Origin of the sequence: Klebsiella sp. CTHL.F3a (assembly GCF_019890895.1) — a bacterium.
Taxonomy (GTDB): Bacteria; Pseudomonadota; Gammaproteobacteria; order Enterobacterales; family Enterobacteriaceae; genus Klebsiella; species Klebsiella grimontii.
The window spans coordinates 510,058-567,728 of sequence record NZ_CP082360.1; the positions used below are offsets into that span (position 1 = coordinate 510,058).

Here is a 57,671-nt window from a genome sequence, read left to right on the forward strand (position 1 = left end):
CTGTTTAACCGAGTCACGCAGGGGCTTTTGAGTTACCTGATCCTGAGAGTTAACGGTAGAAACGGTCAGTACGTCAGAATTTACGCGTTGTTCGAACATAGTTCTGTCAGCTCTTTATTTCTATTACGCAAAATTTTCGAAGTATGCCTCCAACGCCTCCAGCTGTTCGCTGGAATCTTCTATGGCGTTGAATGTGCGCCGAAACTGGTCATCTGGAGCGTGTTCCTGCAGATACCAGGATACGTGTTTGCGTGCGATTCGGTACCCTTTTGCCTGGCCATAAAAGCCATGCAGTTCCCGAACGTGTGCACAAAGCAAGCGCTTAACCTCTGCCAACGGCAGCGGGGGCAGCAGCTCTCCAGTGTCCAGATAGTGCTGGATTTCCCGAAAGATCCAGGGTCTTCCCTGAGCGGCACGGCCTATCATAAGGGCATCTGCCCCCGTATAGTCGAGCACAGCTCTGGCTTTAAGCGGGTCAGTAATGTCGCCATTCGCGATAACCGGAATGGAAACTTTCTGCTTAACTGCCCGAATACTGTCGTACTCAGCATCTCCGTTAAACAAGCAGGCGCGCGTGCGTCCGTGAATAGTCAGAGCCTGAATGCCACATTCTTCAGCCAGTTGGGCAATTTCTACACAGTTACGGTGTTCCGGTTCCCAACCGGTGCGAATCTTGAGAGTTACGGGAACGTCCACTGCTTTGACGACCGCCGTCAGGATGGACTTCACCTGGTCGGGGTACTGCAAGAGGGCTGAACCTGCAAGCTTACGATTCACTTTTTTAGCCGGACACCCCATATTGATATCAATAATCTGGGCGCCGCTTTCCACGTTAATACGGGCGGCTGCAGCCATCTCTTCCGGTACGCTGCCGGCGATTTGCACGGTACGAATACCGGGCTCATCAACGTGCACCATCCGTAAGCGGGACTTGTCGCTCTCCCAAACCTGCGGGTTGGAGGACATCATCTCGGATACGGTCAACCCTGCTCCCATCTCGTAACACAACGTCCGGAATGGTCTGTCAGTAATGCCAGCCATAGGCGCTGCGATGAGTCGATTTCTGAGCTGGTAGTGTCCGATGCGCATGAGTTAAGAAATGACCATACTGTGACTGCAAGGCGGCGTATATTACGCATTTTTTGCACGAGATGAAAGGCCAAACTTTGAGCAATCCTCTGCGGTGGATCAAAGAATCGCCGTGAAGATTAGCGCCAATGAATAATTAGCTTTATAAATCATTGCATTAAAAATATGTGATGAATTTATCTACACATATAATTTTGTCTAACTTCTCATTTTTTCTTCCCGGAGCCGGGCGCGGGCAAGATAATCTGCTGAAGAAATCAGCAAATTACCTTAGCTTTATGTGAGTTAACTCTCATTTCAGAACATGATCGTGAAGCATCTCTGATGTTTACTCTATGACCACGCGACCGTTCAGCGGCTGTACCGGACGATTGTTATCGTGATGCATAGCGTGGCTGAATTTTGCCAGCTGCGCTGAAGAAAGGGTCAGGGGATGCTTAAGCACAATCCAGGTCACCCCTTCTGAACAAGGCGGAGTGGTCAGAGAGCCGCTAAAGCGCCAGTAGGTGTTATCTACGGGAAGCAGGGCGTTGAGATCCATTTGCGTGACAATTTTAGCCGTCTGCTCAGCCTGCTCGGGCATAGTGGCCCATAGCTTGTTCAGCTCGCTATTTTCCGCGCCCTGGTCGAACATCACCGCCACTACGGCAACGGCGCCTTTAGCGCTTTTATGAACCAGATGCATCTCCATCGCATAGTGCTTGCCGTGGACCGTGTTTTCGCTCGGGGCATGGAAATGGAACTGCTGGAGGATAAATGGCGTACCGTCAATCGTAATGGTATCCGCTGTCGTGGTCTTTAGCCCCGCCTGTATGGTGTGGCCATTATTAATAAGCGTGATTGGCCCATCGATGTAGTGTGTGTCCAGCGGTGAAAGGTGGGTTTTGAACGTGGCATCGATGTTGATAGGGGATTGGTTCATGCCGTTCTGGCAGATTTTGTACTCCTCATTGAGCGCCCCCCAGTGTTCCGGCGAACCTTCGCCTTCATAGCTCCAGTGGGAAGCGAAAACCGTAACGGGCATCATGCTTAACGCCAACAATGCCGCCTTGCCCAAAGATAATTTCATATAATTCGTCCGATGAATAGAATGATGATTCTATTGGTAACTACAATACGTTACCTCATCATCTTATTCTTATTGGGCGAAAGATTATGTACAGAAAACGCGAAAAGTTGTGGCCTGCGATGAGGCCACAGGGAGAGATTACTTTTTATAACCGGTAATCCGGCACCACTCCTCTTTCTCCACTACGGGATCGAGCTCAAAGAGCTCGGCGTAGGCTTCACAAACGCTTTCCGCCTGGCTGGCAAGGATACCGGAAAGCCCCAGCAGACCGCCTGTAACCGGCAGCACGCTGATAAGAGGGGCCAGCTCGCGTAATGGGCCAGCCAGAATGTTGGCGACCACCACATCGGCTGTCATCGCCTCTGGCTGATCCTTGGGCAGATAGAGTTCCAGGCGTTCAGAGACCCCGTTACGTTCGGCATTATCGCGGCTGGCCTGAATGGCCTGCGGATCGATATCAATACCGATAGCTTTCGCCGCGCCCAGCTTCAATGCCGCGATGGCCAGAATGCCGGAGCCGCAGCCAAAATCGATAATCGTTTTACCCGCGAGATCGAGTCCATCCAGCCACTGCAGGCACATCGCGGTAGTGGGGTGCGTTCCGGTACCAAACGCCAGGCCCGGGTCGAGCATCACGTTCACGGCGTTTTCATCCGGAACATCGCGCCAACTCGGGCAAATCCACAGCCGTTGACCAAAGCACATAGGGTGGAAGTTATCCATCCACTCGCGCTCCCAGTCTTTATCTTCCAGTTGTTCGATTTTATGCACGAAATCGGCGCCCAGCAGCGGATGCTGCTGCAGAATGGCGACCACCTCTTCCATATCGGTTTCGGCGTCAAACAGACCGATAACGTCCGTATCGCCCCACAGACGGGTTTCACCCGGTAGAGGCTCGAATACCGGCGTATCGTGAGTATCCTGGAAAGTAATGGAAACGGAACCCGCTTCCATCAGCGCATCACTCAGCTCTTCCGCGTTCGCGCCGGTAGTATTCAGTTTCAGTTGGATCCATGGCATAGCAAAACTCTTTATTTATCAGTAGTCAATACGGCGGCTTGCGGTGCGGAGGTACCGAACCGGTTTCCGACCAGGAAAGCCAATAAGCTTAACAGCAACGAGGGCACTATCGGATGGAAACCCAGGTACTGAAGATTAAAAGTGGCGAGTATGGCATAGAGTAAGCCGCCGACGATCATCGCGCTCAACGCCCCTTTCGCGTTCGCTCGTTCCCAGTACAGGCCCAGCACCAGCGGCCATAAGAACACAGCCTCCAGGCCGCCGAATGCCAGCAGGTTGAGCCAGATAATCATCTCAGGGGGACGCCAGGCTGCCAGCAGCAGTAAAGCGCCCAGCAGCAAGGTGATCGTTGCCGACATCCGCTTCAACCGGGCTTCATTTGTTATCTGCTCGGGGCGCAGATTCAGATAGAGATCTTTAATGATCGTAGCGGAACTTTGCAGCAGTTGGGCGTTGATCGTCGACATAATGGCGGCCATCGGCGCAGCGAGGAAGATCCCTGCGGCAAAGGGCGGCAATACTTTCACCATGAGCGTCGGGATAACCAGATCCGGCACCGTCAGATTCGGGATCACCGCCCGGCCTAACGCACCCGCAAGATGCATCCCAAACATCAGGATCGCCACCACGACGGTGCCAATGATAATTCCCCGGTGCACCGCTTTGCTGTCTTTATAGGAGATGCAGCGAACGGCGGTGTGCGGGAGGCCAATCACCCCGAAGCAGACCAGCACCCAGAAGGAGGTCATAAAGGTGGGGGAAAGAATGTCATCAGCCCCCTGCGGTGAAACCAGTTTAGGATCGATGGTTTGCAGGGTTTCTACCGCATTATGTAGCCCGCCAGCCGCATGAACGACGCCAACCAGCAGGACAATAGTGCCGACCAGCATCACCATTCCCTGGAGCGTGTCGTTGAGGACGCTGGCACGAAAACCGCCGAACGCGGTATAGAGCGCGATACTAACGCCAAAAATCAGCAGACCGGTTTCGTAGGGAATACCCGCCGCGGTTTCCAGCAATCGCGCTCCGCCGATGAACTGCACCGTCATTGCCCCGACAAACGCCACCAGAAGGCTCAGGCTCGCGAGCCAGACCAGCAGGCGGCTTTGGTAGCGGGCAAAGAGCATATCGTTAAGGGTTACTGCATTATAGCGGCGCGCCAGAATGGCGAATTTCTTACCCAAAATCCCCAGAGAAAGCCAAATCGCCGGAAGTTGGATCATCGCCAGTAGCACCCAGCCGAGGCCATATTTATAGGCTGCGCCGGGGCCGCCTATAAACGAACTTGCGCTGATATAGGTAGCGGTAAGCGTCATGGCTAATACAATGCCGCCCATCGAGCGGCTGCCGAGGAAATATTCGTTCAGGAAGGAACCCGTTGTGCGCTTACGCATTGCATAGATGGAGAGAGCAAACACCACCAGCAGGTAGGCGATAAGCGGCAGTATGACTTCAAGCTGCATCGTCATCCTCCAGAGGAATATCGCGATAGATAACTTTTACCATCGCCCAGCACAGCAGAATAAACACCAGCGGTACCAGCAGGCAGGCCATTTCGAACCAGTGCGGCAGGCCGGTTAGGCCAATACCGACGCCTGGCAGATAGGCGGCAGCCAGCCAGGCCGCAAGGTAGAGAAGGGTTAGCCACAGCGCCCAGCGCGCCTCTTTATGGGCCTGAACAAAGCGTTTGTCCATTTTTTGTCCCCTGAGGATGAAGAAAGCGGGGATTGTACCGCATGGAAAAGAGGAGAGGAGAGAAAAAGAAAAAAGGCCGGATTATCCGGCCTTTTGCAGCGATGGGAGAACTACTTCTCCTGCAATCCGAGTTTTTTCTCCAGATAGTGGATATTGGTGCCACCATTCTGGAAATGCTCGTCGTTCATGATGCGGATCTGCAGATCAACGTTGGTTTTGATGCCGTCGATAATCAGCTCCTGCAGCGCATTTTTCATGCGGGCAATCGCGACATCACGGTTTTCGCCATAGCAGATCAGCTTACCGATCATTGAGTCATAGTACGGAGGCACGGTGTAGCCAGCGTAGATATGAGACTCCCAGCGCACGCCAAAACCGCCCGGCGCGTGGAAGCGGGTAATTTTACCCGGGCTCGGCAGGAAGGTATTCGGGTCTTCGGCGTTGATACGGCATTCCACCGCATGGCCTTTAACCACAACTTCTTCCTGCTTGATGGACAGCGGCTGCCCTGCTGCGATACGCAGCTGTTCTTTAATCAGGTCGACGCCGGTGATCATTTCGGTTACCGGATGTTCAACCTGAATACGGGTGTTCATTTCGATGAAATAGAACTCGCCGTTTTCGAACAGGAACTCAAAAGTACCCGCGCCGCGATAGCCGATATCGACGCACGCTTTGGAGCAACGTTCGCCGATATAGCGACGCAGTTCCGGCGTAATGCCCGGCGCTGGCGCCTCTTCGACAACTTTCTGGTGGCGACGCTGCATGGAGCAGTCACGCTCAGCCAGATAGATAGCGTTACCCTGGCCGTCAGCCAGTACCTGGATCTCGATATGACGAGGATTCTCCAGGTATTTCTCCATATACACCATGTCGTTGTTGAAAGCGGCTTTCGCTTCCGCTTTGGTCATGGAGATGGATTGAGCCAGCTCAGCATCGCTGCGCACGACGCGCATACCGCGACCGCCGCCGCCGCCGGAGGCTTTGATAATCACTGGGTAGCCAATGCGTTTTGCATGAGCGCGGTTAACGTCCATATCTTCGCCCAGCGGACCATCAGAACCCGGTACGGTCGGAACGCCCGCTTTCTTCATCGCGGTGATAGCCGACACTTTGTCGCCCATCAGGCGGATGGTGTCAGCTTTCGGACCGATAAAGATAAAGCCGGAACGCTCAACCTGCTCAGCGAAGTTTGCGTTTTCGGACAAAAATCCGTAACCCGGGTGAATTGCCACCGCGCCGGTGATTTCAGCAGCGCTGATAATCGCCGGGATATTAAGGTAGCTTTTTACGGACGGTGCCGGCCCGATACAGACCGTCTCATCCGCTAACAATACGTGTTTTAAATCGCGATCCGCCGTTGAGTGCACAGCAACGGTCTTGATGCCCAGTTCTTTACAGGCACGCAGGATACGCAATGCAATCTCGCCGCGGTTGGCGATAACAATTTTATCCAGCATGTTCGCCTCGTTATTCGATGACGACCAGTGGCTCGTCAAATTCTACCGGTTGACCACTTTCGACCAGAATGGCTTTCACCACGCCAGATTTATCGGCTTCGATCTGGTTCATCATTTTCATGGCTTCAACGATGCACAGGGTATCGCCCGCGTTAACTTTCTGACCGATTTCGATGAAGGCTTTCGCGTCCGGGCTCGGGGTGCGGTAGAAAGTACCAACCATTGGGGAACGTACGATGTGGCCACTGATTTCCGCTGCCGCAGGGGCTTCCATTGCTGGCGTTGCCGCAGAGGCGACTGCGTTAGACAGAGCTGGCTGTTGCTGCATCATCGGTGCGGCATAAGCCTGTTGCATCACCGGGAAACCTGCGTTTGGCGCGGCACGGCTGATGCGTACAGACTCTTCGCCTTCAGAAATTTCCAGTTCGGAGATGCCTGATTCTTCAACCAGCTCGATCAGTTTTTTAATCTTACGAATATCCATGAGTGGGTTCCGTACTCTTTGTTTAGTGTGATTGTGACAGGCGTGTTAGCACCGTCTGTAAAGCATATGAATTACTGCTGTTGCACGACGCCGCGCTTCTTCAGAAGCCGACAGGTTAAGCCTCCGATGCCCGAAAGCAAAAAGCGAAACTTATCGGCCAATATGCGGCTATCTTCTGCCATTCTCGGGTAAAAAACAAAATATACCTTCGATGCGCGATTGTCACCTTTTCGGGACTCAAAAAGCCCGTCAGGAAAACCAAAGTCGCACATTATAACGATTTCGTAGCAATTGGCAGCTAAATACTGGTCTTATCAGGGAAGATTATCAACCGCTATCGTGAAAAGAGTGGCGGTTGATAAAAGAACTGCGGGAAACTGCACATATCCGGAATTAGCGCCACCACTGGCGGAACTTCTTGTATCGCCATGCTAAAAGTAGGACCGCCAACAGCGCATAAATTACCGGTTGCGGGGATAAAATCTTCACCGACCACAGGTAGTGGATGGGGGCGAGGATCGCGACAACATAGACGAAGTTATGCAATGTTTGCCAGCGACGACCCCATTTTCGCTGCATCGCTTGCGTTGACGTCGCCGCCAGCGCCAGCAGAATCAGCCAACTGATTAACCCCAGCGTCAGATAGGGTCGGGTGAGCACTTCTGTACCCAATAGCGCCAGATTGTTAATCCCAAGTTCGAGCAGCGTATAGCTGGTCAAATGCAGCGTTGCCCAGGCAAAGCACCATAAACCGAGTAAGCGCCGGGTGCGTATCAATAATGGCTGTTTAGCGTAGCGCGCCAGCGGCGAAACAAGCAAGGTAGCCAGCAGGAATTTAAGAGCCATCCTACCGGTAAAGTGCTGGATATCCTTTGCCGGATCGGCGCTGAAATACCCCTGATGCCCAGCCCAGAACAGCCAGACAAAAGGCAAAAAGCCGGCAAGATGGAGAAGCGCTTTCAGCCAGGTTATCTGTTTTACAGTCAGGCGCACTAGTAATTCTCCCGCAGGTTCAGACCCCGGTATAGCGAGGCCACTTCCTCGGCATAACCGTTGAATAGCAACGTTGGCTGGCGCTTGACGTCGAGTACGCCGCCTGCACCGATAAAACGCTCGGTTGCCTGCGACCAGCGGGGATGATCGACATGCGGGTTGACGTTGGCGTAGAAACCATACTCTTCAGGCCCGGCGAGGTTCCAGGTGGTGGGAGGACGTTCACGGGTCAGTTCAATACTGACGATCGACTTTATCCCTTTGAAACCGTACTTCCAGGGAACGGTGAGTCGAACCGGCGCGCCGTTTTGCGGAGGCAGCGCTTTACCATACACGCCGACGCTGAGCAGCGTCAGAGGATGCATGGCTTCATCGAGCCGCAGCCCTTCGACATAGGGATACGCCAGCCCGCCGCCGATAAAACGATCCTTCTGGCCCGGCATCTGCTCAGGCGCATAAAGCGTTTTAAACGCGACATAGCGTGCATTGCTGGTGGGTTCGACCAGCGACAGCAGTTTATGTAGCGGGAAGCCGACCCACGGAATCACCATCGACCAGGCTTCGACGCAGCGCATGCGGTAAATTCTCTCCTCCAGCGGGAAGCGGCTGGTCAGGTCGTCATGATCGAGCGTGAGGGGTTTTGCCACTTCACCGCCGATCGTTAGCGTCCAGGGGTCGGTGCGCAGGCTTCCGGCATTTGCCGCCGGATCGGCTTTGTCCAGGCCGAACTCATAAAAATTGTTGTAGCCTGATACCTTATCTTCCGGCGTTAACGTGAGATTGTTTTGCCATTGCGCCGGTTTATCGAACGTCAGCGCTTTACCCGCCGGCGCTGGCGGGCGGTCGTTGCCTTTAAACCAGTCCAGCAGGTCAGCTTGCGCGGAGGGCGAGAGGGAAAGAGCGGTCGCGCTAATTCCCAGCATTTTCAGGATCTGGCGACGTTGCAGCATAAAAACGGATTCTGCCGTCACGTCGGCTTCCGTCAGTTTTTTGGGTTTCATGGCATCCTCCGTCATGCGTTTTTCTTAGCATGGCGGAGGCGCAGCGTTATTGCGAATATGTCACGAAAAATTGCAGATTAGGCGATTTTGACCAGCGTGCGGCCCTGAATTTTATTGCTCATGATCTTATCGGCAAACGCAGGGGCCTCCGCGAGGGCGATTTCCGTTGCGCTTTGCGCGTAGAAAGATTCCGGGAGATCGCGAACCAGCCGCTGCCAGGCCTCGGCCCGGCGCGCGGGAGGGGTCATTACCGAGTCAACGCCCTGCAGGCGCACGTTACGCAGAATAAAGGGCATCACGGTAGTGGGCAGAGCAAAGCCACCTGCCAGACCGCAGGCGGCGACGCAGCCGCCGTAGTTCATCTGCGCCAGCACTTTTGCCAGTACTTTATCGCCAACGGTGTCAACGGCACCTGCCCACAGCTGTTTTTCCAGCGGCCGGGTTTCGGCGAACTCATCGCGGCTAAGAATGCGCTGCGCGCCGAGGTTTTTAAGGTATTCATGCGTGCTTTCGCGCCCGGAAACTGCCGCCACCGTGTACCCGAGATGATGCAGCAAAGCGACCGCGGTGCTGCCGACGCCGCCGCTGGCCCCGGTGACCACCACTTCGCCGTCTTCAGGTCGGATCCCGGCGTCTTCCAGCGCCATCACGCACAGCATCGCGGTGAAACCCGCAGTACCAATGACCATGGCTTTACGTCCATCCAGGCCTTGCGGCATCGCCACCAGCCAGTCGCCTTTAACGCGAGCGCGCTCCGCCAGGCCGCCCCAGTGGTTTTCACCCACGCCCCATCCTGTCAGCAGCACCTGCTGGCCGGCGTGGAAGCGAGGATCTTCGCTGCTATGGACAAAACCGGCAAAATCGATGCCAGGAATCATCGGAAAGTTGCGGATAATTTTTCCTTTACCGGTGATAGCCAGCGCATCTTTATAGTTCAGGCTGGACCATTGGATATCCACTGTCACATCGCCCTGTGGCAGCTGGCTGGCGTCAATGGTTTGCACCGAAGAGAGAGTTTTGCCATCCTGCTGTTCTAAGATTAAAGCCTGCATACGCCGGTCCTCATAGGTTGGATGATTGGAAAATTTTTTCTGCAGACTATACTCGCTAACGGCATTATTACACCGACGTAACGCAATAAATTGCCAGATGCGCCAGCTTTGATAGTATGCGTCGCTCTTTAGAAAGTTAGTGCTTACTTTAGCTTAGGCGTCAGCACAGGAGCCCGGATGTTTATCGGGTAGTCATTCACACGCGGAGTTAACACAGGGATGCGATTAACGACGAAATTCTCAGCTTTTGTCACGTTGCTCACCGGTCTGACGATCTTTGTCACGCTGATTGGCGCGTCGCTGAGTTTTTATAACGGCATTCAGCTAAAAATGACTAACCGCGTTCAGGCGGTGGCGACGATGCTGGATAACCGTCTGGTCTCTATGTCCTTTGACCAGATTGAACCGCAGATGGATGAGCTGATGACGCCGGTCGAAGCGGTGCGCGTTGATTTTCAGCTCAATGGCAAGCCGGTCTATAGCCATTCTCGTACCGATAATTATCGCCCTTTAGGCAGCAGCAATCAGTTTCGCGACATCACGGTCCCGTCGCTCAAGCACCCAGGTATGGCTATCCATCTGGTGTACCTGGATCCCATGGCCGATTACTTCCGTTCACTGCACGTCACCGCGCCGCTTTCCATCGCCATTGGTTTTATGGTGCTGATTATCTTTTTCTCCGTGCGCTGGATCCGTCGCCAGCTGGCGGGCCAGGAACTTCTGGAGCTTCGCACTGCGCGTATTCTTAATGGCGAACGTGGACCGCAGGTGCGAGGGTCGGTGCACGAGTGGCCAGCAAACACCAGTAGCGCACTGGATATGCTGCTATCCGAACTTCAGTTCGCCAGCGATCAGCGAAGCCGCATGGATACCCTGATTCGTTCCTATGTCGCACAGGATTCAAAAACCGGTCTGAGTAACCGATTATTTTTTGATAATCAGCTGTCGACGCTGCTTGAAGATCAGGAGAAGGTGGGGTCATACGGCATCGTTATGATGATCCGCCTGCCGGATTTCGACCTGCTGCGTGATAACTGGGGGCGCGCGGCGACCGAAGAGCATTACTTTACGCTGATCAACATGCTTTCCACTTTCATTATGCGCTACCCTGGCGCTTTGCTGGCTCGCTACCATCGCAGCGATTTTGCCGTCCTGCTTCCGCATCGCACGTTAAAAGAGGCTGACAGCATTGCCGGCTTGCTATTGAAAGCCATGGACGCCCTGCCGCCGACGCGCATTCTCGATCGTGACGATATGATGCATATCGGGATCTGCGCTTTCCGTAGCGGGCAAACGGCGGCTCAGGTGATGGAACATGCGGAAGCGGCGACGCGCAATGCGGTGCTGCAGGGCAGCAATAGCTGGGCTGTTTATGATGACTCTCTGCCGGAGAAAGGGCGTGGCAACGTGCGCTGGCGTACGCTTATCGAGCAGATGCTCAGCCGCGGCGGGCCGCGACTTTACCAGAAACCTGCGGTGACTCGTGATGGTCGCGTACATCATCGCGAACTTATGTGCCGTCTTTATGATGGTAAGGAAGAGGTGATCGCGGCGGAATATATGCCGATGGTGCTGCAGTTTGGCCTGGCGGAAGAGTATGACCGCCTGCAAATTACTCGACTGCTGCCGTTTTTAGGCTTCTGGCCGGAAGAAAACCTCGCGCTGCAGGTGACGGTTGAGTCCTTAATCCGCCCTCGATTCCAGCGCTGGCTGCGCGATACTTTGATGCAATGCGAAAAATCACACCGTCGACGTATTATTTTTGAACTTGCAGAGGCGGATGTTTGTCAATATATCGGCCGCCTGCAGCCGGTTATGCGGTTGGTTAACGCTTTAGGTATTCGGATTGCCGTGGTTCAGGCTGGTCTGACGCTGGTTGGAACCAGCTGGATCAAGCAGCTCGACGTTGAAGTGATTAAGCTGCATTCGGGGTTATCGCGCAATATAGAAAAACGCAGTGAAAATCAGCTGCTGGTCCAGAGCCTGGTTGAGGCCTGTAAAGGAATGCCGGTTCAGGTTTTCGCTACCGGCGTGCTCAGCCGAAGCGAGTGGCAGGTGCTGTCTCAATGCGGTGTTACCGGTGGACAGGGGGAATTTTTTGCCGCCTCACAGCCACTTGACACAAATGTGAAAAAATATTCGCAAAGATACTCTGTTTGATCTGCCGTTTAGCGTGATTTCACGTAGAATAATGCGCGCCATAGTGATGGGGGTGTGCTTGTCTACCTGCCGGATTGTCGCAATGTAAATGCCAGTGAATGACCTTTGACAGGTTGCAGATTCAAGCGCGGAGCGCTGCTGAAGATTTCTGCGTCGGACGGACTCAGTCAAATTTGTAACAAAGGTAACGAACTGCACTAATTTTCACCGCAGCAGATGATTTTTGCGCCTTGTCGCTGCTGCGCGTGGTTGGTAAAGTAAGCGGATTTTGTTTTCCGCCCCAGCTTTCAGGATTATCCCTTAGTATGTTAAAAAAATTTCGTGGCATGTTTTCCAATGACCTGTCCATTGACCTGGGTACCGCGAATACCCTGATTTATGTAAAAGGACAAGGCATCGTATTGAATGAGCCTTCCGTTGTGGCCATTCGTCAGGATCGTGCCGGATCGCCGAAAAGCGTCGCCGCTGTGGGTCATGAAGCGAAGCAGATGCTTGGGCGTACACCGGGCAACATTGCAGCTATTCGCCCAATGAAAGACGGCGTTATCGCCGACTTCTTCGTTACCGAAAAAATGCTCCAGCACTTTATTAAACAGGTGCACAGCAATAGCTTTATGCGTCCGAGCCCGCGCGTGCTGGTCTGCGTACCGGTCGGCGCGACCCAGGTTGAACGTCGCGCGATTCGCGAATCCGCACAGGGCGCTGGCGCCCGTGAAGTCTTCCTGATTGAAGAGCCGATGGCGGCTGCGATCGGCGCAGGTCTGCCGGTCTCCGAAGCAACGGGTTCGATGGTTGTGGATATCGGCGGCGGTACCACTGAAGTGGCGGTCATCTCGCTGAACGGTGTGGTTTACTCCTCCTCCGTACGTATCGGCGGCGACCGTTTTGACGAAGCCGTCATTAATTATGTCCGTCGTAACTATGGCTCCCTAATCGGCGAAGCGACCGCAGAACGTATTAAACACGAGATCGGTTCCGCTTATCCGGGTGATGAAGTTCGCGAAATCGAAGTTCGCGGGCGTAACCTTGCTGAAGGCGTGCCGCGCGGCTTTACGCTGAACTCTAACGAAATCCTCGAAGCGCTGCAGGAGCCGTTGACCGGCATCGTCAGCGCGGTGATGGTCGCGCTGGAGCAGTGCCCGCCGGAACTGGCTTCCGATATCTCCGAACGCGGAATGGTTCTGACTGGCGGTGGCGCACTGTTGCGCAACCTTGACCGTCTGTTAATGGAAGAGACAGGAATACCTGTCGTAGTTGCAGAAGATCCACTGACCTGCGTCGCTCGTGGCGGCGGTAAGGCACTGGAAATGATCGATATGCACGGCGGCGACTTGTTCAGCGAAGAGTAGTCAGCCTGAGATCCGGGTAGCTGGCTTACGGCTACCCCGATCTTAACTGACACGAGAATACGCATAGCCTATGAAGCCAATTTTTAGCCGTGGCCCGTCGCTACAGATTCGCCTTATTCTGGCGGTTTTGGTGGCGCTTGGCGTGATAATCGCCGACAGCCGCCTGGGTACGTTCAGCCAAATTCGAACGTACATGGATACAGCCGTCAGCCCTTTCTACTTTGTCTCAAATGGTCCAAGGGAATTGCTGGATAGCGTTTCGCAAACGCTGGCCACCCGCGACCAGCTCGAACTGGAAAACCGCGCGCTGCGCCAGGAACTGTTGTTGAAGAACAGCGACCTACTGATGCTGGGCCAGTACAAGCAGGAGAACGCGCGTCTGCGTGAACTGCTGGGCTCTCCGCTGCGTCAGGACGAGCAAAAAATGGTGACTCAGGTCATCTCAACGGTTAATGACCCCTATAGCGATCAGGTCGTTATCGATAAAGGCAGCGTTAACGGCGTTTATGAAGGCCAGCCGGTGATCAGCGATAAAGGCGTTGTTGGTCAGGTGGTCGCGGTGGCGAAACTGACCAGCCGCGTGCTGCTGATTTGCGATGCCACGCATGCGTTACCGATTCAGGTACTGCGTAACGATATTCGCGTGATTGCCGCAGGCAATGGCTGTACCGATGATTTGCAGCTGGAACATCTGCCGGCCAATACCGATATTCGCGTTGGCGATGTTCTGGTGACTTCGGGCCTCGGTGGCCGCTTCCCTGAAGGGTATCCGGTGGGGGTGGTTTCGTCCGTTAAGCTGGATACGCAGCGTGCGTATACGGTGATTCAGGCGCGTCCGACAGCCGGTCTGCAGCGCCTGCGTTACCTGCTGCTGCTATGGGGAGCCGATCGCAACGGCGCGAATCCGATGACGCCGGAAGAGGTTCATCGCGTAGCGAATGAACGCCTGATGCAGATGATGCCGCAGGTTCTGCCTGCTCCGGATGCTATGGGGCCGCAGATGCCGGCTCCGGCAACCGGTATGCCACAGCAGTCTCAGCCAGCGGGGGGGCAATAGTGGCAAGTTATCGTAGCCAGGGACGCTGGGTTATCTGGCTCTCGTTTCTTATCGCACTATTGCTGCAAATAATGCCCTGGCCGGCGGACATTAGCGTTTACCGGCCAAACTGGGTATTGCTTATCCTGTTGTACTGGATCCTCGCGCTACCCCACAGGGTTAACGTCGGTACAGGCTTTGTGATGGGGGCGATCCTCGATCTCATCAGCGGCTCGACGCTTGGCGTTCGCGCACTATCATTAAGTATTGTGGCTTATCTGGTCGCGCTGAAATATCAGCTGTTCCGCAATCTGGCGCTCTGGCAACAGGCGTTGGTAGTAGTCATGTTATCCCTCTCCGTGGATATCATTGTTTTCTGGGCAGAGTTTTTAGTGATCAACGTCTCTTTCCGTCCGGAAGTGTTCTGGAGTAGTGTAGTAAACGGTGTGCTCTGGCCATGGATTTTCCTGCTGATGCGTAAAGTGCGCCAGCAGTTTGCGGTGCAATAAGGTTGATATGACGACTCTGTATCTTGCTTCAGGTTCTCCGCGTCGGCAGGAACTGCTGACTCAGCTTGGCTTCGCTTTTGAGCGCGTGGTTCCCGGTATTGAGGAACTGCGCCGCCCACAGGAGAGCGCACAGCAGTATGTGGTCCGTCTGGCGCGCGAAAAGGCGCAGGCTGGCGTCGTGCTGGCACCGCGCGATCTGCCCGTTTTGGGCGCGGATACCATTGTCATCCTTAACGGTGAAGTGCTGGAAAAACCGCGCGATGCCGGGCACGCCGCCGAGATGCTGCGCATGCTTTCCGGGAAAACTCATCAGGTGATGACCGCCGTGGCGCTGGCCGATAAGCAGCAGATGCTGGATTGCCTGGTGGTCACGGAGGTCACTTTCCGCGTGCTCTCAGTACAGGATGTCGCCGATTATGTCGCCAGCGGCGAACCGTTAGATAAAGCAGGTGCATACGGTATTCAGGGGTTGGGTGGCTGTTTCGTCAGGAAGATAAATGGCAGCTATCACGCCGTCGTTGGCTTACCGCTGGTGGAAACGTATGAGTTGCTAAGTAACTTTAACTCACTGCGTGAAGAAAAGGGATAAAGATGACTGCTGAATTATTAGTTAACGTAACGCCATCAGAAACGCGCGTCGCTTACATTGATGGCGGTATTCTCCAGGAAATTCATATTGAGCGTGAAGCGCGACGCGGAATAGTAGGCAATATCTACAAGGGTCGTGTCAGTCGGGTGCTGCCGGGAATGCAGGCGGCTTTTGTAGATATTGGCCTGGATAAGGCCGCGTTTCTGCACGCTTCTGATATTATGCCGCATACCGAGTGCGTGGCGGGCGAAGAGCAAAAGCAGTTCGCCGTCCGCGATATCTCCGAGCTGGTGCGTCAGGGGCAAGATTTAATGGTGCAGGTGGTTAAAGATCCTCTCGGCACCAAAGGTGCCCGCCTGACCACCGATATCACCATTCCTTCTCGCTATCTGGTCTTTATGCCCGGGGCTTCGCATGTCGGCGTCTCTCAGCGTATTGAAAGCGAAGCGGAACGCGAACGCCTGAAAAAAGTGGTGTCTGAATACTGCGATGAACAGGGCGGATTCATTATCCGTACCGCGGCGGAAGGCGTTCATGAGCAGGAGATGGCCGCAGATGCCGCCTATTTAAAGCGCGTCTGGACAAAAGTGATGGAGCGCAAAAAGCGCCAGCAGACGCGTTATCAAATGTACGGTGAACTGGCGCTGGCGCAGCGCGTGCTGCGTGATTTCGCCGATGCGCATCTTGACCGTATTCGCGTTGACTCCCGTCTGACCTACGAATCGCTGCTGGAGTTTACCGCCGAATATATTCCGGAGATGACCAGCAAGCTGGAGCATTACAGCGGCCGCCAGCCGATTTTCGATCTTTTCGACGTGGAAAACGAAATTCAGCGCGCGCTGGAACGTAAAGTTGAGCTGAAATCAGGCGGTTATCTAATCATTGATCAAACGGAAGCGATGACCACCGTTGATATCAACACCGGCGCATTCGTCGGTCACCGTAATCTTGACGATACTATCTTTAATACCAATATTGAGGCGACCCAGGCGATTGCTCGTCAGCTACGGCTGCGCAATCTTGGTGGGATTATCATCATTGATTTCATTGATATGAACAATGAAGATCACCGTCGCCGGGTGCTGCACTCTCTTGAGCAGGCGCTGAGCAAAGACCGGGTTAAAACCAGCATTAATGGCTTCTCCCAGCTTGGACTAGTAGAGATGACCCGCAAGCGCACTCGTGAAAGCGTGGAGCATGTGCTATGTAATGAGTGTCCTACCTGCCACGGGCGCGGTACGGTGAAAACGGTGGAAACGGTGTGCTATGAAATCATGCGCGAAATCGTGCGCGTGCACCACGCCTACGATTCCGACCGGTTCCTGGTCTATGCTTCTCCTGCGGTAGCGGAAACGCTGAAAGGGGAAGAGTCGCACGCGCTGGCAGAAGTCGAGATCTTTGTCGGTAAGCAGGTCAAAGTACAAATTGAACCGCTCTATAATCAAGAGCAGTTTGATGTCGTAATGATGTAATCATCCGTTTGCTTGCTGATGTCGGGATAAAGAGGCGGGCGAAAGGATGACGCGTAACAGGCTGACAAGGAGAGATGCGTGAGGCGACTGCCCGGGATATTACTGCTCACCGCAGCAACATTGATTGTTGTCGTCGCACTGCTGGTGAGCGGTCTGCGTCTCGTTCTGCCGCAGTTGAACAGCTGGCGTCCGCAGGTGCTGGAAAAAGTCTCCGCGATGGCCGGCGTGCCGGTCGATGCCTCAAACATTGTCGCCAGCTGGCAGACTTTTGGCCCAACGTTGGATGTCCGCGATGTTAAGGCCGGCCTGAATGACGGCGGTGAGCTTTCCGTCAAGCGCGTCACTCTGGCGCTCGACGTCTGGCAAAGCCTGCTGCATATGCGCTGGCAGTTTCGCGATCTGACCTTCTGGCAGCTGCAGATTCATACCAATACTCCTATTCAAACCAATAACGGCGGTGAAGGGCTGAAAACCGACCGTATCAGCGATCTTTTTCTCCGCCAGTTCGACCACTTTATTCTTCGCGATAGCCATCTGAGCTTCCTGACGATCTCGGGCCAGCGGGCAGAGCTCTCCATCCCGCAGCTTACCTGGCTGAACGGTAAAAATCGCCATCGCGCTGAGGGGCAGCTTAGCCTTAGCAGCCTGACCGGCCAGCATGGCGTGATGCAGGTGCGCATGGACCTGCGCGATGAAGACGGCTTGCTCAATAAGGGGCGCGTCTGGCTTCAGGCCGATGATATCGACGTTAAGCCATGGCTTGGTCGCTGGATGCAGGACAACATCGCCCTGCAGAGCGCGCGGTTTAGCCTTGAAGGCTGGATGACCATCGACAAAGGCGACGTCGCCAGCGGGGATGTATGGCTGAAAAAAGGCGGTGCCAGCTGGCAGGGTGATAAAGATAAGCATCATCTCTCGGTTGATAATCTGACGGCGCACATCTATCGCGATAATCAAAGCTGGGGCTTTGACATCCCGGATACGCGCATTTCGATGGATGATAAACCCTGGCCGCGCGGCGCGCTGTCGATGGCGTGGATCCCGGCTCAGGATGTGGGGGGAAAAAATGGTCAACGCAGCGATGAGCTGCGCATTCGCGCCAGCAATCTTAACCTTAGCGGCCTGACCGGGCTGCAGCCGATGGCGGATAAACTGGCACCGTCGCTGGGCGAAATCTGGCGTACGACGCAGCCGGACGGCAAAATCAACCTTCTGGCGCTGGATATTCCGCTACAGATGGCGGAAAAAACGCGTTTCCAGGCGGACTGGAGCGACATGTCCTGGAAGCAGTGGAAGCTGCTGCCCGGCGCGGAGCATTTCTCCGGCAACATTGCCGGCAGCGTGGAAAACGGTACCCTGCATGCCCACATGTCGCAGGCGAAAATGCCCTATGAAACGGTCTTTCGCGCGCCGCTGGAAATCGCCCAGGGCGATGCGACCCTCAGTTGGGTGAAGAATGACAAAGGTTTTATGCTCGATGGTCGCGACATCGACGTACAGGCTACCGGTGTTCGTGCCCGCGGCGGGTTCCGCTATCTGCAGCCGCAGGGCGATGAACCCTGGCTCGGTATTCTGGCCGGTATCAGTACCAACGACGGCGGTCAGGCATGGCGCTACTTCCCGGAAAATCTGATGGGCAAAGCGCTGGTGGATTATCTCAGCGGAGCGATTAAAGGCGGCCAGGCCACTGATGCCACGCTGGCTTATGGCGGCAACCCGCACCTTTTCCCGTATAAGCATAATGAGGGGCAATTCCAGGTCACGGTGCCGCTAAAGAACGCCACCTTTGCCTTTCAGCCTGACTGGCCTGCGCTAACCGGCCTGAATATCGACCTTAACTTTATCAATGACGGACTATGGATGAAGGCCGATAAGGCAATGCTCGGCAAAGTGACCGCCAGCAATCTCGATGCGGTGATCCCCGACTATTCGCGGGAAAAGTTATTAATCGATGCCGATGTTAACGGTCCGGGTAAAGAGGTTGGTCCTTATTTTAACGAGACGCCGCTGAAAGAGACGCTGGGCGCGGCGCTGGATGAGCTTCAGTTGGACGGTAATGTGAGCGCTCGCTTACATCTTGATATCCCCCTGGATGGCGAGATGACCACCGCTAAGGGTGATGTCCGGCTGGACAATAACAGTTTATTTATCAAGCCTATTGATACCACATTGCAGAACCTGAACGGTAAATTCAGCTTTGTAAACGGCGACCTAAAAAGCGAACCGATGAGCGCGACCTGGTTTAATCAGCCGCTGAATATCGATTTCTCGACCACCGAAGGCGCGAAAGCATTCCTGGTAGACGTCGGGATGAACGCCAACTGGCAGCCCGCGCGTACCGGTTTACTGCCGAAAGCCCTGGATGGCACCCTGAGCGGTAGCGTGCCCTGGGACGGTAAAGTCGCGATTGAGCTTCCGTATCGCGGTAACGCTAGCTATAAGGTGGATGTTAACGCTGACCTGAAGAATGTAAGTAGTCACTTACCTTCACCGGTCGATAAACGGGCCGGTGAGCCTCTACCGGTAAACATTAAGGTTGATGGCGGCCTAAGCAGCTTTACTCTGGCCGGCTCCGTGGGGGCGAAAAATCATATCAATAGCCGCTGGCTGCTGGGTCATAAGCTGACTCTGGACCGCGCTATTTTAACCACTGACAGTAAAGCCGTGTCCCCACTCCCCGGGCAGCCTGGCGTGGAGCTGAATATGCCGCCGATGGATGGTGCGCAGTGGCTGGCGCTGTTCCAGGGCGGCGCGGCCAATGACGTCAGCAGCAATATGATTTTCCCCGAGCAGGTCACGCTGCGTACGCCGGTGTTAACGATGGCGGGCCAGAGCTGGAATAACGTCAGCCTTGTTTCCCAACCCGGCGCCGGAGGGACGAAGATTGAAGCCCAGGGGCGTGAAGTTAACGCCACCCTGACAATGCGGAAAAACGCACCGTGGCTGGCAGCCATTCGCTATCTCTACTACAACCCCACTGCAGCGAAAAGCGGCGGGACGGAAAAAAGCAGCGGCCCTCTGGCAGACGCAAAAATGGATTTCCACGGCTGGCCGGACCTTCAGCTTCGCTGCGCCGAGTGCTGGCTGTGGGGGCAAAAATATGGTCGCATCGAAGGCGATTTCACTATCCGCGGAGATACCCTGACGCTGGCGAACGGCCTGGTGGATACCGGTTTTGGCCGCCTGACGACCGATGGCGTGTGGGTGAGCGCGCCGGCGGGCGTACGAACCTCTTTAAAAGGTAAACTGCACGGTAATAAAACCGATGATTTCGTGAACTTCTTCGGCGTATCCACGCCGGTAAAAGGTTCTTCGTTTGATATTGATTATGACCTTCACTGGCGTGCGCCGCCGTGGCAGCCCGACGTTGCCTCGCTTAACGGGATCCTTAAAAGCCGTCTTGGGAAAGGCGAGTTTACCGATCTCAGCACCGGTCATGCCGGCCAGCTACTGCGTTTATTGAGCGTTGACGCGCTGCTGCGCAAGCTGCGTTTCGACTTTAGCGATACCTTCAGCGAAGGTTTCTACTTCGATTCCATTCGCAGTACGGCGTGGATTAAAGACGGCGTTCTCCATACCGACGATACGCTAGTTGATGGCCTGGAAGCGGATATTGCCATGAAAGGGTCGGTGGATCTTGTCCGCCGTCAGCTGAATATGCAGGCCGTGGTCGCGCCGGAAATTTCCGCGACCGTGGGCGTCGCTGCAGCCTTTGCCGTTAACCCGATAATCGGCGCCGCGGTCTTTGCCGCCAGCAAGGTATTGGGGCCGCTGTGGAATAAAGTTTCTATTCTGCGCTATCGCATCACCGGTCCTATCGATCAGCCGCAAATTAACGAAGTTCTGCGCCAGGCGCGAAGTGACAAAAAGCAATGATTTGACGATTGTGCGTAATTACCGCACTCTCAATAGAGAGCCTATTTTATTTCCGCCCGAGAGGCGGCAACAAACGAGTAGCAAAACGATGAGTCTGAACCTGGTAAGTGAACAATTACTGTTGGCAAACGGCCTGAACCATCAGGATCTGTTTACCATTCTTGGCCAACTGGCCGAGCGCCGTCTGGATTACGGCGATCTCTATTTTCAGTCGAGCTATCACGAGTCCTGGGTTCTTGAAGACAGCATCATTAAAGATGGTTCGTACAATATCGACCAGGGCGTCGGCGTCCGTGCGGTGAGCGGGGAAAAAACCGGCTTTGCCTATGCGGACCAGATTAGCCGACTGGCGCTGGAACAGAGCGCGCAGGCGGCGCGTACCATTGTACGCGACCACGGCGATGGTAAAGTTCATACCCTCGGCGGAGTGGAGCACAGCTCGCTCTATACCAGTATCGACCCGCTGCAAAGCATGAGTCGGGAAGAGAAGCTGGATATTCTGCGCCGGGTAGATAAAACCGCCCGCGCGGCCGATAAACGGGTGCAGGAAGTTTCCGCCAGCCTGACCGGCGTCTATGAGTTAATTCTTGTTGCCGCCACTGACGGCACGCTGGCGGCGGACGTGCGCCCGCTGGTTCGTCTTTCCGTCAGCGTGCTGGTGGAAGAGGATGGCAAACGCGAGCGCGGCGCTAGCGGCGGCGGTGGTCGCTTTGGCTATGACTATTTCCTGGCCTCGCAGGATGGCGATGTGCGCGCAGATGTATGGGCGAGAGAAGCCGTGCGTATGGCGCTGGTCAATCTGACCGCCGTCGCAGCGCCTGCCGGAATGCTGCCGGTTGTGCTGGGGGCGGGCTGGCCTGGCGTGCTGCTTCATGAAGCCGTCGGTCACGGACTGGAAGGCGATTTTAACCGTCGCGGGACCTCGGTATTCAGCGGCCATATGGGCGAATTGGTGGCCTCTGAGCTGTGCACCGTGGTGGATGATGGCACCATTGCCAACCGTCGTGGCTCCGTCGCCATTGATGACGAAGGTACTCCGGGCCAGTATAACGTTTTGATTGAAAACGGCATTCTCAAAGGCTATATGCAGGACAAGCTCAACGCCAGGCTGATGGGTGTGGCGCCAACCGGCAACGGTCGTCGCGAATCCTACGCGCACCTGCCTATGCCGCGTATGACCAACACCTACATGCTGGCGGGGAAATCCACGCCGCAGGAGATTATCGAATCGGTCGATTACGGCATCTACGCGCCGAACTTTGGCGGCGGTCAGGTGGATATCACCTCCGGGAAATTTGTCTTCTCCACGTCTGAAGCCTACCTGATTGAAAAAGGCAAAGTGACCAAAGCGGTGAAGGGGGCGACGCTCATCGGCTCAGGTATCGAAGCGATGCAGCAGATTTCGATGGTGGGGAACGATCTGAAGCTGGACAGCGGCGTCGGCGTTTGCGGCAAAGAGGGCCAGAGCGTACCGGTTGGCGTTGGTCAGCCAACGCTCAAAGTGGATAAACTCACCGTCGGCGGCACCGCCTGATATCTCTCAATGCGCTTTCGCTCGCGGCGAAAGCGCACATCACCTCCGCGGGGTCGCGATGAAAGCCGCGCGTCAGCAGCAGATAGTCGAGTTACTCAGTCAGCACCGCACCCTAACCACTGAAGCGTTATCCCAGCTTCTGCAGGTCAGCATCGAGACCGTTCGTCGCGATTTGAGCGAGCTGCAGAAACAGGGGAGTATTCAGCGTAGCCACGGGCAGGCGCGCGTTCTCCTGCGCGATAATCACAGTGGCGAGAAGCCGTTTCATAGCCGCGTGAAAAGCCATTATGCCCATAAATCTGATATTGCCCGTACCGCGCTGGCGTGGATTGATGAAGGCATGACGATCGCGCTGGATGCGAGCTCAACCTGCTGGTTTCTGGCGCGTCAGCTACCGAATATTAACCTGACGGTGTTTACCAATAGCCACCCGGTTTGCGTAGAGCTGGGCCGCCGTGAACGGATCCAGCTGATCAGCGCCGGTGGTCAGCTTCAGCGTCAATATGGCTATTACGTTAACCCTGCGCTGTTATCGCAGGTCAAATCGCTGGAGATCGATCTGTTCATTTTTTCCTGCGAGGGGATCGATAACGACGGCGTTCTCTGGGATTCCAGCGCCAATAATGCCGCTTACAAATCGCTGCTCCTGAAACGGGCGGCACAGTCGCTATTGTTAATCGACAAAAGCAAATTTCATCGCTCCGGCGAGGTGAACATCGGCAATCTCCGCGACGTGACGCAGATTATTTCCGATGCCGGGCCTGATAATGCGTTATTACCCTTTTTCGCAGGCTCTGGACGCTAGCGGGCTATTCCCCGACCGTGCATACCCTGGTAAATATTTGCCACCCCGACGAAATACTCGGTCAGGTAATTAATGCATACCTGTACCTTCAGCGGCAGCTTATCTTTCTCGGTATACAGCGCGTATACCGGTCGCGGATCGGACTGGTAGCTCGGCAGCAGGATCTCCAGTTCGCCGCGGTTGATCTCTTCGATCGCCCACATCAGCGGAACGTAAGCTACGCCGACGCCTGCCGTCAGCCAGCGCACCAGCGTCATCGGATCGTTAGTGACGAATCTGCCCTGAGGGATCAGCTTGGTTGAAATGCCTTCCGGAGCGATGATTTCAAATTCGTTATCCGGCCGGACGCTGTATTCCAGCCAGGAGTGGCTGGCGAGATCCGCCGGCTTTTCCGGACATCCGGCGTGCTGGAGATAGCTTTTCGCCGCACAGAGCACCATTGGCATAGAGCCCAGACGGCGAGAAAAGAGGCTGGAGTCCTGCAGCGCTCCCACGCGAATCACCACGTCCAGACCGTCCGCGATCAGGTCCGGCGCCGGGATGCCGGTGACCAGGTTTATGGAGAGCCCCGGGTGCTCTTTGAGCATATCGGCGGTTATGCGAGCCAGGACATTCTGTGCCATAGTTGAAGAACAGCCGATGCGCAGCGTACCGATGGGCGTATTGTTAAACGCGTATAGCTGTTCATGGACATCCTGGACTTCGAACAGCATCCGCCGACAGCCTTGATAATATATTTTTCCCGCTTCTGTTAAGCCCAGGCTGCGCGTACTGCGGTTGAGTAGCTTAACCTGTAGCTCATCTTCCAGTTTGGCTACCGTCTGGCTGATGGAAGAAACGCTCATCTGGAGCTGGCGGGCCGCGGCGGTAAATGAACCTAATTCCACCACTCTGGCAAAAACGGACATGCGTTTTAATCGTTCCATTATTCACTCTGGCTTAAAAGTGATTTAGATCACACATTATAGATAAGACCGCAATTGTTACGTTACTATATAGTTAGCTTAATAATAAACGCATCGCGCATATCACCTGTACGCTTCTTATCAAGGTCATCATGAGTCTGTTTCCTGTCATTGTGATTTTCGGCTTGTCGTTTCCGCCGATCTTCTTTGAGTTGCTGTTGTCGCTCGCCATCTTCTGGCTGGTGCATCGCCTGCTGGTTCCGACCGGCATCTATGATTTTGTCTGGCATCCGGCACTGTTTAATACCGCGCTCTATTGCTGCCTGTTTTATCTGATATCGCGTTTGTTCGTTTGAGGTAGATGTGAAAACACTAACAAGAAATATCCTCCGTACCGCAATCACTGTGATACTGGTTATCCTGGCATTTTTGGCGATTTTTCGCGCATGGGTGTATTACACCGCCTCGCCCTGGACGCGCGATGCGCGCTTTAGTGCGGATATTGTGGCCATCGCTCCCGATGTTTCCGGCCTGATTTCGCAGGTGAATATCAAGGATAACCAACTGGTTAAGAAAGACCAGGTTTTGTTCGTCATTGATCAGCCGCGTTACCAGAAAGCCTTAGCTGAGGCTGAAGCCGATGTCTCCTATTACCAGACTCTGGCGCAGGAGAAGCGCGTTGAAGCCGGCCGTCGTAACCGCCTTGGCGTCCAGGCCATGTCCCGGGAGGAGATTGACCAGGCGAATAACGTTCTGCAAACCGTTGAGCATCAGTTGGCAAAAGCGATCGCGAGTCGCGATCTGGCGAAGCTTGATCTTGAACGCACGGTCATTCGCGCTCCGGCTGATGGCTGGGTGACGAACCTGAACGTCTACAGCGGCGAGTTTATCACCCGCGGTTCTACCGCGGTTGCGCTGGTCAAGCAGAATACCTTCTATGTGATGGCCTACCTGGAAGAGACCAAGCTTGAGGGCGTGCGTCCTGGCTTCCGCGCCGAAATTACCCCGCTGGGAAGCGTGCAAACCCTTAAAGGCACCGTCGACAGCATTGCTGCTGGGGTGACCAATGCCAGCAGCAGTAGCGATACGAAAGGGCTGGCCTCTATTGACTCTAATCTTGAATGGGTACGCCTGGCACAGCGGGTGCCGGTACGTATTCACCTTGACCAGCAGCAAGGTAATCTCTGGCCGGCCGGGACGACGGCGACGGTGGTGATTACTGGTAAAGACGACCGCGATTCCAGCCGGACAAGTTTCTTCCAGAAACTGGCGATGCGCCTGCGTGAGTTCGGTTAATCGCCATGGGGATTTTCACCATCGAACCCCGGCATCTCCGCTTTGCCATTAAATTAGCCTGTGCGGTGGTGCTGGCGTTATTCGTCGGTTTTCACTTTCAGCTGGAAACACCGCGCTGGGCGGTGCTTACCGCGGCCATCGTGGCCGCCGGCCCGGCGTTTGCCGCCGGCGGAGAGCCTTACTCCGGGGCTATCCGCTATCGCGGGATGCTGCGTATTGTCGGTACCTTTATCGGCTGTATCGCCGCGCTGGCGATTATCATCCTGATGATCCGCGCCCCGCTGCTGATGGTGCTGGTCTGCTGCCTGTGGGCAGGGTTCTGTACCTGGATCTCCTCTCTGGTGCGGGTTGAGAACTCCTATGCCTGGGGCCTGGCGGGCTATACCGCGCTTATCATTATTATCACTATCCACGAAGAGCCGATGCTGGCGCCGCAGTTCGCCGTCGAACGGTGCAGTGAAATTGTTGTTGGTATCGTCAGCGCTATCGTGGCCGACCTGCTATTTTCGCCGCGGTCGATTAAAAAAGAGATCGACCTTGAGCTGGATAACCTGCTGATCGATCAATACCGCCTGATGCAGCTTTGCGTGGCGTATGCCGATAAAGACGAAGTCGATAAGGCCTGGAGCGCGCTGGTTCGCCGCACCAACGGGCTGGAAGGGATGCGCGGAAACTTAATTATGGAGTCCTCGCGCTGGGCAAAAGTGAACCAGCGGCTGAAGGCGATCAATACCCTCTCTTTGACCTTAATTACCCAGGCCTGTGAAACCTATTTGATTCAGAATGCCCGGCCTGAGATGGTCACCGATGACTACCGCGAGCTGTTCGCTGAACCGGTTGAGACCGTGCAGGACGTGCACCGCCAGTTAAAGCGGATGCGCCGCTTTTTAACCTGGAAGGGAGAGCACAATACGCCGGTGACGATCTACAGCTGGGTCGGGGCCGCGACGCGCTATCTACTTTTGAAGCGGGGCGTGGTTGGCAATACCAAAATCAGCCGTATTGAAGCGGAAGTGCTGCAAGGTGAAGTGGTGGTGAAGGCGGAATCCGCCGAGCGACATCATGCGATGGTCAACTTCTGGCGTACGTCGATCTCCTGCATCCTCGGTACGCTGTTCTGGCTGTGGACCGGCTGGACTTCAGGTAGCGGGGCGATGGTGATGATCGCAGTTGTCACTGCCTTAGCGATGCGTTTGCCTAATCCGCGAATGGTGGCTATCGATTTCCTCTACGGCACGTTGGCGGCATTACCGTTGGGGGCGCTGTTTTTCCTCGTGATTATGCCCGCGACTCAGCAAAGTATGCTGCTGCTGTGTATCAGCCTGGCGGTGATGGCATTTTTTATCGGTATCGAGGTGCAAAAGCGGCGGTTGGGTTCGCTGGGGGCGCTGGCCAGCACCATTAATATTCTGGTGCTGGATAATCCGATGAAGTTTCAATTCAACCAATTTCTGGATAGCGCCTTAGGCCAGATCGTGGGGTGTTTCCTCGCGCTGATGGTGATTTTACTGGTTCGCGATAACTCTCAGGCTCGCACCGGTCGCGTGTTGCTCAACCAGTTTGTCTCGGCGGCGGTATCATCGCTGACCACCAATACGGCGCGACGAAAGGAAAACCATTTGCCGGCCCTGTATCGCCAGCTCTTTTTGTTGCTGAATAAATTTCCCGGCGATATCGCCCGCTTTCGTCTGGCGCTGACCCTGATTATTGCGCATCAGCGCCTGCGCGACGCGCCAGTACCGATAAATGACGACCTGTCGGTATTCCACCGGCAGTTGCGTCGTACGGCGGATCGCGTCATTTCCGCCAGTAGCGATGATAAGCGCCGCTACTATTTTGCCCGCCTGCTTAATGAGCTGGATATTTACCAGCAAAAATTACAGCTCTGGGAAGCCTCTCCGCAGGTGACCGAGCCGGTGCGAAGGCTGGTGGAGATGCTGCATAAGTACCAGCATGTATTAACCAATAGCTAGCCGCCAGAACCGACGCCTGAAGCGTCGGTTTTTTTATCGCTATACTTAATTGTCTGAGTATGAATTCTACCGTCAGAGTGGAACTACACGCCGGGATGACCGGGCTATGAAAAGTTGCAGGTGTGGACAGGATGCGGGCAATGACTACCTATACCTTTGATTTTGATGAAATAGCTGAACAGCAGGATTTTTATCGTGAGTTTTCACGTACCTTTGGCTTAACGCGTGAGAAAGTGAACAACCTGGATTCGCTGTGGGAAGCGGTGACCGCAGGGCTGCTGCCCCTGCCGCTAGAGATTGAGTTTATTCATTTAAGCGATAATCAGCGACGGCGCTTTGGCGCGATAATATTGCTATTTGATGAAGCGGAAGAAGAGCTGGAAGGGGAGCTTCGTTTTAATGTGCGGCAGTCGTAAAAAAGCCCCCGACAGAGCGGGGGCAAGTCGTCGGATAAGACGACGAGGGTTTATTTGTACAGCTCAGCCGTAGCGTGCCAGCTATCGCCGGTACGGGCTTCAATAATTCGGTAGCTGCTGGCGCCTTCTTTTTCAGCTTTAGCCGCCAGTTCCTGGCGCATATCCATCGGCGCGCTGCCTACCTGAGAAACGGAAACGGTGCCCATGGACTGCAGATTTTGCGCCTGTTCAGCATTCACTTGATTGACGGCAGCGTTTGCGCCGAAAGAGAGAACGGAAGCCAGACCCAGGGATGCGATGATAATTGCGCTTTTCATAATCTTTTCTCCAACCTTAATATTTGCAGCGGCGGGAGGCTTAATAAACCTGGGGCCGCTGGAGAGATTCTGTTTCAGTTAATGACCGACAATCGTTAAATCTTATTTATAAAGCTCAGCCGTTGCGTGCCAGTGGTCACCGGTACGTGCTTCAATAATGCGGTATGAAGAAGCACCTTCTTCTTGTGCTTTCTTGTTCAGCATTTCGTGCATATCCATCGGGGAAGAACTTACCGCGCCGACGGAAACGGTGCCGATTGCCTGACGGCCTTGAGCCTGTTCGCTGTTGATAGAGTCAGCGGCGAAGGCGCCGAAAGACAGAACGGAAAGGATGCTTAATGCTGCTACAGTGGTTTTGATTTTCATGATGTTCACCTCGTCGAATCTTTTTGTTGGGGGTCTTTGTTTCGTGACCCTCATCACAAAATCAAGTATACACTAATCACTGAAAATATTAATACCTTGCTAATTGTTTTTCATGTAAATAATTACAAAGAAATGTCTTTTTTATAACGTATAAGAATTAGAAATGTCACAATCTTGCCAGGTTAGGCGATTATGATTAATAAAATCATGAGGTTATATGAATTTGATCTTTTGTGCGCTTAAGTGGGTTTCATCACGTAAATGAATGTATAGAAACGGAAAAACACACAAAATGTTAAAGAAATGATAATTTTTTGAAGGGATACCCTCTGGCGTTAACCAGAGGGGAGGGGATCAGAGTTCCTGCTCAAACAGAACGAGAATGGCGTCATGCAGCTCTTTAACGGTAAAACCCCTGGCCGGGGTGGTAAAGATAGTGTCATCACCGGCAATGCTGCCGAGAATACCTTCAGCTTTGCCCAGGGAGTCCAGAAGCCGGGCGATCAGCTGCGCTGCGCCTGGGCTGGTATGAATAACCACGACCGAATCGTTATAGTCGATATCCAGCACCAGGTTTTTTAGCGGGCTGGAGGTCGTCGGGACGCCAAGCTCGGCGGGCAGGCAGTAAACCATTTCCATTTTGGCGTTACGCGTGCGTACGGCGCCAAACTTAGTGAGCATACGTGAGACTTTCGATTGGTTGATATTATCGAAGCCTTCCTCTTGCAGAGCCTGTACGATTTCACCTTGAGAGCTGAATTTTTCTTCTTTAAGCAGCGCTTTAAACGCCTTAACCAGTTCTTCTTGTTTTGCCGAACTACGCATAAGTCACCCAATTATGGTGGTAAAAACAACATCATTATGCATAAACATGCATTTTTATGCAAATAATCCGCAGGGGAGAAGCGTAAATAATGTTATGAAGGGCGCATATTTTAGCAAAAAACCCTAATAAGGAACATGCTTTCGTCACGGCGCGCAAATTGCTACAAAAGTAAATGAAATGTTATTAAATGATGTTGTTCTGCTCAATGCGCTGGGTGTATTGTAACCAATAGTCGATCCGGTACTACGCTTTGCTGGATGGTCAGTCTCAGGGAGGAAAATGCGAAGCTGCTGCATCGCTGCGCACGACCACGCATTCTTCAGCCATAATTATTGTAATTGTTCATCTTGTGAATTAAGGTCCAGGCGACGGAGTAACGAAAGACTATTTTAACCATAATAAGGAGTTTAGGATGAAAGTTGCAGTCCTCGGCGCCGCTGGTGGAATCGGCCAGGCGCTTGCCCTACTACTTAAGACCCAACTGCCTTCAGGTTCAGAACTCTCGTTGTACGACATCGCTCCGGTAACTCCGGGCGTGGCGGTTGATCTTAGCCATATCCCTACCGATGTAAAAATCAAAGGTTTTTCCGGCGAAGACGCCACCCCTGCGCTGGAAGGTGCTGATGTGGTGCTGATATCCGCGGGCGTAGCGCGTAAGCCCGGAATGGATCGCTCCGATTTATTCAACGTTAATGCCGGTATTGTGAAAAATCTGGTACAGCAAATCGCCAAAACCTGCCCGCAGGCCTGCGTCGGGGTTATCACCAACCCGGTGAACACCACCGTGGCGATTGCCGCAGAAGTGCTGAAAAAAGCCGGTGTTTACGATAAGAACAAGCTGTTTGGCGTCACGACGCTGGATATTATCCGCTCGAATACCTTTGTCGCTGAACTAAAAGGCAAATCTTCGTCAGACGTTGAGGTTCCGGTTATTGGCGGCCACTCCGGTGTGACTATTCTTCCTTTATTGTCACAAATTCCGGGCGTCAGCTTCAGCGATCAGGAAGTGGCGGATTTGACTAAACGTATTCAAAACGCTGGTACTGAAGTTGTTGAAGCAAAAGCCGGTGGTGGCTCAGCAACGCTATCAATGGGGCAGGCCGCCGCGCGATTCGGTCTCTCTTTAGTTCGTGCCATGCAGGGAGAGAAAGGCGTGGTGGAATGCGCCTATGTTGAAGGCGATGGCCAATATGCCCGCTTCTTCTCTCAGCCGTTGCTGTTAGGTAAAAATGGCGTAGAGCAGCGTCAGTCTATCGGTAAACTGAGCGCGTTTGAGCAGCAGGCGCTGGAGGGGATGCTGGATACGTTGAAGAAAGATATCGCCCTTGGCGAAGACTTTGTGAATAAATAACGCTTCATTAAAAGAGAAGCCGGAGCCTGGGTTCCGGCTTTTTTATGCCTTTCTCCCGCCCCTGAATGACTCAACCTGCTGGTAAATCTGCTAAACTCCCCGCGTCTTGAGCGGCAACAAACGAGGACGTCGTGAAAAAAATTGAAAGAAAGCAGACCAGGGACCAAATTACTCAAATGATCCGTTACGAGATCCTTTCCGGCAGTATGAAGTCGGGGGATGAGCTCGCGCAGGAGAGTATTGCGGAACAGCTGGGGCTTTCTCGTATGCCGGTTCGTGAAGCGTTACAGGCCCTGGAGCAGGAAGGGTTTCTGGTGCGCTTGCCAAACCGCCATATGCAGGTCTCTCGGCTGGAGCCTGACCACGTCAGCCATATTTTCCAGGCCATTGCGGCGATGGCAACGGCGCTTTTTTCACTGGTGCCCGCGTCGGCAGGCGAGTCGCTGGCTACGAGAGCACGAGAGTTGGGGCTTCCTGGTGAAAGGACTCGGGAGCTGGCGTTTCATCAGGCGCTTATTTCTTATATTGATAACCGCTATCTGGAAAAAATTTATCAGCAGTTTTTAGATGGTTATATCGGCTATGTCATTCTGTATCTGAAAGAGGATAATCAGGAGTCGGCGCAAATACTCAGTTCTCTGATGGATGCTATCCATCAAGGCGATCGCGCCGAGATCGCGCAGGAAACGCAGCGTTATTTCCTCTCTCTGGCAGAAATAATGCGTCAACACATGAAGGATTGGGAAAGTGCAGAAGCCTCGATTAGGGAAAATTAAGCTTCTTTCAGCGAAAGAGCAGGTCGCGGCAGTCTTACGTAAAGCGATACTGTCGCGAGATTTAGTTGAAGGGCAAGAAATAACCCTTGAAGGGATCGCCAGTATGGTTGGCGTATCCAGTATGCCCGTGCGTGAAGCATTTCAGATACTGGCTGCGGATGGGCTGATTAAAGTCCGCCCCAATAAAGGGGCGGTTGTGCTGGGGATTAACGAACAAACGATTCGCGAGCATTACGAGATTCGCGCGCTGCTGGAGAGTGAAGCGGTCGCTAAAGCTTCTCGCCCTGGGACGGACATTTCGCGCATTGCCGAAGTTCATTACGCTGCGGAAAAAGCGTTGGCGGAAAATAACTCAGCTGAATATTCTGACCTCAATCAGGCTTTTCATATGGAGATATGGAACGCGGCCGGAAACGGCAAAATGAAGCTGCTGCTCAGCAATATGTGGAACGGGCTCTCGATGGGGCATAAGGTCACCGAGGAAGAGTACGCGATCATTTCCATACGCGAGCATAAAGGGATTTTACTGGCCCTGGAGCAGCATAATGAAGCGTTGGCCCGTCAGCTAATGCGCGAGCATATCATCCGTTCGATGGAGAATATGCTGACGCGCTATGTCGGCGAGCCCTCGGCCTGACCTAATCGCCTGTACGATCGTTGCAGGCGTCTTATCTATTCATTCCATAAATTAATTTCGCTAAGGTACTGCTTTTGCGGGATTTTGATAAAGATCGCAATCCTGACTCTTTCGTGAAAAACGCATTGACTTAGTCTTTGTATGGGAATAGTTTCCCTCTCGTCAATATTGGATACAATATCATATATCATTGATGGGATAATTATAAATATGGAACCGATTACCATTACTCTATGTTTGCTGGTGTTTGCTATCGCCATGTTTGTGTGGGAAAAAATACCGCTCGCGGTCACGTCTATGGTGGTTTGCGTCGCGCTGGTTCTCACCGGCGTGCTCAATCTCAAGCAGGCTTTCGCCGGCTTTATCGACACCAACGTTATTCTCTTCGTCGCCATGTTTATCGTCGGCGGGGCGCTATTTGAAACCGGGATGGCGAATAAGGTGGGGGGCGTGATTACTCGCTTCGCGAAAACGGAAAAGCAGCTGATTTTTACCATTATGGTCGTGGTTGGCGTGATGTCCGGTTTCCTCTCCAATACCGGTACCGCAGCCGTCCTGATCCCGGTCGTTATCGGTGTGGCGGCAAAATCAGGCTTTGCTCGTTCCCGACTGCTGATGCCGCTGGTTTTCGCTGCCGCGCTCGGCGGTAACCTGTCGTTGATTGGCGCGCCGGGCAACCTGATTGCGCAGTCAGCTTTGCAGAATATTGGCAGCGGTTTTGGCTTTTTTGAATATGCCAAACTCGGTTTACCGATGCTGGTTTGCGGCGTTATTTACTTCTTGACCATCGGCTATAAATTCCTGCCCAACCACCCGAACCGTGGGGAAGTTGGCAGCGTCGGCGAACAGCGCGATTACAGTCACGTTCCGCGTTGGAAGCAAATCCTCTCTTTCGTTGTTCTGATCGCCACGATCCTCGGCATGATTTTCGAAAAGCAGACCGGTGTGAGTCTTGCGGTAGCGGGCTGTATCGGCGCGCTGGTGCTGGTGGTTACCGGCGTGCTTACAGAAAAGCAGGCCTATAAAGCCATTGATTCTCAGACTATTTTTATCTTCGGCGGCACGCTGGCGCTGGCGAAAGCGCTGGAAATGACCGGGGCGGGAAAACTGGTGGCGGATCACGTGATTGGCCTGCTGGGACAAAACTCTTCGCCGTTTATGCTGCTGGTGGTGGTCTTTGCGCTGTCCATCATTATGACTAACTTCATGTCCAACACCGCGACCGTCGCGTTGTTAGTACCGGTGAGCCTGTCGATTGCGGCGGGCATGGGCGCCGATCCTCGTGCGGTGCTAATGGCGACGGTTATTGGCAGTTCTTGCGCCTACGCCACGCCAATCGGCATGCCTGCCAACATGATGGTGCTGTCGGCAGGCGGCTATAAGTTTGTTGACTACGCCAAATCCGGCATCCCACTGATTATCGTTTCCACCATTGTCAGCCTGATTCTGCTGCCAATCCTTTTCCCTTTTCATCCGTAATGAACGGAAGCTGTCCTGACTAAGGAGCCTGTATGAGCAAAAGTGAACAGATATCCCATATGACCAATATTATGGCCAAATTTGTGGGGTACACCGGCAAAGTCTTGCCTGATGATGTCACCGTAAAACTGGAAGAGTTGCATAAGAAAGAGACCAGTAAACTGGCCGACGTCATCTTTACGACCATGATTGAGAACCAGCGTCTGGCAAAAGAGCTGGATCGCCCTTCATGCCAGGATACCGGCGTGATTCAGTTTCTGGTGGAGTGCGGGGCTAACTTCCCGCTGATCGGTGAACTGGAAGCGCTGCTGCGTGAAGCGGTGATCAAAGCGACCGTGGATTCCCCGCTGCGCCACAACAGCGTTGAGACTTTTGATGAATACAACACCGGTAAAAACGTGGGTAAAGGTACGCCGACGGTATTCTGGGAGATCGTTCCCAATTCCGATCGGTGCAGCATTTATACCTATATGGCGGGCGGCGGCTGTTCCCTGCCGGGGAAAGCGATGGTGCTGATGCCGGGCGCGGGTTATGAAGGCGTTACCCGCTTTGTTCTCGACGTGATGACCAGCTACGGTTTAAACGCGTGTCCACCGCTGCTGGTAGGCGTGGGCGTGGCGACTTCCGTTGAAACGGCGGCGCTACTGTCGAAAAAAGCGCTGATGCGCCCTATAGGCTCGCACAATGAGAATGAACGTGCGGCGTCGTTGGAAAAAATGCTGGAAGACGGCATTAACAAAATTGGCCTTGGGCCTCAGGGGATGTCCGGTAATACCTCCGTCATGGGTGTGAATATTGAAAACACCGCGCGCCATCCCTCCACCATCGGGGTGGCGGTGAACGTCGGCTGCTGGTCGCACCGAAAAGGACATATCGTTTTTGATAAAGACTTGAACTACACCATTACGTCTCACAGCGGAGTGAATTTCTGATGACTAAAAAAATCCTTACGACGCCGATTAAAAATGAAGATTTAGCCGATATTAAAGCGGGCGATATTATTTATCTCAACGGTCATATTGTGACCTGTCGCGATGTGGCGCACCGTCGTTTAATTGAAGGTGGGCGCGAATTACCCGTTGATGTTAGCGGTGGCGCTATTTTACACGCCGGACCGATTGTCCGTCCGATTAAAGGTGAGGACGATAAGTTTGAAATGGTTTCCGTTGGGCCGACCACTAGCATGCGCATGGAAAAATTCGAAAAAGAATTTATTGCAAAGACCGGCGTGAAATTAATTGTTGGGAAAGGCGGCATGGGGAAAGGTACCGAGGAGGGATGCGCGGAGCATAAAGCGCTGCACTGCGTATTCCCGGCCGGTTGCGCGGTAGTGGCTGCGGTGTGCGTGGAAGAGATCGAAGATGCGCAGTGGCGCGATCTGGGAATGCCGGAAACGCTATGGGTATGTCGGGTAAAAGAGTTTGGTCCGCTGATTGTCTCTATTGATACCCATGGAAATAACCTGTTCGAACAGAACAAGATTATTTTTAACCAGCGTAAAGAGCTCGTCGCTGATGAAATATGCCAGAACGTAAGCTTTATCAAATAATCTGGGTTATATAAATTGCACGATAATGATGGCGATACGTTTATTGCGATAATAAACAAGGACTCTGGCCGGGGCGGTTCAGGGAACTCCATCCTTATTATTTTCGTTATATACCCAATGGATTTCGAGTTGCTTTGAGGCGGCAAGAGAGAGAATCCCCAGGAGCTTACTCAAGTAAGTGGCTGGGGTGAACGAACGTAGCCAACAAAGAAGCAACTTGAAAGACGATGGATATAAATAACATCATTATCGTGCCTCCTGCCTGAAGGCTATTTTATGACTAATGCAGCACTGTTACTGGGTGAAGGCTTCACCCTGATGTGCCTCGGCATGGGCTTTGTGCTGGCGTTTCTGTTCCTGCTGATTTTCGCCATCCGCAGCATGTCCGCCGCCGTCAACCGCTTCTTCCCGGAACCGGCTCCCGCGCCGAAGGCCACACCTGCCGCCGCGCCCGCTGACGACTTCGCCCGCTTAAAGCCGGTAATTGTCGCCGCTATTCACCACCATCGCCGCCTTAACCCTTAATTCACGGAGGAATCCATGACCGTTGCCATTACCGATGTCGTCCTGCGCGACGCCCACCAGTCCCTTTTTGCCACCCGCCTGCGCCTCGACGATATGCTCCCCGTCGCCGCGCGGCTCGACGACGTGGGCTACGGCTCCCTCGAATGCTGGGGCGGCGCCACCTTCGACGCCTGCATCCGCTTCCTCGGCGAAGACCCCTGGGTCCGCCTGCGCGAACTGAAAAAGGCCATGCCGAAGACCCCGCTGCAGATGCTGCTCCGCGGCCAGAATCTGCTCGGCTACCGCCACTACGCCGATGACGTGGTGCAGCGCTTCGTTGAGCGCGCCGTCAAAAACGGCATGGACGTGTTCCGCGTCTTCGACGCCATGAACGACCCGCGCAATATGCAGGCCGCCCTGCAGGCGGTGCGCAGCCACGGCGCGCACGCCCAGGGCACGCTCTCCTACACCACCAGTCCGGCTCACACCCTGCAGACCTGGCTCGACCTGACCGAACAGCTGCTGGAAACCGGCGTCGATTCCATTGCGATTAAAGACATGTCGGGCATTCTCACCCCGATGGCCGCCTTTGAGCTGGTGAGTGAAATCAAAAAACGTTATGACGTGAAGCTGCACCTGCACTGTCATGCCACCACCGGGATGGCGGAGATGGCCCTGCTGAAGGCCATCGAGGCCGGCGTCGACGGCGTCGATACCGCCATCTCGTCCATGAGCGCCACCTACGGCCACCCGGCCACCGAGGCGCTGGTGGCGACGCTGGCCGGAACGGAACATGACACCGGGCTGGATATCCTGAAGCTGGAGAGCATCGCCGCGTACTTCCGCGAAGTGCGCAGAAAATACCACGCCTTCGAAGGCCAGCTGAAGGGCACCGACAGCCGTATCCTCGTGGCCCAGGTGCCGGGCGGCATGCTCACCAACCTCGAAGGCCAGCTGAAGCAGCAGAACGCCGCCCACCGTCTGGATGAGGTGCTGGCGGAAATCCCCCGCGTGCGCGAAGACCTCGGCTTTATCCCGCTGGTCACCCCCACCTCGCAGATTGTCGGCACCCAGGCGGTGCTTAACGTCCTCACCGGGGAGCGCTACAAAACCATTGCGAAGGAGACCGCCGGCATTCTGAAGGGCGAGTACGGCCACACCCCGGTGCCGGTCAACGCGGCATTACAGGCCCGCGTGCTGGACGGCGCCGAAGCCATCACCTGCCGCCCGGCGGACCTGCTGAAGCCGGAGCTGGCGGAGCTGGAAGCCGACGTGAAGCGCCAGGCGCAGGAGAAGGGCATCACGCTTGCGGAGAACGCCATCGACGACGTGCTCACCGTGGCGCTGTTCCCGCAGGTCGGCCTGAAGTTCCTTGAGAACCGCCATAACCCGGCGGCCTTTGAGCCGCTGCCACAGGCGGAAGAGGCAAAACCTGCCGCCGCTCCGGTGAAAGCCGCCGCTTCCGGCGTCTACACCGTGGAAGTGGAAGGGAAAGCCTTTGTGGTGAAGGTCAGCGACGGCGGCGATATCAGCCCGCTGACAGCGGCCGCTCCGGCGGCGCCTTCCGCCCCGGCTCAGGCTGCCGCCCCGGCAGGCGCCGGTACGCCGGTGACCGCGCCGCTGGCGGGCACTATCTGGAAGGTGCTGGCCACCGAGGGCCAGAGCGTGGCCGAGGGCGACGTACTGCTGATTCTGGAGGCCATGAAGATGGAAACCGAAATCCGCGCCGCGCAGGCCGGGACCGTGCGCGGTATCGCGGTGAAATCCGGGGACGCGGTCGCGGTGGGCGACACCCTGCTGGCCCTGGCGTAAGGAAGAGGAACGGAAATGGAAAGTCTGAACGCCCTGATTCAGGGCATGGGGCTGATGCACCTCGGCGGCGGCCAGGCCGTCATGCTGCTGGTGAGCCTGCTGCTGCTGTGGCTGGCCATCGCGAAGAAGTTCGAGCCGCTGCTGCTGCTGCCGATTGGCTTCGGCGGGCTGCTGTCGAATATTCCCGAGGCCGGGCTGGCGCTGACCGCCCTGGAGAGCCTGCTGGCCCATCACGACGCCGGGCAGCTGGCGGTGATTGCGGCGAAGCTTAACTGTACGCCGGACGTTCATGCCATCAAGGAGGCACTGGCCCTGGCGCTGCCGTCGGTGCAGGGGCAGATGGAAGACCTCGCCGTGGATATGGGCTACTCCGCCGGGGTGCTGGCGATTTTTTATAAGGTCGCCATCGGCTCGGGCATCGCCCCGCTGGTGATATTTATGGGCGTCGGGGCGATGACCGACTTCGGCCCGCTGCTGGCCAACCCGAGGACCCTGCTGCTGGGGGCGGCGGCACAGTTCGGCATCTTCGCCACGGTGCTCGGGGCGCTGACGCTGAACTACTTCGGGATTATCAGCTTCACCCTGCCGCAGGCGGCGGCCATCGGCATCATCGGCGGCGCGGACGGGCCGACGGCGATTTACCTCTCCGGGAAACTGGCGCCGGAGCTGCTGGGCGCCATCGCGGTGGCGGCGTACTCGTATATGGCGCTGGTGCCGTTAATCCAGCCGCCGATTATGAAGGCGCTGACCAGCGAGAAGGAGCGGAAAATCCGCATGGTGCAGCTGCGCACAGTGAGTAAGCGGGAGAAGATTCTGTTCCCGGCGGTACTGCTGCTGCTGGTGGCGCTGCTGCTGCCGGACGCGGCGCCGCTGCTGGGGATGTTCTGCTTCGGCAACCTGATGCGCGAGAGCGGGGTGGTGGAGCGCCTGAGCGACACGGTGCAGAACGGGCTGATAAATATCGTGACGATATTCCTCGGGTTATCGGTAGGGGCGAAGCTGGTGGCGGACAAGTTCCTGCAGCCGCAGACGCTGGGGATACTGGTGCTGGGGGTGATTGCGTTCTGCGTGGGGACGGCGGCGGGCGTGCTGATGGCGAAGCTGCTGAACCTGTGCAGTAAGCACAAAATCAACCCGCTGATTGGCTCGGCGGGCGTGTCGGCGGTACCGATGGCGGCGCGGGTGTCGAACAAAGTGGGGCTGGAGTCGGATGCGCAGAACTTCCTGCTGATGCACGCGATGGGCCCGAACGTGGCGGGAGTGATTGGCTCGGCGATTGCCGCCGGGGTGATGCTCAAGTACGTGCTGGCGATGTAGTTCTGTGCTCTTCCCGGAGGCGGCGCGTTGCGCCTGCCCGGGCTACGGGATCGCAGATGACTGTAAACCCGTAGCCCGGGTAAGGCGTTAGCCGCGACCCGGGGATTTTCTGTAAGGAGACTTTGATGAATGAAACCATAGCATTACGTCCTGGCTGCAGGGCGTCGACATCAACAAAGGACGTGGTCGTGGATGACATGCTGGCGTCGCTCAATGAGCTCGAACAGCTGCAACCGGCGCTGAATTTGCTGGCACACCCCTCAATCGCTCAGGGTAGCCATGATTTCTTTGTCCAGTGTTATGATGCTGGCGTACGGCATGCGCAGGCCCGGGCTTTTGAAACGGTGCCGACGCTGCCTGGTTCGCTGTCACATGAGCGGCAAAGATACGCGCTGCTGTGTGCGGCGGCCGGTCGCCTGGATGCTCTGGGGCAGGCGCTGACGCACAATCGTCTGTGCGATTTGGCCGGTCAGTTTTGTGCTGGCATGGCGGATGTTGATAGCGAAATCCGCAGCGGTTTCTATACCGTGCGTAGCATACCGCTACCGGTTTACCGGCGGCTGCAGCGGGATAATCATTCACATGGCATCTGCCTGCAGCAGGCGCTGCTGCATCTGCTGGCCTGGAAAAGTGATTCCCCCTGGGCGCGGCAGCAGGCCCAGCGGTTGCTCTGGCAGGGCGGCGTTCTGGGAGATAAAGGCGAGTTTGCGCTGATAACGCTGGATGACGAGCTGCGGGAGCGCCAGTTTGCGTGGCCCGGGCTGCGGTCGCTGCTGGCCGTGACCGGGTTTCTGGCGAAATTCCCGGCCGGGCCATTGTTTGCTGATTGAAAGGCGCTCCCCTGGCGGGGAGCCTGTTAATTGGTCGCCGGATATTCCTGGACGGCGATATGCAGCGTAATTTTTTTATCATCGCGCATAATCACCACCGGAATTTCCGAGCCCGGGCGAATCTCTGCGACCTGATCCATGGTTTCCAGGGCGGAAACGGCGGGTTTGTCGTTAACCGAAATAATGACGTCGTTGGCGCGGATCCCTGCCTGGGCCGCCGGGCCTTCCGGCGCAACATCATTCACCACAATCCCCTGCAGCTGATCGATGCCGCCGCCGCCCTGCGCATGCAGCGGCGCAATTTCGCGGCCGCTGATCCCAATATAACCGCGAATAACGCGGCCATCGCGGATCAGCTTATCCATAATCTTGGTTGCCAGTTGGAAAGGGATTGCAAAGCCGATCCCTTCCGGCGTTTCGCCATCGTTGCTTTTATCAAATGACAGGGTGTTGATACCCATCAGCTCACCCAGCGAGTTCACCAGCGCGCCGCCTGAGTTACCGTGGTTGATTGACGCGTCGGTCTGCAGGAAGTTCTGGCGTCCGGTGGGGTTCAGGCCGATACGGCCAGTGGCGCTGATAATGCCCTGGGTAATGGTTTGCCCAAGGTTGTACGGGTTGCCGATCGCCAACACGACGTCACCGATATGTGGCACGCGTTTCGGGTTAATCGGAATGACCGGCAGGCCGCCGCTGGCGTTGATTTTTAACACCGCGAGATCGGTGAGAGTATCCGAGCCGACCAGCAGCGCTTCAAAAACCCGACCATCCTGTAGGGCCACGATAATCTGATCGGCATCGTTGATAACGTGCTTATTGGTCAGGATATAGCCGCGCTGGTCCATGATCACACCGGAACCGAGCGTTAGCTGGTTATGACTGGTGCTGTTGAGGGCGCGGTTATAGACGTTCACGACCGCCGGGGCGGCGCGGCGAACGGCGGAATTATAGCTGGCAGGGGATTCATCCGCGCTATCGTATTGCGTGGTTGGCGAAAGCTGCCACTGGCGCAACGAAGGCATAACGGCCAGCAGCAGACCGCCGACAATCAAACCAATAAGTATCGAACGTAAAAGCTTTCCAGGCATGATGCAGATATCGTTGATGGATGGACAGGCGCAGCATAACACGTCTTGTCCGGACATCGCACTGCACGCGATGCCCGGAAGGCGAGTTAACGTAGCAGCAGATAGATGCTTTCGCTGCCGCGAATGACGTTCAGCGCAATCACCGTCGGCTTGCTTTCAAGCACTTTTCGCAGTTCGGCAATGGACCGTACGCGCTCGCGGTTGAGGCCAATAATGATGTCGTCTTTATGCAGCCCCGCCTGGGCGGCAGGGCTAGCTTTATCGACATTATCAATGACGACGCCTTTGGTCCCGTCTTTCATCTGACCGTCGCTTAACGATGCGCCCTGCAGTGCTGGCGCGATAAGTTCGGCGCTGGCGGAAGAAGAGGTGCTCTTGTCGAGAGTGACTTCAACTTCTACGGGCTTTCCTTCGCGCAGGAGCCCCAGTTTCACCTTGGTCCCCGGCTCGGTCGTGGCGATGCGGGAGCGCAGTTCGGCGAAGCTGTTGAGCGGCTTGCCGTTCAGGCTGATGATAACGTCGCCAGATTTGATGCCCGCTTTGGCCGACCCGGAATTTGGCAGCACTTCGCTGACGAAGGCGCCGCGCTGGACGTCGAGATTCATCGCTTTGGCGATATCCGCGCTCATTTCCATGCCTTTGATGCCCAGCAGGCCGCGTTTGATTTCACCAAATTGAATTAGCTGCTGGGAGAGGATTTTCGCCATATTGCTGGGGATCGCGAAGCCAATGCCGACGCTGCCGCCGCCGGGGGCCAGAATTGCAGTATTGATACCAATCAGCTCGCCGTTGAGGTTCAGCAGCGCACCGCCGGAGTTGCCGCGGTTAATCGAGGCATCGGTCTGGATAAAGTTCTCCAGCCCTTCAAGGTTCAGGCCGCTGCGGCCAAGGGCTGAAATAATCCCGGAAGTGGCGGTCTGACCCAGACCAAATGGGTTACCGACGGCGACGGCGAAATCGCCTACCCGCAGCTTATCGGAGTCGGCGATAGCGATTTGCGTCAGATTACTGGGTTTTAACAGCTGCAGCAGGGCGATATCGCTCTGCTCGTCGCTGCCGACCAGTTTGGCATCGAACTCGCGGCCATCGTTAAGCTGGACGCTGATTTTCTGCGCCTGATTAATCACGTGATTATTGGTCAGCACGTAGCCTTTTGCCGCGTCAATGATGACCCCAGAACCCAGGCCTTCAAACGGCTGCGCCTGCTCTTGCGGCGCATTGTCGCCAAAGTACTTCTTCAGCTCTTCCGGCATATTCTGCGCGGGTGACGCGGTGCCCTCAACCTGTACGCTCACCACCGCCGGCAACACTTTTTCCAGCATCGGCGCGAGGCTTGGCAACGCGCCCTGGCCGGGAACCTGTGTCGGTAAAGACGCTGCTGCCGGAGGTAAGGCGGACAACGACAACCCAACGCTTAACGCTAACGCACTTAACAGCAAAGTCTGTTTATTCATTAGATGCTGGCTCTCGTAACCTGAGGTGTATGGGAAACGTCCCGAATGGTCCGATGTTATTGAATTTTCGGCCCGGTAACAATGTGGGCAATAGCTAAATTGTAGCTGGGATGAGAGGTTGAAACGGGCGCAGAGGGTGCGCCCGGAAAATATTTTTACTGGTGTTGGCGGATTAATCGCGCTTTACGCCGCCGCGCAGCAGGCCGGATGCGCCTTCAGAGTAATCGCGCGGCATCTGGACCGGGGCCTGATCGTTACCCGCTTCAGACTCTTCCAGACGATTGCGGAACGGATTGGCGTCCGCCATGCTGTCCGGCAGCAGGTTGCTGGAGCTTTTCGCCATATGCTGATACAGCTGGCGGTAATCATGCGCCATGTTATCCAGCAGCTCTGCGCTCCGGGCAAAGTGGCTTACCAGCTCTTCGCGGTACTCTTCCAGCTCTGCTTTATTCTTTTCCAGTTCAAACTGCAGCGCCTGCTGTTGGCGTAATTTGCGATTGCCAAAACGCATCGCGACGGCGCCGATAATGATGCCGACAACTAGCCCAATTAGCGCGTATTCCCAGGTCATGAACATCTCCCGTTGTTTTGTGGTTCCGTAGGGTGGCTGTGAGGCTCTCCGCCTGCGCCCGATAATGCCACTATAACCGCTAATTCCACAGAAGTGGAATCCTGGCGTATCATCACGTAGTGTAGAGCGGCCTTTTTTTCGTCAATCGTGAGCTATGGCATTACGGTTTTCAAGGAATAACAATTAGATCATGCAAAGCCTGTCCCCAACATCGCGTTACCTTTCCTCTCTCAAGGAGGGGAGCCATCAACCTGACGACGTCCAGCGAGAAGCGGTCAGCCGCCTCGATACGATTTATCAAGAACTGCAGAATAAACCTTCGGTCGCACCGCAAACCGGCGGCGGTCTGCGGGCCAAATTCGGCAAACTGCTGGGCAAGCGCGAACCCGTTGCCGAAACGGTCGCGGTTCGCGGTCTCTATATGTGGGGCGGGGTCGGCAGGGGAAAAACCTGGCTGATGGACCTGTTCTATCAAAGCCTGCCGGGAGAACGCAAACAACGTCTGCATTTTCATCGGTTTATGCTGCGGGTACATGAAGAGTTAACGACGCTGCAGGGGCATAGCGATCCGCTGGAAATTGTTGCGGACCGTTTCAAAGCTGAAACCGACGTGCTCTGCTTCGATGAGTTTTTCGTCTCTGATATCACCGATGCGATGCTGTTGGGCGGTCTGATGAAAGCGCTGTTCGCTCGTGGCATAACCCTGGTGGCGACGTCGAATATTCCTCCTGACGAACTGTACCGGAACGGCCTTCAGCGCGCCCGCTTCCTGCCCGCCATCGACGCCATTAAGCAACATTGCGATATCATGAATGTCGATGCCGGTATTGATTACCGCCTGCGCACGCTAACCCAGGCGCATTTGTGGCTGTCGCCGCTGAACGCTGAGACCCAGCAGCAGATGGATCAACTGTGGCTGGCGCTGGCAGGCGCGAAGCGCGAACAGGCACCGACGCTGGAGATCAACCATCGCCCGCTGCCGACGCTGGGCGTTGAGAACCAGACGCTGGCGGCATCGTTCGCCACGCTGTGCGTGGATGCGCGCAGCCAGCATGACTATATTGCGCTCTCGCGGTTGTTTCATACCGTGATGCTCTTTGACGTTCCGGTGATGACCGGGCTGATGGAGAGCGAAGCGCGGCGTTTTATCGCCCTGGTCGATGAGTTCTATGAGCGCCACGTTAAACTGGTGGTCAGCGCGGCGGTACCGCTTTATGAGATCTATCAGGGCGAGAGGTTAAAATTCGAGTTCCAGCGCTGTTTGTCGCGCCTGCAGGAGATGCAGAGCGAGGAGTATCTGAAGCGAGAACACTTACCGGGGTAAAACCGGGTACAAATCACATAAAGGGGTCGATCTTTGACCCCGACTTCTCTATAATCTTGCGACCCCACGTTACGAGAAGGTTTTTTTCCCAAAACTTTCTATGTGCCGGCATAGGCTATTCGAAGGGGTAGGTTTGCTGGACAATGTCGTGTGAACCTCAACTGACTAAACGTTTGGGTGTTCACCAACGTGTAACTTATTTATTTGGGTAAGCTTTTAATGAAAACTTTTACAGCTAAACCAGAAACCGTAAAACGCGACTGGTATGTTGTTGACGCGACCGGTAAAACTCTGGGCCGTCTGGCTTCCGAACTGGCTCTGCGCCTGCGCGGCAAGCATAAAGCGGAATACACTCCGCACGTTGATACTGGTGATTACATCATCGTTCTGAACGCAGAAAAAGTTGCTGTAACCGGCAACAAGCGCGAAGACAAAATGTACTACCACCACACCGGCCACATCGGTGGTATCAAAGAAGCGACCTTTGAAGAGATGATTGCCCGCCGTCCTGAGCGTGTGATTGAAATCGCGGTTAAAGGCATGCTGCCAAAAGGCCCGCTGGGTCGTGCTATGTACCGTAAGCTGAAAGTTTACGCGGGTAACGAGCACAACCACGCGGCACAGCAACCGCAAGTTCTTGACATCTAATCGGGATTATAGGCAATGGCTGAAAATCAATACTACGGCACCGGTCGCCGCAAAAGTTCCGCAGCTCGCGTTTTCATCAAACCGGGCAACGGTAAAATCGTTATCAACCAGCGTTCTCTGGAACAGTACTTCGGTCGTGAAACTGCCCGCATGGTAGTTCGTCAGCCGCTGGAACTGGTCGACATGGTTGAGAAATTAGATCTGTACATCACCGTTAAAGGTGGTGGTATCTCTGGTCAGGCTGGTGCGATCCGTCACGGTATCACCCGCGCTCTGATGGAGTACGACGAGTCCCTGCGTGGCGAACTGCGTAAAGCTGGTTTCGTTACTCGTGATGCTCGTCAGGTTGAACGTAAGAAAGTCGGCCTGCGTAAAGCACGTCGTCGTCCTCAGTTCTCCAAACGTTAATTGTTTTCTGCTCACGCAGAACAATTTGCGAAAAAACCCGCTTCGGCGGGTTTTTTTATGGATAAATTTGCCATTTTCCCTCTACAAACGCCCCATTATTACCACTTTTTCAGCATTTCCAGAATCCCCTCACCACAACGTCTTCAAAATCTGGTAAACTATCATCCAATTTTCTGCCCAAATGCAGGTGATTGTTCATTTTTTGTTTGGATGACGAACGAAATGAAGTCACGCAAATGGGGTTTTTACATCTGGCTGGCCATGCGTGGTCGGCAGCAGTACAAAAATTCTGAATATACCTGGAGGTTTTCATGGCTGTCGCTGCCAACAAACGTTCGGTAATGACGCTGTTTTCTGGTCCTACTGACATCTATAGCCATCAGGTCCGCATCGTGCTGGCCGAAAAAGGTGTTAGTTTTGAGATAGAGCACGTGGAGAAGGACAACCCGCCTCAGGATCTGATTGACCTCAACCCGAATCAAAGCGTACCGACGCTTGTGGATCGTGAGCTCACTCTGTGGGAATCTCGCATCATTATGGAATATCTGGATGAGCGTTTCCCGCATCCGCCGCTAATGCCGGTTTACCCGGTGGCGCGTGGGGAAAGCCGTCTGTACATGCAGCGTATCGAAAAGGACTGGTATTCGTTGATGAATACCATTCAAACCGGTACCGCTTCTCAGGCTGATACTGCGCGTAAGCAGCTGCGTGAAGAACTACAGGCGATTGCGCCAGTTTTCACCCAGAAGCCCTACTTCCTCAGCGATGAGTTCAGCCTGGTGGACTGCTACCTGGCGCCGCTGCTGTGGCGTCTGCCGGTTCTCGGCGTAGAGCTGGTCGGTGCTGGTGCGAAAGAGCTTAAAGGCTATATGACTCGCGTATTTGAGCGCGACTCTTTCCTCGCTTCTTTAACTGAAGCCGAACGTGAAATGCGTCTCGGTCGGGGCTAAATGATGGATGTATCACAGCTGACGCCGCGTCGCCCGTACCTGTTACGAGCGTTCTATGAGTGGCTGCTGGATAACCAGCTGACTCCGCATCTGGTCGTTGACGTGACTCTGCCGGGCGTAATGGTCCCGATGGAGTACGCTCGCGATGGGCAAATTGTTCTCAATATTGCCCCACGCGCTGTCGGTAACCTCGAGCTGGCCAACGACGAAGTGCGTTTTAACGCGCGCTTCGGCGGCGTGCCGCGCAATGTTTCTGTGCCGATGGCTGCCGTACTGGCGGTTTACGCGCGTGAGAATGGCGCGGGGACCATGTTCGAACCGGAAGCGGCCTATGATGAAGATGTCACTAGCCTGAACGATGACGAAGAGCTGCCTGACAGCGAAACGGTCATGTCGGTGATCGATGGCGATAAGCCGGATAATCATGACGACGATCCTGACGATACGCCGCCACCTCGCGGCGGGCGTCCGGCGCTACGCGTCGTGAAATGATTTTTTCCAGGCCCTTCGGGGCCTGTTTTACTTTCTGCCATTCACAGTGATTACCGTAAAGCAAAGCATCCCCGCTTTAATTCTCTATTTCATACTCTCCGATGCGGGTACGCGGCGCTGATTTCAAACTCCGCTAATAAACTTCATAATTCTACTACACTCCGTGTAGGGCTTCTGGGTTTATTTTATTCCCCTTCCCCCCTCTTTTCATTGTGTATCTGCTACCTGGTATGTCTTTGCTTAAATTATTAAACTGAGTTGTCGATGAGTGAAAGAGCTTGCTGGATCTGTAATAAATGAGGGTGCATCTGAAATTAAAATATTGCGCGAGAAATTTATTTGAATTTATTGAATTTATTGAGTTCATATAATTAATAGTCGAGAGTTTGATATGAACTTATTTCACTTGTAAATGAGTGTTCGGAATGATGGTATTTCATTGCCGCCCAGATAATAAAATATATTAATATTATTTTTATCATGCATGGTGGTTTTATAATTAAAGTCAATGAATATCCATGTTAAGGCCCAAAATCTTCAGGTTCTTGCCATGATTCATTCTTGTTGTTTTTGTTTTCGTGAATGGCAGAAGGGTAATTATATTGATTAATTATTGATTAAGCTTCCCTACATTTAAAGTTAATTTTTCTAAGTGTATTTTATTGTACCCTTTAATGTATTGTTCGTTTCGTATTCAAGACGCGCCTTTTCTTTTAAAATGCGTTTATTAGATATATAAATATATTGTACGTTAAGGATTGACTAATGAAAAAAACACTTCTGGCTGCCATTCTGGCAATGAGCGCGACTTCGGCTATTGCTGCTAATCCTACTGCTGTATTAAAAGTAAAGGGTACTTTAACAAACGCAGCATGCACACCCACTCTCGATAATGGTGGTGTGGTGGACTATGGTACGATTAACCTGGGTGAATTATCCGCCACAGCCGTTAATCAACTGGGGCAGAAAAATATCAACCTGACCATTAACTGTACTGCTGCAACCAAATTATCCTGGAATTTGATTGATGAGCGTAGCAGCTCTAATGCTAAATTAACCGTTGAAAATGCCAGCGCTCTTGGTAACTCCCTTGATGACGATCGCATGACTTACGGCGTGGGCAAAGCGGGTAACGTCAATATTGGTTCTTATGGCATGTTCGTAAAAGTTGATGGCGTAACCGCTGACGGCCAAGGTGTGACCGCTATTAGCACTGATTATTATGATTCAGGTGTTAAGTGGGCCAAGAGCGCCGATGGTATCACAGCAGGCTCTTTCCGCGACTTTTCTGTTGCGGCCTTTGGTTCTTCTAGCACACCGGTTGCATTCAAAACCGCGACGTTCCCACTGGTAACGTCTCTGGCTATTCAAAATACCAGCACGCTGGCTATTACTGATGACACTGCGATGGATGGTGAGCTAACTATCAGCCTGCGTTATCTGTAATTGTTGATATCATAGACTATTAATAAAATGGGAGCGACTATTTTGGGCTGCTCCCATTTTTATTGTCCTGGTTAACACGGGGCGTGAATTATCCAAGGGGTTTGTTTTGCGCTTTTTTAATTATTCATCAGCCAAAATTATTATTTTTTCTATTTTCTATTTTGCCTCACCCTCTGTTTTTGCTGAGGGGATGGTGCCGGAAACAAGTTTATTAGTGATTGATGAGGCGACTCACAGTGGCACAATGAACGTGAAAAATACGGATGCGCACCCCGCATTATTGTATACAACGGTTATTGATTTGCCTGATGAAAGTAAGGATTTGAAGCTGATACCTACGCAACCCGTCGTTCGCGTAGAACCCGGGCAAACGCAACAAGTCCGTTTTATTCTGCAGAATAATAACCCATTGGCCGTCGAACATTTTAAACGCGTGACGTTTGAAGGCATTCCGCCAAAAAGTGAAAATAAAAGAATTAAAATTGGCTTCAATATTCGTCAGGATTTACCCGTGCTGATTCGTCCTGCGAGCCTTGCCGTTGTGACGGATGCGTGGAAGTATCTGCAGTGGTCAGGCTCAGGAAATACTGCAAAAGTCATCAATCCTGATAAATATGTTGTTCGTCTGGCTCCTGAGATAGTTTTTCTACCATCTGGTACGAAGGGGCATATTAGTAAAAGTTACATCTTGCCAGGAGAAACGTTGAATATCACCGTTTCAAAAAATATTAATGGTGATAATAAAGTTCAATTCTATCCGGCTAGCCGCTATGGTATTGAAGTGCCTAGTTTTATTTCGGACCTGAATGCAAAATAAGAAGCGTCTATGTTTAAAAAACGCCGTCTTACTTCTCGCTCCTGTGCGTCATTGTATGGAATCTTGCCGCTGGCTGCACTCTGTTCCGTTGATGTACTAGCCAAAGAGATAACGTTTGATACTGAGATGATTCAGTCACGCGGATTGAATGTCAATCTCAACCGTTATTTTGCGCGTGCTCCACGCTTTCTCCCCGGTCCGCATTCCGTGCGGGTGAAGATTAACGGTAAGGATAAAGGAACCGTCGCGGCACGTTTTGGTGAGGATGGTACGCTGTGCGTTGATGGTGATTTTATTGAGTTTTCCGGATTAATGCCGGTCCCCCTGAAAAAAAATGAAGAGTGCCATGACATCGTCAATGACTACGCGCAGGCGGTAGTGAAAGCCTTGCCTGGTCAGGAAATGATCGAACTGTATCTCCCGCCGGAGGCGCTGAATGGGATGAATGGTGATATCAAAAGCTTTCAGCACGGCGGAATAGCTGGATTGCTCAACTATGACCTGTTCAGTACCCGCAGCGAATATGGTGGCAGCGATACCAGCCTCTATTCTCAGGCCAGTCTGGAAGGTGGCATAAACATTAGCGACTGGTCGTTGCGTAGCCGCTATATCCTTACCGACGATAATGGCGATAAGAATGTTGAAAGTGTTTATACCTTTGCCGAGCACGTTTTTGACGCCTTGAAGATGACTGCGCAGGTCGGGGAGATCAATGTCAGCTCATATGTCCTGAGTGGAGCCCCGATTGTTGGCGTGCAACTGATGCCTACCCGAGCTTTGCAGGGCAGCGGAAGCGGCGTCAGCGTTTCAGGAATGGCGCATAATGCTCAGGCGCGCGTGGAGGTTCGTCAGAGCGGACGACTTCTCTACAGCATGCTGGTTCCGGCCGGACCGTTCACGCTCGATGATGTACCAATAGCGAGCACTAATGTGGAACTGGAGGTGACGGTTATTGAATCCGATGGTTCAAGCAATCGCTTTATTGTTCCAGCCGCATCCGTCACGGCGCGGAAGCTTTCCCGACCGCAGGGCCTGGCCGTCTCTTTTGGTCAGATACGCGATATTAAAGGGGATTATGAAAATCCCTGGGTGTTTAATCTCTCTGACGGTTGGCGCATATTGCCTCGGCTGAATCTGCTGGCTTCTGGTGCGGCGACGAAAAATTACCTTGGCGGCGGCGCCCATATAGAATACCTGCTTACCGATAACTGGAGTGCCTCCACCAGCGTGGCTGCAAGCCAGGGAAAATTCGGCGAGAAAAATAGCGGAGTGAAAACTGAGCTACAGAGTTCACTTAAGCTGGCAGAATCTTTAAGTATGTCAGCGAGCGCGGCGCATTTTAGCCCCGGCTATCGCGAGCTGACTGACGCGCTGAACGATGATTTTCAGCCTTATAGTAATACGTATTCCACCAGTTTGGCCTGGTTTACGCCGCTTGGGGGGGCATTTAGCGCCGGTTTTAGTTACAACCAAAGCAGAGGTGAGGGTAATGATTCCCGCTACCTGTTGCTTTCATGGGGCAGGAGCTTCGAACGAGCCACCGTTTCTGCGAACTGGCAGAGAGCAATGGGGAACAAAGACGGGAGACAGGATGATGACCTGATCTACGTTAACCTGAGCATTCCGTTTGGCGGTTCGCAGCACGTCAGTAGCTATATGCGTAAACAGGGCAACCGTAACAGCTACGGCGTGCAGAACTCTGGCGCACTGTCACCGGATTCTTACTACTATATCTCCGTCGATCGGGACAGGGGAGAGAGTGAGAATAGCGTTAACGGCAACCTGAGCACTAACTTACATTACACTCGATTAAGCATTGGCGGCGGGAGCGTGGGTTCGCGCCAGCGTAATTATAATGCCACGCTCTCAGGTGGGGTTGCGGCGCATAAAAGCGGCGTCACCTTCACGCCTTATACCATTCGGAATACGTTTGCCATTGCAAAACTGAATGAATCGAAAGCTGGCGTTGAAATCAGTACTCCGCAGGGGACGGTCTGGACCGATTATTGGGGGCAGGCTGTTATCCCTGGGTTGAATGAGTGGCGTAATTCGCGCATTGAAATTAACGCGAACAAGCTGCCTGCGAGTATGACGCTGGCAAATGGAACAAAGTATGTGGCAGCTGCGCATGCTTCGGTGAGCGAAGTCGGTTTTAAAGTCCTGAATAATCGTCGGGTGATGATCCGCGTTAAGCGTGCGGATAACAGGGCGCTGGATAAGGGATTATCCATCGTTGATGAGAAGGGCAATTATATTGTCACCAGCGTGGATGACGGGCATGTTTTCCTTAATGAGACTGGCCAGCTTTCGGCACTGTATGCCATGGACGACAATAATAACCGACTGTGCAAGATTGATTACATCTTAAGCAATAAGAGGGATGAAGACGCATTTTACGAAGAGGTGGACGGCGTATGTCGATGAATCAGTGGGTAGGGATGCTGTTATCTGCGGGAATGTTGCTGTCAGGTGCTGTTCGTGCCGAAGAGTGCCAGATTACGCTTTCCCGGACAAAAATTGATTATAACCAGATACGCCGTGATGACATTGTTTCCACTACCCAGAATTGGCACAAACTGTCTGAGTGGGAAGTGAATGTGAATGTTTCCTGTTCTGAAATGCATCAGATGGCGGTGCTGGTTCAGGGGGCTGCTGGCGAGAAAGGTCGCTTGTTGTTTGGCACTCGCGGTGGGGTTGGGCTTAAGGTTGAAAATATTACCGTTGATGGCAAGTCCTACAGCGCTGGAAAAACAGCGGACCAGCTGAACTTTACGCCGGAAAGCGGGACACCATCTCCGCTATATGTGCGAAACAATGAGGCGGTAATCGCCGTAGAAAATAATGTCGTGCCGAAAGGGAAGCAAATGAGTTTTCGCGTGATGCTGTTCCCGGTGCTCAACGAGAGTATGTTCAGTGGAAACACCGATAACACAACAATTGAAGCGGATATCGCCTGGCGACTGCTAATCAAATAGCACTTAGCTAAATGCTAAACGCCGGACGATTTTCTCATCCGGCGTTTTGTTTTTTTACACTTCCAGGTAGTTCAGGATCCCGTCAGCCGCTTTACGGCCTTCGGCAATCGCCGTCACCACCAGATCGGAACCGCGAACGATGTCGCCACCGGCGAAGATTTTCGGGTTGCTGGTCTGGAAGGCGTTGTCGCTGCCTTCCGGCGCAATCACGCGGCCCTGAGAATCCAGCTCGACGCTGTGCTTCGCCAGCCATTCCATGCTGTGTGGGCGGAAACCAAACGCCATGACCACGGCATCGGCGGGTACCACATGCTCAGAACCGGCCACGATTTCCGCGCGGCGGCGGCCTTTCGCATCCGGCTGGCCCATCTCCGTACGCGCCATCTTCACGCCGCAGACTTTACCGTTGGCATTCACTTCAATGCCCAGCGGTTGAACGTTGAACTGGAACTCCACGCCTTCTTCACGCGCGTTTTTCACTTCGCGCTTCGATCCCGGCATGTTCTCCTCATCACGGCGATAGGCGCAGATGACGTGGGTGGCGTTCTGGCGAATCGAGGTACGCACGCAGTCCATTGCGGTGTCGCCACCGCCAAGAACCACGACGCGCTTACCTTCCATGCTGACGTACGGTTCGTCCGCCGTTTCGCCAAAGCCCATGATCTGCTTGGTATTGGCGATCAGGAACGGCAGCGCATCAAAGACCCCGCTGGCGTCTTCGTTTTCCAGCCCGCCGCGCATAGACTGATAGGTCCCGACGCCGAGGAACACCGCATCGTAATCTTTCAGCAGATCGTCGAGCTGCACATCACGGCCCACTTCGACATTGAGTTTGAACTCGATGCCCATACCGGTGAAGATCTCGCGACGGCGGGTCATCACCTCTTTTTCCAGCTTAAACGCCGGAATACCAAAGGTCAGCAGACCGCCGATTTCCGGATGGCGATCGAAAACCACCGCCTTCACACCGTTGCGGGTCAACACGTCGGCGCATGCCAGGCCCGCCGGACCCGCGCCGATAATGGCGACGGTTTTACCGGTTTGCTTTACGCCGGTAAGGTCGGGGCGCCAGCCCATTTCGAACGCTTTATCGTTGATATAGCGTTCGATGTTGCCGATGGTGACCGCGCCGAACTCATCGTTCAGCGTACAGGAACCCTCGCACAGGCGGTCCTGCGGGCAAACGCGCCCGCAGACTTCCGGTAGGGTATTGGTCTGATGCGACAGCTCCGCCGCTTCAAAAATACGCCCTTCATTAGCCAGCTTCAGCCAGTTCGGGATGTAGTTATGCACCGGGCACTTCCATTCGCAGTACGGGTTGCCGCAGGACAGGCAGCGGTCCGCCTGTGCTTTGGCCTGGCCTTCTGAAAACGGCTCGTAAATTTCCACAAATTCAATTTTACGGATCTTCAGCGCTTTCTTTGGCGGATCAACTCGCTGTAAGTCGATAAATTGATAGACATTCTGACTCATCTTAACCCCTTACTGCGCCTGCACCCGCAGCTCAGCTGCGGAACGACTACGGTGACCCAACAGTGCTTTAACATCGCTGGACTTCGGTTTAACCAGCGCAAACTTCGCTGAGAAGGCCGGCCAGTTCGCCAGGATCTCTTCGCCGCGCTGCGAGCCGGTAAGCTGCACGTGCTCGGTAATCAAACCGCGCAGGTGCTCTTCATGGATGGCCAGAGAGTCAACGTCCAGCACTTCTACCAGTTCAGGGTTCACGCGTTTGCGGAAGTCGCCATCTTCATCCAGAACGTAACCAAAGCCGCCGGTCATGCCTGCGCCAAAGTTGACGCCGGTTTTGCCCAGCACGCAGACGATGCCGCCGGTCATGTATTCACAGCCGTTGTCGCCGATACCTTCGACGACGGTGATAGCCCCGGAGTTACGCACTGCGAAACGCTCGCCCGCACGGCCCGCAGCATACAGGCGACCGCCGGTCGCGCCGTACAGGCAGGTGTTGCCGATGATGCTGGCTTCGTGGCTGCGGAAGGCCGAGCCTACCGGAGGACGAATGGCGAGCAGGCCGCCGGCCATCCCTTTGCCCACGTAGTCGTTCGCGTCGCCGGTCAGATGCAGCTCGACGCCGCCTGCATTCCACACGCCGAAGCTCTGGCCCGCAGTACCGCTAAAGTGGGCGATAATCGGGTCGGCAGCGAGCCCCTGGTCGCCGTGGGTCTGGGCGATATAACCGGACAGCGATGCGCCAACGGAGCGGTCGGTGTTGCGGATATCGAACCAGAACGTTTTGCTCTGCTTGCTGTCAACAAACGGTTTCGCCTGCTGCAGCAGCTGCGCGTTGAGTACGCCATTGTCGAACGGCGGGTTGTTCTCCGTGCAGTACAGCGCTTTGCCTGGATGCGGCTCTGCGGTTTCCAGCAGTTTGCTCAGATCCAGTTTCTGCTGCTTGGCGGTAAATCCGTCCAGCTCTTTCAGCAGGTCGGTGCGGCCAATCAGATCCACCAGACGCTTCACGCCCAGCTGCGCCATCAGCTCGCGCGTTTCGCGGGCGATGAATTCAAAGTAGTTGGTCACTTTAAACGGCAGACCGTGATAATGGTTCTTACGCAGTTTGTCATCCTGGGTTGCTACGCCGGTTGCGCAGTTGTTCAGGTGGCAAATACGCAGATACTTACAGCCCAGCGCGACCATTGGGCCGGTACCGAAGCCGAAGCTCTCAGCCCCGAGGATGGCCGCTTTGATGATATCAAGGCCGGTTTTCAGGCCGCCGTCCACCTGCAGACGAATTTTGTGGCGCAGCCCGTTGGCAACCAGCGCCTGCTGTGTTTCCACCAGTCCCAGTTCCCACGGACAGCCCGCGTACTTCACTGAAGAGAGCGGGCTGGCGCCGGTGCCGCCGTCATAGCCGGCGATAGTGATTAAATCCGCGTAAGCTTTTGCAACGCCGGTGGCGATAGTCCCGACGCCCGGTTCAGAAACCAGCTTCACGGAGATCATCGCTTTCGGGTTGACCTGCTTCAGGTCGAAAATCAGCTGCGCCAGATCCTCGATAGAGTAAATATCGTGGTGCGGCGGCGGGGAGATCAGCGTCACGCCCGGCACTGAATAGCGTAGTTTAGCGATGTACGGCGTCACTTTATCACCCGGCAACTGGCCGCCTTCGCCAGGCTTCGCGCCCTGAGCGACTTTAATCTGGATAACGTCGGCGTTGACCAGATAAGCCGGGGTTACGCCGAAGCGGCCGGAAGCAACCTGCTTAATGCGCGACACTTTATTGGTGCCATAGCGCGCTGGGTCTTCGCCGCCTTCGCCGGAGTTGGAGTTACCGCCGATGCTGTTCATCGCTTCCGCCAGCGCTTCGTGCGCTTCGGGGCTCAGCGCGCCGATAGACATCGCCGCGGTATCGAAGCGTTTAAACAGTTCGCTGGCCGGTTCAACGTCGTCCAGGCTCACCGTGGTTCCGTCCGGCGTCACGGCCAGCAGATCGCGCAGCGTTGCCGCCGGGCGCTCGTTAACCAGCTTCGCGTACTGCTGGTAATCGCTGTATTCGCCGCTTTGTACCGCTTGTTGCAGGGTACGCACCACGTCCGGGTTGTAGGCGTGATATTCGCCGCCGTGGACGTACTTCAGCAGGCCGCCCTGGTCCAGCGGTTTACGCGCCAGCCAGGCACGTTTCGACAGGTTCAGCAGATCCTGCTGGAAGTCATCGAAGCTCGCGCCGCCGATGCGGCTGACAACGCCCTGGAAGCACAGGTCTGAGACGTCGCGATGCAGGCCGACTGCTTCAAACAGCTTCGAGCAGCGATAGGACGCAATAGTCGAAATCCCCATCTTCGACATGATTTTATACAGGCCTTTGTTGATGCCGTTACGATAGTTCAGCATCACCGCGCGGTACGCTTTGTCGATGGCTTTGTTATCCACCAGCTTCGCCAGGGTTTCATAGGCGAGGTACGGATAGATAGCCGTCGCACCGAAGCCGAGCAGCACGGCAAAATGGTGCGGATCGCGGGCGCTGGCGGTTTCGACAATAATGTTGGCATCGCAGCGCAGGCTCTTGTCGACCAGCCGGGTCTGAATCGCGCCTACCGCCATCGGAGCCGGTACCGGCAGACGGTTTTTCGCGATGTTGCGGTCAGAGAGCACCAGCAGAACGGTACCGTTACGCACCATCTGTTCGGCTTTATCGCACAGCGCCTTCACGGTTTCAGCCAGCGTGGTTGCGGTGGCATCAAAAGTGATATCCAGGACGTCGGCGCGATAGTGCTCCTCTTCCATGGTGGTCAGCTGTTTAAAATCGGAGTACAGCAGAATCGGCGATTTGAAGCTCAGGCGGTGCGCCTGGCCTTCCGCTTCGCAGAAGACGTTCATTTCACGGCCGATGCTGGTGGCCAGCGACATGACGTGCGCTTCGCGCAGCGGGTCGATCGGCGGGTTGGTCACCTGCGCGAATTGCTGGCGGAAGTAATCGTAAATGATACGCGGCTGGCTGGAGAGCACGGCAAATGGGGTATCGTCGCCCATTGAGCCGACCGCCTCCTGGCCGTTTTCACCCAGTACGCGCAGGACGGAGTCCAGCTCTTCAGCGCTGTAGTTAAACTGTTTCTGGTAACTGGCGAGGGTATCATCGTCCAGTTGGCGGCTACCGACCTCTTCATCCGGCAGATCTTCGAATGGCACCAGGCGACGGACGTTTTTCGCCATCCACTCTTTATACGGGTGGCGGCTTTTCAGATCGTTGTCGGTTTCCGCGGAGTGCAGAATACGCCCCTCGCGGGTATCAATAACCATTAGCTCGCCCGGGCCGACGCGGCCTTTTTCGACCACTTCATCCGGCTGGTAATCCCAGATACCGACTTCGGAAGCGCAGGTGATGAGCTTATCTTTAGTGATGACGTAGCGTGCCGGGCGCAGACCGTTACGGTCGAGATTACAGGCGGCATAGCGACCGTCGGACATGACGATGCCCGCCGGGCCGTCCCACGGCTCCATATGCATGGAGTTAAAGTCGAAGAACGACCGCAGGTCTGGGTCCATATCCGGGTTGTTTTGCCAGGCTGGCGGCACCAGCAGGCGCATGGCGCGGATGATATCCATCCCGCCCGCCAGCAGCAGCTCCAGCATGTTATCCATGGAGCTGGAGTCAGAGCCGGTTTCATTGACGAACGGTGCTGCGTCGTGGAGGTCCGGGATCAGTGGCGTCTGGAACTTATAGGTTCGGGCGCGGGCCCATTGGCGGTTGCCGGTGATGGTGTTGATCTCGCCGTTGTGCGCCAGATAGCGGAACGGCTGCGCCAGCGGCCAGCGCGGCACGGTGTTGGTGGAAAAGCGCTGGTGGAACAGGCAGATTGCCGACTCCAGGCGCAGGTCCGCGAGGTCCAGGTAGAAGCGCGGCAGATCCGCCGGCATACACAGACCTTTATAAATGTTGACCAGGTTCGACAGGCTGCAGACGTAGAAATCTTTATCTTCCTGCAGACGCTTTTCGATACGGCGACGCGCGATGAATAAACGGCGCTCCATGTCGCGCGGACGCCAGCCAGCCGGGGCGTTCACAAAGATTTGTTCAATACGGGGCAGCGAGGAGAGGGCGATTTCACCGAGAACGCCTTCATTGGTTGGCACATCGCGCCAGCCGACGATAGACAGCGTTTCGCGTTGAAGTTCTTCTTCGACGATGCGGCGCGCCGCTTTGGCCAGATCAGGATCCTTATTAAGGAACAGCATCCCAACGGCGTAATTTTTGGCTAAACGCCAGCCGCGCTCTTCCGCAACAATTCGGAAGAAACGATCGGGTTTTTGTAGCAGCAAGCCACAACCGTCGCCGGTTTTTCCATCGGCAAGAATTGCGCCGCGGTGCTGCATTCGGGCCAGTGCGTGTATAGCGGTTCGCACTACCTTGTGGCTAGGTTCGCCTTCTATGTGGGCGATCAGGCCGAAACCACAGTTATCCCTCTCAAGGGATTTATCGTACAACATATCAGTGA

52 protein-coding genes (1 of these 52 running past the window's edge) are annotated in these 57,671 nt (G+C 54.5%); 32 read left to right on the forward strand and 20 right to left on the reverse strand.

The annotated features are described in order from the left end of the window. From fis to acuI, 11 genes are all read right to left on the reverse strand, one after another. Positions 1-99, reverse strand: partial view of a DNA-binding transcriptional regulator Fis gene (gene fis, locus K7H21_RS02415; protein WP_000462905.1) — the 5' end (the start) only. 198 nt of this gene lie to the left of the window's left edge; the window shows 99 of its 297 coding nt (coding positions 1-99); the start codon lies at positions 97-99; the stop codon falls past the left edge of the window. Positions 100-123: 24 nt separating this feature from the next. Next, entirely contained in the window at positions 124-1,089 is a 966-nt protein-coding gene (gene dusB, locus K7H21_RS02420; RefSeq protein WP_024360647.1) for a tRNA dihydrouridine synthase DusB, read from the reverse strand. 328 nt (positions 1,090-1,417) lie between these two features. Further along, positions 1,418-2,158 carry a carbonic anhydrase gene (locus tag K7H21_RS02425; RefSeq protein ID WP_004125853.1) on the reverse strand — a complete coding sequence of 247 codons (741 nt, stop codon included), beginning with the start codon at positions 2,156-2,158 and terminating at the stop codon, positions 1,418-1,420. A 138-nt stretch (positions 2,159-2,296) separates the two neighbouring features. Beyond that, positions 2,297-3,178 carry a 50S ribosomal protein L11 methyltransferase gene (gene prmA, locus K7H21_RS02430; RefSeq protein WP_049114902.1) on the reverse strand — a complete coding sequence of 294 codons (882 nt, stop codon included), beginning with the start codon at positions 3,176-3,178 and terminating at the stop codon, positions 2,297-2,299. A gap of 11 nt (positions 3,179-3,189) precedes the next feature. After that, positions 3,190-4,641, reverse strand: coding sequence for a sodium/pantothenate symporter (gene panF, locus K7H21_RS02435; RefSeq protein WP_004125850.1), 1,452 nt, complete (start codon positions 4,639-4,641; stop codon positions 3,190-3,192). Next, on the reverse strand, positions 4,631-4,873 hold the full coding sequence (locus K7H21_RS02440; protein WP_004125848.1) for a YhdT family protein: 243 nt from the start codon (positions 4,871-4,873) through the stop codon (positions 4,631-4,633). The genes panF and K7H21_RS02440 overlap by 11 nt, the downstream gene beginning before the upstream one ends. 110 nt (positions 4,874-4,983) lie before the next feature. Continuing rightward, entirely contained in the window at positions 4,984-6,333 is a 1,350-nt protein-coding gene (gene accC, locus K7H21_RS02445; RefSeq protein WP_004125846.1) for an acetyl-CoA carboxylase biotin carboxylase subunit, read from the reverse strand. 10 nt (positions 6,334-6,343) lie between these two features. Beyond that, a complete protein-coding gene (gene accB, locus K7H21_RS02450; protein WP_004125844.1) occupies positions 6,344-6,817 on the reverse strand; it encodes an acetyl-CoA carboxylase biotin carboxyl carrier protein in 474 nt (157 codons plus the stop codon). Positions 6,818-7,210: 393 nt separating this feature from the next. Continuing rightward, positions 7,211-7,810 (reverse strand): protein-methionine-sulfoxide reductase heme-binding subunit MsrQ, encoded by a 600-nt coding sequence (gene msrQ / locus K7H21_RS02455; RefSeq protein ID WP_004125842.1) that lies wholly within the window; start codon positions 7,808-7,810, stop codon positions 7,211-7,213. Then, positions 7,810-8,811: a protein-methionine-sulfoxide reductase catalytic subunit MsrP gene (msrP, locus tag K7H21_RS02460; RefSeq protein ID WP_004125841.1), complete on the reverse strand. Its 1,002-nt coding sequence runs from the start codon at positions 8,809-8,811 to the stop codon at positions 7,810-7,812. The genes msrQ and msrP overlap by 1 nt, the downstream gene beginning before the upstream one ends. A gap of 77 nt (positions 8,812-8,888) precedes the next feature. Continuing rightward, positions 8,889-9,863 (reverse strand): acrylyl-CoA reductase (NADPH), encoded by a 975-nt coding sequence (acuI, locus tag K7H21_RS02465; RefSeq protein WP_004125839.1) that lies wholly within the window; start codon positions 9,861-9,863, stop codon positions 8,889-8,891. Between the two features lie 219 nt (positions 9,864-10,082). Here acuI and csrD point away from each other — a divergent pair, with 219 nt between their 5' ends. From csrD to fucR, 9 genes are all read left to right on the forward strand, one after another. Further along, on the forward strand, positions 10,083-12,023 hold the full coding sequence (gene csrD, locus K7H21_RS02470) for an RNase E specificity factor CsrD (protein WP_004125832.1): 1,941 nt from the start codon (positions 10,083-10,085) through the stop codon (positions 12,021-12,023). Positions 12,024-12,328: 305 nt separating this feature from the next. Continuing rightward, positions 12,329-13,372, forward strand: coding sequence for a rod shape-determining protein MreB (gene mreB, locus K7H21_RS02475; protein ID WP_002918653.1), 1,044 nt, complete (start codon positions 12,329-12,331; stop codon positions 13,370-13,372). A 70-nt stretch (positions 13,373-13,442) separates the two neighbouring features. Beyond that, positions 13,443-14,429, forward strand: a complete 987-nt coding sequence (gene mreC, locus K7H21_RS02480; RefSeq protein WP_004125831.1) for a rod shape-determining protein MreC — start codon at positions 13,443-13,445, stop codon at positions 14,427-14,429. Then, on the forward strand, positions 14,429-14,917 hold the full coding sequence (gene mreD, locus K7H21_RS02485; RefSeq protein WP_004125830.1) for a rod shape-determining protein MreD: 489 nt from the start codon (positions 14,429-14,431) through the stop codon (positions 14,915-14,917). Before mreC ends, mreD begins: the two co-directional genes overlap by 1 nt. A 7-nt stretch (positions 14,918-14,924) precedes the next feature. Next, positions 14,925-15,506 (forward strand): Maf family protein, encoded by a 582-nt coding sequence (locus K7H21_RS02490; RefSeq protein ID WP_223035544.1) that lies wholly within the window; start codon positions 14,925-14,927, stop codon positions 15,504-15,506. Between the two features lie 2 nt (positions 15,507-15,508). After that, positions 15,509-16,978: a ribonuclease G gene (gene rng, locus K7H21_RS02495; protein ID WP_004125826.1), complete on the forward strand. Its 1,470-nt coding sequence runs from the start codon at positions 15,509-15,511 to the stop codon at positions 16,976-16,978. A gap of 78 nt (positions 16,979-17,056) precedes the next feature. Next, positions 17,057-20,854 carry an AsmA2 domain-containing protein YhdP gene (yhdP, locus tag K7H21_RS02500; RefSeq protein WP_223035545.1) on the forward strand — a complete coding sequence of 1,266 codons (3,798 nt, stop codon included), beginning with the start codon at positions 17,057-17,059 and terminating at the stop codon, positions 20,852-20,854. Between the two features lie 88 nt (positions 20,855-20,942). Next, entirely contained in the window at positions 20,943-22,388 is a 1,446-nt protein-coding gene (tldD, locus tag K7H21_RS02505; protein ID WP_004125820.1) for a metalloprotease TldD, read from the forward strand. A gap of 58 nt (positions 22,389-22,446) precedes the next feature. Beyond that, positions 22,447-23,193: an L-fucose operon activator gene (fucR, locus tag K7H21_RS02510; RefSeq protein ID WP_004125812.1), complete on the forward strand. Its 747-nt coding sequence runs from the start codon at positions 22,447-22,449 to the stop codon at positions 23,191-23,193. Here fucR and aaeR read toward each other — a convergent pair. Continuing rightward, on the reverse strand, positions 23,190-24,119 hold the full coding sequence (aaeR, locus tag K7H21_RS02515) for an HTH-type transcriptional activator AaeR (RefSeq protein ID WP_004125810.1): 930 nt from the start codon (positions 24,117-24,119) through the stop codon (positions 23,190-23,192). The genes fucR and aaeR overlap by 4 nt on opposite strands. Positions 24,120-24,250: 131 nt before the next feature. On the opposite strand from aaeR, the gene aaeX reads away from it, so the two are divergent. From aaeX to K7H21_RS02535, 4 genes are all read left to right on the forward strand, one after another. After that, entirely contained in the window at positions 24,251-24,454 is a 204-nt protein-coding gene (aaeX, locus tag K7H21_RS02520) for a p-hydroxybenzoic acid efflux pump operon protein AaeX (protein WP_002918640.1), read from the forward strand. Between the two features lie 7 nt (positions 24,455-24,461). Continuing rightward, positions 24,462-25,394 carry a p-hydroxybenzoic acid efflux pump subunit AaeA gene (gene aaeA / locus K7H21_RS02525; protein WP_087829071.1) on the forward strand — a complete coding sequence of 311 codons (933 nt, stop codon included), beginning with the start codon at positions 24,462-24,464 and terminating at the stop codon, positions 25,392-25,394. 5 nt (positions 25,395-25,399) lie between these two features. Further along, positions 25,400-27,367 carry a p-hydroxybenzoic acid efflux pump subunit AaeB gene (gene aaeB, locus K7H21_RS02530; RefSeq protein WP_223035546.1) on the forward strand — a complete coding sequence of 656 codons (1,968 nt, stop codon included), beginning with the start codon at positions 25,400-25,402 and terminating at the stop codon, positions 27,365-27,367. A gap of 140 nt (positions 27,368-27,507) precedes the next feature. After that, on the forward strand, positions 27,508-27,783 hold the full coding sequence (locus tag K7H21_RS02535) for a barstar family protein (protein WP_004125798.1): 276 nt from the start codon (positions 27,508-27,510) through the stop codon (positions 27,781-27,783). Positions 27,784-27,833: 50 nt separating this feature from the next. On the opposite strand, the gene yhcN-B is transcribed toward K7H21_RS02535, so the two are convergent. From yhcN-B to argR, 3 genes are all read right to left on the reverse strand, one after another. Beyond that, the gene (gene yhcN-B, locus K7H21_RS02540) at positions 27,834-28,100 is read right to left on the reverse strand and encodes a DUF1471 family stress response protein YhcN-B (RefSeq protein ID WP_049114908.1); all 267 of its coding nucleotides are present in this window, start codon (positions 28,098-28,100) and stop codon (positions 27,834-27,836) included. 102 nt (positions 28,101-28,202) lie between these two features. After that, a complete protein-coding gene (gene yhcN / locus K7H21_RS02545; RefSeq protein ID WP_004106226.1) occupies positions 28,203-28,466 on the reverse strand; it encodes a peroxide/acid stress response protein YhcN in 264 nt (87 codons plus the stop codon). Positions 28,467-28,820: 354 nt separating this feature from the next. Next, positions 28,821-29,291: a transcriptional regulator ArgR gene (gene argR, locus K7H21_RS02550; RefSeq protein WP_004106225.1), complete on the reverse strand. Its 471-nt coding sequence runs from the start codon at positions 29,289-29,291 to the stop codon at positions 28,821-28,823. 413 nt (positions 29,292-29,704) lie between these two features. Between argR and mdh the strand changes: the two genes are divergently transcribed. The 10 genes from mdh to K7H21_RS02600 all read left to right on the forward strand — a co-directional run bounded on the left by mdh (position 29,705) and on the right by K7H21_RS02600 (position 39,547). Continuing rightward, on the forward strand, positions 29,705-30,643 hold the full coding sequence (mdh, locus tag K7H21_RS02555; protein WP_004125793.1) for a malate dehydrogenase: 939 nt from the start codon (positions 29,705-29,707) through the stop codon (positions 30,641-30,643). Positions 30,644-30,774: 131 nt separating this feature from the next. Then, on the forward strand, positions 30,775-31,419 hold the full coding sequence (locus K7H21_RS02560) for a GntR family transcriptional regulator (RefSeq protein WP_087829072.1): 645 nt from the start codon (positions 30,775-30,777) through the stop codon (positions 31,417-31,419). Next, positions 31,391-32,056, forward strand: a complete 666-nt coding sequence (locus tag K7H21_RS02565) for a GntR family transcriptional regulator (protein WP_087829073.1) — start codon at positions 31,391-31,393, stop codon at positions 32,054-32,056. Before K7H21_RS02560 ends, K7H21_RS02565 begins: the two co-directional genes overlap by 29 nt. Positions 32,057-32,266: 210 nt before the next feature. Then, positions 32,267-33,535, forward strand: a complete 1,269-nt coding sequence (locus K7H21_RS02570) for an SLC13 family permease (RefSeq protein WP_004125778.1) — start codon at positions 32,267-32,269, stop codon at positions 33,533-33,535. A 32-nt stretch (positions 33,536-33,567) separates the two neighbouring features. Beyond that, positions 33,568-34,467, forward strand: coding sequence for a L(+)-tartrate dehydratase subunit alpha (gene ttdA, locus K7H21_RS02575; RefSeq protein WP_004125775.1), 900 nt, complete (start codon positions 33,568-33,570; stop codon positions 34,465-34,467). Next, positions 34,467-35,084, forward strand: coding sequence for a L(+)-tartrate dehydratase subunit beta (ttdB, locus tag K7H21_RS02580; protein WP_049114911.1), 618 nt, complete (start codon positions 34,467-34,469; stop codon positions 35,082-35,084). Before ttdA ends, ttdB begins: the two co-directional genes overlap by 1 nt. A gap of 276 nt (positions 35,085-35,360) precedes the next feature. Next, positions 35,361-35,609, forward strand: a complete 249-nt coding sequence (locus K7H21_RS02585; protein WP_123828720.1) for an oxaloacetate decarboxylase subunit gamma — start codon at positions 35,361-35,363, stop codon at positions 35,607-35,609. A gap of 15 nt (positions 35,610-35,624) precedes the next feature. Beyond that, the gene (gene oadA / locus K7H21_RS02590; protein WP_004125768.1) at positions 35,625-37,400 is read left to right on the forward strand and encodes a sodium-extruding oxaloacetate decarboxylase subunit alpha; all 1,776 of its coding nucleotides are present in this window, start codon (positions 35,625-35,627) and stop codon (positions 37,398-37,400) included. A 15-nt stretch (positions 37,401-37,415) separates the two neighbouring features. After that, positions 37,416-38,717 (forward strand): oxaloacetate decarboxylase subunit beta, encoded by a 1,302-nt coding sequence (locus K7H21_RS02595; RefSeq protein WP_004125763.1) that lies wholly within the window; start codon positions 37,416-37,418, stop codon positions 38,715-38,717. A 125-nt stretch (positions 38,718-38,842) separates the two neighbouring features. Further along, complete coding sequence (locus K7H21_RS02600) at positions 38,843-39,547, forward strand: triphosphoribosyl-dephospho-CoA synthase (protein WP_049115098.1); 705 nt, start codon at positions 38,843-38,845, stop codon at positions 39,545-39,547. Positions 39,548-39,573: 26 nt separating this feature from the next. On the opposite strand, the gene degS is transcribed toward K7H21_RS02600, so the two are convergent. The 3 genes from degS to zapG all read right to left on the reverse strand — a co-directional run bounded on the left by degS (position 39,574) and on the right by zapG (position 42,660). After that, entirely contained in the window at positions 39,574-40,635 is a 1,062-nt protein-coding gene (gene degS / locus K7H21_RS02605; protein WP_004125755.1) for an outer membrane-stress sensor serine endopeptidase DegS, read from the reverse strand. Between the two features lie 86 nt (positions 40,636-40,721). Next, positions 40,722-42,089 carry a serine endoprotease DegQ gene (gene degQ, locus K7H21_RS02610; RefSeq protein WP_004125752.1) on the reverse strand — a complete coding sequence of 456 codons (1,368 nt, stop codon included), beginning with the start codon at positions 42,087-42,089 and terminating at the stop codon, positions 40,722-40,724. Positions 42,090-42,261: 172 nt separating this feature from the next. Then, positions 42,262-42,660: a Z-ring associated protein ZapG gene (zapG, locus tag K7H21_RS02615; RefSeq protein WP_004125749.1), complete on the reverse strand. Its 399-nt coding sequence runs from the start codon at positions 42,658-42,660 to the stop codon at positions 42,262-42,264. Between the two features lie 190 nt (positions 42,661-42,850). On the opposite strand from zapG, the gene zapE reads away from it, so the two are divergent. From zapE to K7H21_RS02660, 9 genes are all read left to right on the forward strand, one after another. Then, positions 42,851-43,984: a cell division protein ZapE gene (zapE, locus tag K7H21_RS02620; protein ID WP_223035547.1), complete on the forward strand. Its 1,134-nt coding sequence runs from the start codon at positions 42,851-42,853 to the stop codon at positions 43,982-43,984. Positions 43,985-44,203: 219 nt separating this feature from the next. Then, positions 44,204-44,632 carry a 50S ribosomal protein L13 gene (gene rplM, locus K7H21_RS02625; RefSeq protein WP_004106200.1) on the forward strand — a complete coding sequence of 143 codons (429 nt, stop codon included), beginning with the start codon at positions 44,204-44,206 and terminating at the stop codon, positions 44,630-44,632. 15 nt (positions 44,633-44,647) lie between these two features. After that, positions 44,648-45,040 carry a 30S ribosomal protein S9 gene (gene rpsI / locus K7H21_RS02630; RefSeq protein ID WP_000829815.1) on the forward strand — a complete coding sequence of 131 codons (393 nt, stop codon included), beginning with the start codon at positions 44,648-44,650 and terminating at the stop codon, positions 45,038-45,040. 311 nt (positions 45,041-45,351) lie between these two features. Beyond that, a complete protein-coding gene (gene sspA, locus K7H21_RS02635) occupies positions 45,352-45,990 on the forward strand; it encodes a stringent starvation protein SspA (protein ID WP_004106197.1) in 639 nt (212 codons plus the stop codon). A 3-nt stretch (positions 45,991-45,993) separates the two neighbouring features. Continuing rightward, positions 45,994-46,482: a ClpXP protease specificity-enhancing factor gene (gene sspB / locus K7H21_RS02640; RefSeq protein ID WP_014226996.1), complete on the forward strand. Its 489-nt coding sequence runs from the start codon at positions 45,994-45,996 to the stop codon at positions 46,480-46,482. Positions 46,483-47,247: 765 nt separating this feature from the next. Further along, on the forward strand, positions 47,248-47,928 hold the full coding sequence (locus tag K7H21_RS02645; RefSeq protein WP_049115732.1) for a DUF1120 domain-containing protein: 681 nt from the start codon (positions 47,248-47,250) through the stop codon (positions 47,926-47,928). Between the two features lie 136 nt (positions 47,929-48,064). Continuing rightward, positions 48,065-48,745: a fimbria/pilus chaperone family protein gene (locus K7H21_RS02650; protein ID WP_228751078.1), complete on the forward strand. Its 681-nt coding sequence runs from the start codon at positions 48,065-48,067 to the stop codon at positions 48,743-48,745. A gap of 9 nt (positions 48,746-48,754) precedes the next feature. Continuing rightward, positions 48,755-51,169, forward strand: a complete 2,415-nt coding sequence (locus K7H21_RS02655; protein ID WP_223035548.1) for a fimbrial biogenesis usher protein — start codon at positions 48,755-48,757, stop codon at positions 51,167-51,169. Beyond that, entirely contained in the window at positions 51,160-51,720 is a 561-nt protein-coding gene (locus K7H21_RS02660; protein WP_004125733.1) for a DUF1120 domain-containing protein, read from the forward strand. Before K7H21_RS02655 ends, K7H21_RS02660 begins: the two co-directional genes overlap by 10 nt. A gap of 54 nt (positions 51,721-51,774) precedes the next feature. Here the strand turns inward: K7H21_RS02660 and gltD are convergent, their stop codons facing one another. Together gltD and gltB are read right to left on the reverse strand one after the other, a co-directional pair. After that, the gene (gene gltD / locus K7H21_RS02665; protein WP_004125731.1) at positions 51,775-53,193 is read right to left on the reverse strand and encodes a glutamate synthase subunit GltD; all 1,419 of its coding nucleotides are present in this window, start codon (positions 53,191-53,193) and stop codon (positions 51,775-51,777) included. Between the two features lie 9 nt (positions 53,194-53,202). Continuing rightward, positions 53,203-57,663: a glutamate synthase large subunit gene (gltB, locus tag K7H21_RS02670; protein ID WP_004125728.1), complete on the reverse strand. Its 4,461-nt coding sequence runs from the start codon at positions 57,661-57,663 to the stop codon at positions 53,203-53,205. Between the last annotated feature and the right edge of the window lie 8 nt (positions 57,664-57,671).

Bases quoted from the DNA above. Each gene is read 5' to 3' on its own strand.
- sspB (WP_014226996.1), top strand. From the start codon at position 45,994: ATGGATGTATCACAGCTGACGCCGCGTCGCCCGTACCTGTTACGAGCG.
- accB (WP_004125844.1), bottom strand. From the start codon at position 6,817: ATGGATATTCGTAAGATTAAAAAACTGATCGAGCTGGTTGAAGAATCA.
- K7H21_RS02425 (WP_004125853.1), bottom strand. From the start codon at position 2,158: ATGAAATTATCTTTGGGCAAGGCGGCATTGTTGGCGTTAAGCATGATG.
- mreC (WP_004125831.1), top strand. From the start codon at position 13,443: ATGAAGCCAATTTTTAGCCGTGGCCCGTCGCTACAGATTCGCCTTATT.
- accC (WP_004125846.1), bottom strand. From the start codon at position 6,333: ATGCTGGATAAAATTGTTATCGCCAACCGCGGCGAGATTGCATTGCGT.
- K7H21_RS02585 (WP_123828720.1), top strand. From the start codon at position 35,361: ATGACTAATGCAGCACTGTTACTGGGTGAAGGCTTCACCCTGATGTGC.
- prmA (WP_049114902.1), bottom strand. From the start codon at position 3,178: ATGCCATGGATCCAACTGAAACTGAATACTACCGGCGCGAACGCGGAA.
- K7H21_RS02600 (WP_049115098.1), top strand. From the start codon at position 38,843: ATGAATGAAACCATAGCATTACGTCCTGGCTGCAGGGCGTCGACATCA.
- aaeX (WP_002918640.1), top strand. From the start codon at position 24,251: ATGAGTCTGTTTCCTGTCATTGTGATTTTCGGCTTGTCGTTTCCGCCG.
- K7H21_RS02655 (WP_223035548.1), top strand. From the start codon at position 48,755: ATGTTTAAAAAACGCCGTCTTACTTCTCGCTCCTGTGCGTCATTGTAT.
- K7H21_RS02660 (WP_004125733.1), top strand. From the start codon at position 51,160: ATGTCGATGAATCAGTGGGTAGGGATGCTGTTATCTGCGGGAATGTTG.
- panF (WP_004125850.1), bottom strand. From the start codon at position 4,641: ATGCAGCTTGAAGTCATACTGCCGCTTATCGCCTACCTGCTGGTGGTG.
- rpsI (WP_000829815.1), top strand. From the start codon at position 44,648: ATGGCTGAAAATCAATACTACGGCACCGGTCGCCGCAAAAGTTCCGCA.
- K7H21_RS02595 (WP_004125763.1), top strand. From the start codon at position 37,416: ATGGAAAGTCTGAACGCCCTGATTCAGGGCATGGGGCTGATGCACCTC.
- dusB (WP_024360647.1), bottom strand. From the start codon at position 1,089: ATGCGCATCGGACACTACCAGCTCAGAAATCGACTCATCGCAGCGCCT.
- K7H21_RS02490 (WP_223035544.1), top strand. From the start codon at position 14,925: ATGACGACTCTGTATCTTGCTTCAGGTTCTCCGCGTCGGCAGGAACTG.
- yhcN-B (WP_049114908.1), bottom strand. From the start codon at position 28,100: ATGAAAAGCGCAATTATCATCGCATCCCTGGGTCTGGCTTCCGTTCTC.
- aaeB (WP_223035546.1), top strand. From the start codon at position 25,400: ATGGGGATTTTCACCATCGAACCCCGGCATCTCCGCTTTGCCATTAAA.
- rng (WP_004125826.1), top strand. From the start codon at position 15,509: ATGACTGCTGAATTATTAGTTAACGTAACGCCATCAGAAACGCGCGTC.
- K7H21_RS02440 (WP_004125848.1), bottom strand. From the start codon at position 4,873: ATGGACAAACGCTTTGTTCAGGCCCATAAAGAGGCGCGCTGGGCGCTG.
- gltB (WP_004125728.1), bottom strand. From the start codon at position 57,663: ATGTTGTACGATAAATCCCTTGAGAGGGATAACTGTGGTTTCGGCCTG.
- csrD (WP_004125832.1), top strand. From the start codon at position 10,083: ATGCGATTAACGACGAAATTCTCAGCTTTTGTCACGTTGCTCACCGGT.
- ttdB (WP_049114911.1), top strand. From the start codon at position 34,467: ATGACTAAAAAAATCCTTACGACGCCGATTAAAAATGAAGATTTAGCC.
- aaeR (WP_004125810.1), bottom strand. From the start codon at position 24,119: ATGGAACGATTAAAACGCATGTCCGTTTTTGCCAGAGTGGTGGAATTA.
- acuI (WP_004125839.1), bottom strand. From the start codon at position 9,863: ATGCAGGCTTTAATCTTAGAACAGCAGGATGGCAAAACTCTCTCTTCG.
- sspA (WP_004106197.1), top strand. From the start codon at position 45,352: ATGGCTGTCGCTGCCAACAAACGTTCGGTAATGACGCTGTTTTCTGGT.
- degS (WP_004125755.1), bottom strand. From the start codon at position 40,635: ATGCCTGGAAAGCTTTTACGTTCGATACTTATTGGTTTGATTGTCGGC.
- gltD (WP_004125731.1), bottom strand. From the start codon at position 53,193: ATGAGTCAGAATGTCTATCAATTTATCGACTTACAGCGAGTTGATCCG.
- mdh (WP_004125793.1), top strand. From the start codon at position 29,705: ATGAAAGTTGCAGTCCTCGGCGCCGCTGGTGGAATCGGCCAGGCGCTT.
- msrP (WP_004125841.1), bottom strand. From the start codon at position 8,811: ATGAAACCCAAAAAACTGACGGAAGCCGACGTGACGGCAGAATCCGTT.
- rplM (WP_004106200.1), top strand. From the start codon at position 44,204: ATGAAAACTTTTACAGCTAAACCAGAAACCGTAAAACGCGACTGGTAT.
- zapE (WP_223035547.1), top strand. From the start codon at position 42,851: ATGCAAAGCCTGTCCCCAACATCGCGTTACCTTTCCTCTCTCAAGGAG.
- yhcN (WP_004106226.1), bottom strand. From the start codon at position 28,466: ATGAAAATCAAAACCACTGTAGCAGCATTAAGCATCCTTTCCGTTCTG.
- mreB (WP_002918653.1), top strand. From the start codon at position 12,329: ATGTTAAAAAAATTTCGTGGCATGTTTTCCAATGACCTGTCCATTGAC.
- fucR (WP_004125812.1), top strand. From the start codon at position 22,447: ATGAAAGCCGCGCGTCAGCAGCAGATAGTCGAGTTACTCAGTCAGCAC.
- K7H21_RS02570 (WP_004125778.1), top strand. From the start codon at position 32,267: ATGGAACCGATTACCATTACTCTATGTTTGCTGGTGTTTGCTATCGCC.
- K7H21_RS02535 (WP_004125798.1), top strand. From the start codon at position 27,508: ATGACTACCTATACCTTTGATTTTGATGAAATAGCTGAACAGCAGGAT.
- argR (WP_004106225.1), bottom strand. From the start codon at position 29,291: ATGCGTAGTTCGGCAAAACAAGAAGAACTGGTTAAGGCGTTTAAAGCG.
- tldD (WP_004125820.1), top strand. From the start codon at position 20,943: ATGAGTCTGAACCTGGTAAGTGAACAATTACTGTTGGCAAACGGCCTG.
- K7H21_RS02645 (WP_049115732.1), top strand. From the start codon at position 47,248: ATGAAAAAAACACTTCTGGCTGCCATTCTGGCAATGAGCGCGACTTCG.
- degQ (WP_004125752.1), bottom strand. From the start codon at position 42,089: ATGAATAAACAGACTTTGCTGTTAAGTGCGTTAGCGTTAAGCGTTGGG.
- zapG (WP_004125749.1), bottom strand. From the start codon at position 42,660: ATGACCTGGGAATACGCGCTAATTGGGCTAGTTGTCGGCATCATTATC.
- ttdA (WP_004125775.1), top strand. From the start codon at position 33,568: ATGAGCAAAAGTGAACAGATATCCCATATGACCAATATTATGGCCAAA.
- oadA (WP_004125768.1), top strand. From the start codon at position 35,625: ATGACCGTTGCCATTACCGATGTCGTCCTGCGCGACGCCCACCAGTCC.